The organism is Paenibacillus phytohabitans (genome assembly GCF_013141775.1).
In the GTDB taxonomy this organism is placed as follows: domain Bacteria; phylum Bacillota; class Bacilli; order Paenibacillales; family Paenibacillaceae; genus Paenibacillus_AQ; species Paenibacillus_AQ phytohabitans.
In genome coordinates this window covers 173,015-230,685 of record NZ_WHOB01000021.1, presented here as the reverse complement: position 1 = coordinate 230,685, position 57,671 = coordinate 173,015, and the positions used below count along the sequence as shown (strand labels likewise).

The following is a 57,671-nucleotide window of genomic DNA, read 5'->3' as shown; positions in this document are numbered from 1 at the left end:
CTGCAGGTAGGCCAGCAGCTCGTCCGAATAGAAGCGGCGCATCTCCAGTACCCGCTCCGGCGCTCCAATTCTCTCACCGGAAACCGGAAATTCAATATCTTCGAAGCTATTAAGCTTGCGGGACCATCTCTGTGCAGCCCATGCTTCATTTAATTCCCCGATGTCAGCATACTTCGCTCTCAGCCACTGAATGTACCGCTGACGGGCTTCTTCAGAGAATGTCTGCATCCCCGCGCCTACCTCATTGCACAAGCCGAAGGCATGGAGAGCCGGATGACCCGCATATCTTTGGGTCAGCTTTTCGGCGAAGCCGTATGCATATTCCTGAAATACCGGGTTGCCTACATCCTCCATATAACGGCGCACGGAATGGAGACGGTTCCGGTGCTGGTCCGTGATATTGATCATCGGATATTTCTTATGCAGCCACGTAGGTGCCGGACGGGTCGCAATGTCGAGAACCACTTTAAACCCTGCCTCTGCGAACAAATCCATCACCTCGTCAAACCATGCAAATTCATAATTGCCTTCCGAAGGCTCAAAGCTATCCCAGCACAGGTGTCCGAGCCGCACCAGATTGAAGCCTGATTCCTTCATCAGGCGGATATCCTCCGGCCATCGTTCCCGGGGCCAGTCATGCGGATGGTAATTCGTTCCGACAAATATCATTTATACTTCCCCCTGCTTTATTAGTTTTTGATTTTCAGTGACAGCCGCTAAAAGAGCGAGCACGAGTCCCTGCCCCCAGCCTTCAGCCCATCGTTTAGGTACTTTCAAATATCCTTCCAGATCATTCATCACGGCCGTTCCTCCAGAAACGTTAAGAACTCTGCCGTTGTCTGCTATATTAGCAAGTACACCCTCCAGTGCCTTCTGGATATATTTAGTATGCAGCGGGTTTCCGGCATTCAACATACCTGCGGTTATTCCTGCTGTCGCAGATACCTCCCCATAGGATTCCGGTACGTCGAGAACGGTACCCCATAGGCCATCTTCCCGCTGCAGAACTTTTATCGCTGAAAGCTGATCACGGAGTGAACAATTCACATGCATGAAAGGCGGGTACAGATACCCTTGCGGCAGCACTTTACCTACTCTGGACATCGTATAGGCTGCCCAGGCATTGGCACGGCCCCAGTAGATTCCCGACATGTGATCCTTCTGTACATTGTTATAGCCGTGGTACCATAGGCTGGAATCCTCGTTCTGCAAATAATTAATATGCCAGTAATACTGGTTCAGTGCATCGTCAATCAGCCGCTTCTCCCCTAGCATTACCCCTGCACGCAGCAAGAAATAGGCTGCCATGAACAGTGTGTCTGCCCAGGCCTGCTCAGGAAAGTCATTATTAACGGACACTGTATGCTGCAGCACCCGGTCGCCGAAACGCAGCGCATGATTCTCAAGGTAATCTATTTTGCTTAAGATAAGCTCGAGGTACTTCTGATCCTTCGTTTCTTCATAGAGTGTAATCAGCATATGTCCCATAGCGCATGTATTGACTGTCCAGGAAGGAAGTCCAACCTCAATATATTCGTCGCAATAGGCTGCCATCCGTTCAAGGTAAGACTTATCTCCAGTGGCTTCGTATGCGCGGCTGATTCCATAAAAGGCCACTCCGCACGGCCAGTCCCAAGTCAGGTCCATCCCGAAGGTGTAGTCTGCCACCCGTCCGATCACTTGTTTAAGCTCGGGCGTTGCTGCGTCAATCTTTAACATGTACTTCGTACCTCCATCTTCTTTTGAATAACAAGGCCCCCGCTGAAAGCAGGGGCTTTTGATCGTATATACTTTTACTTGATGTTACCAGCGTCAATCGCTGCTTGTTTCTCGTCCAGAATTTCCTGGTAGCCTGCATCAAGATAGCTCTCCTTAGCCGCCTCATAGGTTGCGTCGAATTCGCTCTCAGGACTGACTACGCATTTCACATACAACTCCTGATACAGAGCATTCAGGTCAGCTTTATACTCATCAACCTTCTTGAGTACAACACTGAACAAAGCATCCGGTGTGCGGTATTCCGCCACTCTATCATAGTTAGCCAATAGGTCTGTTCCAAGAGACTCATAGCCGGCAGGCGACCAGTTAGCAAGATAGGATTTCCGGGTTAATTCCGGATTAGGATACTGCGCAATTTCAGTAACAAGAGCCCAATAGTCTTTATTGTTGTTTTTGGAGAGCACAGATTCTCCAGTGAAATCCGCATTTTTCACAGCAAGCCCATCGGCATCCAAGGTGTAGTTCTGGCCTTCAACGCCGTTCTGCAGGAAGAACAGGTTCTCCGGCTGGCTCATCCATTCCAGGTACATCCAGACGGCAGCACGTTCCATATCTGTCGATTCATAATTGATGCCCATGATGAAGCCAAACGGCCAATACGCCCGGCTTTGGGGTTTCTTGCCTTCCGGCACCATAGCTTCTGGAGGCAGCACAGCGAATTCCGCATCCGGATTGTTCGCAAGTGTAGCCGAGATTGCATCGGTATTATTCGCAAGGTAGAGTTCAAAGGTCCCTGTCTTACCTGCCGCAAACTCTGCCTTGGCCTTAGCATCGTCATCACGCAAATAGAATTCTTTATCGATCAATCCGTTATTGTATTGGTAGTTTAGATTACGCAGGTAGTCCTCAGTAGCCTTCGTGGTCAGATCAGCCACACCAAGATCAGAGTATAGAGCGCGTTCTTTCTCGTCTACCGGCCAATTGCGGAAAGGATAGTTAATGATGTAGCTGTTCATCCGCAATTTCTCTCCGCCAACACCAAGTCCGGCGTCCTTCCACTTTGTCAGCATCTCATTATATTTCTCTAAGGAGGTCAGATCGTCCACCTTCATCCCGACCTTCTCCACCCAATCTTTGCGTATCAGCGTTGTATAGTTATCCGCTTCCGGGCGTTCAGCGAAGAAGAATGCATTCGTTCCATCAATGACACCATACTTCTCATTTACCTCAGACATCTTCTTCCAATAGGTCGGAGCATAATTGGCGATTTCATTCCAGTCCAGCGGCTGCAGCACATCTTCACCATAATAGGCCAGTGCCTGCGGCATATCATAATGGAAGATAATATCCGGGGCTTTACCGGAAGCCAGCAATTGCTCGAAATCGGTTACCTCTTTGCTGCGTGCGATCGGAACGAATTTGACATTTACGTTGTATTTATCCCCGAATTCCTTCTGAATCCATTTGGTGTAATAGTTATCCGTTACGTTCCAGCCTTCAAAGGCACGTTCATAGACCGGAATCTCCAAATTTACCTTTTCGGGGAAGCCCTTCGAATAATCGGCATAACTCCCTCCGGCGGCAGCGCTTGCAGCTGGAGCCGATTCATTAGGTGTATTGCTGGAGCCATTACTTGCATTGCTGCTGTTATTTGAACAGCCTGCTACGACACTGCCCGCCATTAACAGAGCCATTACTATTGATGATGCTCTCTTTGTGCCCATCTTCATTTCCCCCATAATTGAATTTTCAATTCTAATAGGACATTGCAATACAGCGCTTAATTATTCCTTAACAGCTCCAAGCATCGTTCCCTGAACGAAATATTTCTGGATAAAAGGATAGATACACAGAATCGGAATCGTCGCAAAAACAATGCAGGATGCCTTCAGCACCTCGGGATTGCTCAGTGTAATCTGGCTGCCTTCAAGCTGAAAGCTCTCCGTTGACTGGATGATCAGGTAATACAATTTCAACTGCAATGGCCGCAGATCTATGTTTTGTTTGATATAAAACAAGGCATCCTGATAAGCATTCCAGCGTCCAACCGCATAAAAGAGGGCAATTGTTGCTAATATCGGCTTAGACAGCGGAAGGACAATGCTAAAAAGAATCCGGAAATGTCCTGCGCCATCAATTCGTGCCGATTCTTCCAGGCTTACCGGTATGCCGCTGGAGATTGCACTCTTCATAATCAGCAAATTGTAAGCGCTAAAGGAAAGAGGCAGAACCAGTGACCATATCGTATCCAGCAGCCCTAAATTATTCATCAGCAGATAATCTGGAATGATTCCGCCCTGAAAAAATAGAGGTAGCATGAAGATAAAGGTAAACAATGCCCTTCCCCTAAGCTGCGTCCGGGACAGCGGGTATGCCGCAAAGACCGTGATGAGCATTCCCAGGATGGTGAACAGAACCGTCACAATAACCGATACGTATAAGGATCTCAGGATGCTGGCATCCGAAAAGATTTTCTCGTATGCACCCAGAGTGAAACCTCTTGGCCATAGATATACCTTGTTAGCGATGACAAAAGCGTCTGCGCTAAAAGATTTTGAAACTACATGGATGAATGGCAGCAGACATACTAACGAAACGATGATCAGTGAGAACGGGATTAGCACATCCCAGATGTCTATACGTTTTCGGCGATGTACGGCAACCGTATCACTTACTGCTTTCATGATTCTCCTCCTTTCTATAACAATCCGTCTTCGCCGAGTTTCTTGGCAATACGGTCAGCCGCCAGTACCAATACGACAGCGATAACACCCTGGAATAAGCCTAGCGCAGTTGCGCGGCTGAAGTTCCCGTTCTGAATCCCCCAGCGGTAGACAAGTACCGGTATAGTGGTGGTAAATTCGGTCGTAGCTTTATTCTGCAGCGCGTACACCCGTTCGAACGAGCCCTCCATCACCTTGCCCAGATTCATAATCAGCAGGGTCACGATCGTTACACGGATCGAAGGCAATGTTATATTCCACATTTTCCGTCCCCGGCCGGCACCGTCTACAATAGCCGCCTCATACAGCTCAGGGTTAATCCCGCTGATCGCAGCGAGGTAAATGATCGTTCCCCAACCCATGCTCTGCCAGACCCCAATCGCCAAATAACTGATTAGCCAGTTGAAATCCTCCTGCAGGAATGGAACTCTGTTACCGCCTAATTGTTCAATAAGATTATTGACAAGGCCGCCGCCTTCACTAAGCAGCTGGTAAGCAAGGGCTCCAATAATAATCCAGGACAAGAAATGCGGCAGGTACAGCAGAGTCTGATTGATCCGCTTAAACAGCACACTCCGGATTTCGTTAAGCAGCAGCGCAAGCACAATCGGCATCGTGAAGCTAAATACAAGGTCAAGACTATTTAACAGCAGCGTGTTCCGTAAAGCGCGGACAAAATCCGGCTTAGCGAAAATTTCATTAAATACCTTGAAGCCAATCCATTCACTATCCCAGAATCCTCTCGCTATCTTGTACTCCTTGAACGCAAGCAGAAGCCCGGACATCGGTGCATACTTGAACACCAGCACGAAAGCCAGCGGAAGCAGCAGGAGCAGATACAGCTGCCAATCTCGTTTAATGGAGTATTTGAGCCCGTTACGGTCTGCTCTAATATTCTTTAGAACGGCTCCGTTATTTGATGAAGCGTTTTCAACTTTCATATTTTCACCCCCTAATCCTGTTTAGTTCCTCACCGCTTTGCGGGTTCTGCTTCGGCGTGGTATGTCTGCATCATAGCGTCCGGAACTAAACTTGGTAAATCGCGAGTATTGATTAGGGAAGACACTTTTGATTAAACCCGGTCCTTATAACAAAAAGTGCTTTATCCATTATCAATTATTGTAGAAATAAGCAGAAGCAGCTCTATCTATTCATGCCTCGAGATTTTATAGGCACTGGGGGACATGCCCTCGTACTTAAGGAAAAAGCGGTTGAGGCTCCTCACATTGAAATAGCCAATCTCTGCAGCAATCTGCGCAATGGTAGAATTAGATTCCAGCAGCAGCTTTTTCGCTTTCTCGATCCGCAGCAGGTTGATATAATCAATCATGCTTTTTCCTGTTAGCTCGTACACGATCTTACGCATATAGGAATAACTGATACCAATCTCTTTCGCCATCTCTTCGAATACAATCTCCTCACTGAACTTCCTTTCAAGGTACCGGATAATTCGCTCACCGTAGTTGACCTCACTCTTCCCGCGCGCAAGGTATTGAATGATCTCCTCGAAGAATTCACGCAGATAATCCTCAAGCTCGTCAAGGGTATCCATAGAGGCGATTGCCGAATAAATATTCCCTCTTCCGGCAAAGATTCGCGCCGTATTGATGTTATTCTCTCTAAGATGCTTGATCGTAACACCAACCAGCTGGTTATAGATAAACATGATATTATCGTAAGAGATGTACTCCACCCCCAGAATTTCTTTCCGGATCACCGCCAACTCTTCTGCAATACTATCGAGACTGCCAGTCTCAAGATAATTAATAATTCGTCTTTCGCTGTTGGCAGGATAGATATATTTTTTGCTTCGCTCCGGTTCCTCCTCCCAGAAGGTAATTCTGCCGCTTCCTTCAATCATCCGGAACTTAATGACCTCATTCGCTTCCACTATGCGGGCGGATACTTCGGAGCTATTCTCCGTCTGGCTGCTTACGCCAATAGTTACGGTATGCTCAAGCAGCTGCGCTGCTCTATCCCGGATTACATGAAGTGCTTCATGAATACCGCCCAGTCTGCCCTCCAGCTCCTCTTGCCCGTAATTAATCACAACTACGAAGCAGCCTTCTCCCTGATACACACAGCTTGCATGAACCTTGTCCATAAATAGCCCCTCACACTCAGTGATCAGCAGGTACCGGTGGTAGTTCCGGGTCTCCTGACTGTTCTTATTTACATACCGCATGTATTGGTCTATGGAAATTACAGCCACTACATAGTAAGGCTCCGGAAACATTTCGGTGACCTGCTTACTTACCTCTCCTTGAAGCAAGTTACGTACCGCCAAGCTGCGGGTATCCTGCTCACGCTCCTGTAACAGTTCGTAGAGGCTCTCCTCTTCCTCTTGCATTCGCTTAAACGCTGTATCCAGAAAAGCCATTTCATTCCGTTTATCATAAATCCCCCAGTTATATCTGGAGTGGATGGTTCTAACCAGGTCCCGCACCGGCTTGGACAGCCAAGTGGCCAGGAAGATGGTAAGTATGGTTCCGGCCACTATAATAATGGCAGTTATAAACATAATACTTCGCTGCAAAGTGTGTGTTTGAATCATTAAATCATCTACCGGGTACAGGCTTACATTCCACCATCCGTAAAAAACGGAGCGGGACCATGTGTACAGTAAGTGCTCGCCTTCAAGTTCATGGAATGCGTACCCTTCATTTGTTCCACTTTCCAATATCTCTTCAATAAAAGGCTGATTGCTGCCTTGTGTAAGAAGCAGGCTTTTATCGTCATGTGAAATTATGGTGCTATCCGAGTCCATCAGCAGGTAGCCATGCTTACCGGTATCCGGTGAGCTCAGATATCCCTCAATTTGACTTTCCAGCAAATTGACAACGATGGCACCGCGTGTAGTGGTCGACAGACGGGATAGAGGCAGCACATAAGAGACAACATTCACCCCGGAGCTTAACTTACGCGGATACCATACACCTTTGATCCCTTTTCGTCCTAGTAGTGCCTCCTGCATCCAGCCGGTCGGCTCATACCGGTCTAAGGCTATAATCCCCTTGTCAGTAGAGACAACATAATCTGCCCCTTCCAGCAAAAAGTATGAGGAATACACGCCATCCACACCGTGAATCAAGTTAAGCAGTTCTTTCAATACGGACTGTGCGCTGGTCACGTAATAATAATTCTGGTTCAGCTCTTCGTAAGTCTGTAAGCTTCGAATACGATCGAAGATGTTCGTCAGGTTTAAGCGCACTGTATCCTGTACCAGGTTGTCCAGTGCCTGCTCGTTCAGTTTACGGTTCGCATCCAGTTCGGCAAGCGTTGATTCTGCGATAGCATTCTCCGAATGATGCAGAATCTGCGTACCGCTGTACCAGGTCAGAATGGCCGTGGGGATGGACATGACGCAGAACAGAATCAGAACTAACTGAAGCAGCATAGGGATTCGCTTCATTGGTTTCCCACCTTTCATCATAAAGCGCTTACATCAATGTGGCCGTTTCTATCCTAGAATTCCTGTACTGGGAATACGGTCTTATTCATTATAAGGAGAACTACCGCAAACCGGAATGCAAGTTAGTATTCTATGCATGTCATTTAGTAATATTTATAGATTTATAATTCCCTTTAACAGCATACATTCCATTCCTTATCGCATCTAAAAGTAAGCAAAATTATTCACTATTATCAAAAAGGGTCTATCCCAAAAGTCAGCCATCCGCTGCTCTTGAAACAGACCCTATAGTATAATTAGCCAAGCTATTTAACCTCTACCGGCAAGCTACTGCAAAGTGTGCCACAGACGCATCAGAGCCACCGCTGCTTCTGCCCTTGTGGTCAGAGAATCCGGATCAAACCGGTTCCCTTCACGACCCGTCAGGATGCCGTGATCCGCAGCGGAGCGGATATAGCCTTTCGCCCATGCGGGAATAACATCATCATCCTTGAAGTTCGTCAGCTGTGTTCCCGCTGTGTCCCATTTCATTGCTTTTGTAAGCATGGCGGCCATTTCTGCCCGGCTTATGGTTTGCATAGGTCTCAGTGTACCGTCCGGATAACCTCCAAGTATGCCGCTTTTTACCGCTGCGCCGATGACGTCTTTAGCCCATAACGGAATAGTTGTACTGTCGGTAAACTTCGATACATCCGCACTTGCTTCCTCTGGCAGCCCCATCGTTCTCAGCAGCATGGCCGCAAATTCCGCTCTCGTAACTTGCCCGTTCGGCCTGAAGATCGTGGAAGAATCGCCTTTAACAATCCCTTTTGCGGCAGCTTCATAGATTTGCAACTTTGCCCAGTGGCCTTCAACATCGGTAAACGTGCTTAAGATTAATTCAGCATCCGCAGCTTTAACAGGTAATTGCTTGAGATCCGCATTGCCTGACTTGCTTACCTGAGCAGTCGTATCGGCAGCAGGGGGGTTGTTCGTACCTCCCGGCTGACTCTCGATAGTGAACGTGTGGAGAATGGAATCAGCTGTATTGCCCGCTGCATCTGCTACCCTGGCCAACACATTATGCACGCCGGACGTAAGGGCCGAAGCTGCTGTCCATGTCCAGTCACCATCACCTCCGGCTATTGCCGTTCCTGCCGCTGTCCCGTCCAGAATAATGGTAACGGTCAGCCCCGGATCGGACGTTCCTTGTACAGCTGGTGTCGTATCATTTATTACCGCCCCGTTCACCGGTGCAATAATAACCGGAGCTGCGGGAAGCGTGGCTTCAACCTCCTTCTCCGCATAAGTGCCCACCGTATAGATATTCGGTTGCGGAACTTCTTCCATCCCGGTTCCTAGATAAAAGCCGGGATGCGGCGGCTGGTTGTAGCCAATGTTCTGCCATGCTGCCGATAACCTGTATTGCGGATCGTGCATCAGTGTATAGATTCTTTCCTGCGTCAGATCTGTAGTTGTAAAGATTCGCAGCTCTGTGCTGCTTATATTCTTTAGAACAATTTCCTCACGCCAGTCACCAAAAAGATCAGCCTGTAGCGAGGGTTCACCTTTGGTACCGTCAGCCAAGAATCCCTCAAATCTCACCAGCGTATCTTGTTTATTATTTACATAATCCCATTTATCGATGTGTGAGGTACCGCCGCGGTATTGATCCTCATAATCGTGATCAGCAAGCTCCCGGGAGAGGTCCCCATCCCACCAAATCGCATAACTCGTGCTGGGAATTGTAGTGGAGAGCAGTTCACCCGTCACCGTGTATAACCGGCCTTGGTCTACCTCCCACACATTCGGCAAACTGCCATCAACCGCCCATAGTTCCTCCCCCGGATATCTTGGATCAATATCTCCGGTTAGAGCTCTGCCTGTATCACTTACGGTCTGAAGCTGTCCAAAAATAACTCTTCCCGTCTTGGCATCCTTCAGATCAACACTGTATTTAACATGCTGCTCTTCCTGTGGAGCCCACTCTTCCAAACCCGGATTGTTCGGATCCAGATCGCCCACATGCATAGCATCACCGTGACCCAGCATCGAATTCCACAATCCCGTACCATCGTCATCTATAGCCGCTGCCCCGGTGACAATCTCATCTTTACCATCTCCATCGATATCCGCCACGCTTAATTGGTGGTTTCCGGAGCCTCTGTACGCTTCATTACCAGGCGTATCAGAATCAAAAGCCCAACGCTGTACAATTTCCCCATCTTTAAAGTCATATGCGGTAAGTGTCATTCTTGTATAATATCCACGGGTCATCACCAGGCTGGGATGCACGCCATCCAGGTAAGCAACCGCACCCAGGAAGCGATCCACCCGGTTTCCGTAGGTATCACCCCAATCGGCAACATTTCCTCTTCCGGGAATAAATTCTGTCGTATCCAGCGCCTTGCCATCCACTCCGCTGAATACGGTCAAATACTCTGGACCGTCAATGATAAAACCGGCCGAATTCACATAATTTGCAGCGGGATCTCCAATCACATTCCCCAGGCCGTCTACAGTGCCGTCTGCCGTTTTCATGGCGACTTCAGCTTTACCGTCACCATCCAGGTCATAAACCAGGAACTGATTGTAATGGGCGCCGGCACGTATATTACTTCCGCTGTTCATCCGCCACATTCTGGTTCCATCCAACTTGTAGGCGTCATAATAAGTCGGGCCGGTATAACCCGTTTGGCCGTTATCCTTTTGATTGGAAGGACTCCATTTCAGCACAATTTCATACTGTCCATCACCGTCAAGGTCTCCTGCACTGGATTCAATGGGCGTATAGGTATAGGCGACTCCGTCTGGCGTTGTACCGCCTTCCGGTTTCTGAATGGGTATGGACAGATAATTTGCATTCCATACTGTAGCCGGATCAGACTGCAGCTTTTCCTGCCCGTTCATAACGGTTCTCACATAATAGGTTGAACTTTCGTTTCCGCCCGCATCGATGTAGTTGGTGCTGTCCGTTATAGGTGATGTGTTCACCTTTACTCCGTCCCGGTAAAGATTGAAGTCCGTTTCTTCCGGGTCTGTTCCCAGGAGACGCCAACCCACATAAATTCCATTGCCGGTCTTGATAGCAACTAATCCGCGGTTGAGACTTTCCATCTGCCGTGCTTCATGAACAACCGGAGCTGCACTTACGGTTACACCTGAGGATTCAACCTCATCGGCAAATACCGCCTTTGCAACATAGGTATAGGTTGTTCCGTTGTTCAATCCGGAGAACGTGGAAATTTGCTTTCCTTTAAGAACGCTATCCACTAATTGGAGGGATTGATCTGAAGAATCTACTTGATAGATATTTGCTTTGACATACGTTGGATCCAAAGGCTCCGTCCAGCCGATCGATACCTTCGAGTCTTTAGCATCGGTTTCTACATACTCCAGATCCGGGTGAGCTTCTAATCGCCGGATGGAGAAGTTATAGGTTTTATAAACCCCTGTGTAGACTGAAGACGTAACATTTACCGGAATACTGTCCAAGTTATCTTTCAAATTCAATGATACGGTATTGCCGCTGGCTACAGTTTGACCTCCCGCCACAGAGAATAAGATGCCTGGCGTACTGGCTGTTGGCGTAAAATCAAGTGTTGTAGTAGAATTCGGAACGACCAGCGTATAATCGGTATAGTAGGATTCAAACCGGTCGGTTAGAGTCCCCCCGCCGATTGTAAGGCTATCCATTTGAACACCGATCTTTTTCACACTGATATTGTCGATGTTCAGTGTCCCGCCGGCATTAGGATTAAAGCCAAAGGCGCTGATTCCCTGTATCGAAGTATTACTGAAGGGTTCCGTTACTGTAGCCACCGTTTGCCCGGTGGTTAAATCCTCAATGGTCAGCGTATACTTTTTCTCGGGATAGCTGAAAAACAGGTTGTAATGATACCAGTGGGTCGTATCATACGCCGCATAAGGAGCTGCTGCATTACGCTTTTGCAGTTTCCCGGCATTGAATTGCAGTTGTGCTGCAGAGTTGCCTGTTGAATTGACAGCCCCGCTCACGATAAACAAAAATCCGCCGTTGGCACCAGGAATATTGATATCGAAATCAATAACCATGCCTCCTGATATATTCTCAAAGGTTTGACCGATATAAGATGAACCGGTCCCCGGGTGATTTATCGAAGCATAGGTGCTTCCAGTCACTGTATCGGCAACGGCTTTCACCGCCGGCGCTGTCCCCTTCACACTCCAGGTGTTACCGCTGCCGGCTGTGATCGCGGCTCCTGGAGTATAACCTTCGAAATTCTCCTGGAATAATACTGAATCTGCAGCAAATCCACGATCAGGTGTGATCACAAACATCGATACAAGAAGTGTGAGTACCGTTAAGATGGATATACGCCTTCTGGCAGCTTTTAAAGTTATCTTTTCTTTATTTGAAAAAAACATCTTTTCCCCTCCTTATTATGATTCTTGTGAATTAACTTATCACCGCTTCGAGTAAGCGCTTGCAATATGATTTTAAAGCGGTTTCATGAATGGCCATCCCCCCTCGTCTCAGTTGACTATGCCCGAATCATAGCGTTCTAAACGTGCCGGGTAAATCGCAACTTTTGATTTTATGTACCAATCCTGATTTTTCACTGGAAAAGTTTCCTCTCAGACTGAATAAATCATAAATGTCCGAAGGATGCAGGAGAATACGTTCTGATCAGACAAAAAAAACTGCAGCGTGTGCAGTTTTTAGAGTGGTTTCCTTTTATGGGCGATATTTTTATTTACTTGCTGCTTTTTAGAGGAATACGCACATACACACGAGTCCCCTGCTTAGGTATGCTCTCGTATTTCAATCCATATGACGCTCCATAGGCAAGCTTTAGCCTCTCATTGATGTTGCGGACCCCGTATCCTCCGCCTTTACGCTTTCTGTTATCACCCTTGAAGATGGCTTCCAGCTCGTCAGCTTCCATACCTATACCGTCGTCTGTTAGCTGAACAACAAGATCATCCTGCTCGGCCCAGGCTGTTACCCGGATAACCCCTTCTTCCGGCTCTTTTTCCATAATGCCGTGCAGAATCGCATTCTCCACCAGCGGCTGCAGGGTAATCTTCGGGATTTCACAGTTGTACCATTCACGGGTTACCTCCAGCTCCAGTCTGATCCCGCCGCCAAAACGCATATTCTGTATGCTGGTATAAGCCTCAATATGCTGCAGCTCGCTTTCCAAAGTAACAAATTCCCTGCCGTTTGACAGACTAAGCTTATAGAAGGTTGCCAATTCGTCTACCACACGCTGAATATCACGTTCCCCTGCTTCAATCGCCATGATATTAATCAGATCCAGGGTATTGTAGAGAAAATGCGGATTAATCTGTGCCTGAAGGGCCTTTAATTCATTGCTCTTCACTTCATTTCCGAGCTTGTAGGTTTCGCCGATTAACTCAGCTATATTGTGCACCATGACATTGAAATTCTGCGCAAGCTCCCCGATCTCATCTCCCTTTACAGGCAGCGGAGTGACATTGAAGTTGCCATGCTTAATTTTGCGGGCATGCAGGATCAGCTGGCGAATCCGCTTCGTTGCTGTGCCTGCGGTGAAATAAGCTAAAGGAAGCATCAAAGGAATCACCAGCATAAATATGGAGATGATGCGGTTCCGGGCATTTACCGTCGACTCGGTAATATCTGAATAAGGAACGATAATCGCTACTTTCAGATTCGTATTCGGAATATCCTCAACACCCAGAAGGTAACGGTTGCCCTCCATAAGATAGCCGTCATCATAATATCCTTCCGCGGCTGAAACCTGCGTTATATTCTGCAATACATCTGCAACCAGCGTTTCCTGATAGTCAAACTGATCGGAGGTACTCAGCACCTCTCCCCGGTCATTAAATAGCAGGGAGGATGTATTGGGAGTCAACACCGCATGATTTAACACCGTCTGCATGGCGCTTGATTCAATACGGGCTTGAACAATCCCTTTAAACTGGCGGCTGTTATTAACATCCAGCACTTTCCGGAGTATCGCTATTTCTCCCGGATTTGCCTCCGGGTCGGCCATCCGGGTCGGAATCCAGTCAAAAACTTCATCGCTTGAGGCAAAATCACGATACCAGCGCTCCTGCTTCACCTTGCCCAGCTGTAAGAAATCCGGACTTTCCGTCGCTCCTGCCAGCCCCTGTTCCATATAGATCTGGATGCTTTGAATATCCTTATTGTACAGAAACTGGTTGACCAGCTGGTTCAGTACCACCGCATCATTATGCCATTCAATAATATCCTCATAGGGCGCTGAATCTGCGGCAACTCCAGTCTGAATCAGCGGGTTGAAGGCCAGAAAGTTAAGCACCTCTGTCATTGCCTCAGACTTATAAGCTACATAAGATTTCGTTTCATTCAGCATCTTGCGGGAAGCATCTACCGCCCGTTCTTCATCCTCCTTCCGGGTAAGCGTGATGTGAATAATCAGAAGTAAGATGAAGGGAATGGAGATGACAAAAAGGTAGGTAGCAAACAGCTTATAACGGATGCTTAGATTGGATAGCCTGTTCAGCCAGATCTTCATCGCAGAATTCGCTCACGGTACTCGCTGGGTGTACACCCGACGTATCTTTTGAAGAAGGTTGTAAAGTAGCCTGCATCGGTAAATCCCAGCTGCACCGTAATCTCAAATAATTTCATACTCATATCTCCCAGCAGTTCCTTGGCCTTATTGATTCTGACATCTGTAATATATTCTTTGATGGTTTGTCCCTGCTGTTTTTTGAAATACGCGCATAAGTAGGTTTCACTAAACTGAACATGATCGGCAATCGCCCTGATCGTAAACCCGCTGGTATGAAAATTGGCATGAATATAACGGATAATCATCTGCATTTTCCGGATATTCACATCTTTAGGTTCCCCTAGTCCGGCAGTAAACAGCTCATCCATCGCGTTCATCACATACTTCTCAAGTGCATTCAGACTAGGAATATTATCGATTTCCTTCCATACATAACGCCGCTCAGTATCCTCCGTATGTTCCACCAGATTGAGTTGAACGGCCGTCTCTGTTATCGCCAGCATAAATTGAAAATAAGTATCCTTCAGCCGCAGAATATCCAGATCCATACAGGTACGCGCATAGCGGGTCCATTCCTTCAGTGCAGCCTTGGCCTCTTCAATTTCTCCCTTACGCAGATGGTTGCGTAAGCGGCGCACCTCGTCCCAATGGGTATCAATCGACCCGGAGGGTCCGATAGAATCGAAGAAAATAATGTTCTGGTCATGATAATACTGAAAAGCACTGATTCGTACAGCATCGTTGTAAGCTTCCGGAATCTCCATCAGTGACCCGGCGCTGGAGCCGATGCCGAGTCTTAGTTCAATCGCTTCCCCGGCGATTTGACTTAGCTCAGAGAAGAGTTCTTCAATCGTTCCGCGTCCATCGCGGTAAGCGTTGCCGAAGCGCCCGGGAATAATCAGCACCAGTTGATTATGCCAATTGAAGCCTGCTATTACCTGTAGAGAAGAGAAACGCTGGCTGCGGTTAATCATATCCAGAATAATATTCTGATGCAGCGAGAAGTCCTCGGGATGAGCAATCCCCTTCCAATAGAGATTAGCAGCAGCAACCGTATACGGCCCCTTAAGCGGCAGCAGAAAGGTTTCCTGGTTCTCAATGGCAGGGCCAACATGCGGTGAAGCTGGATTGGAGATCAGCTTGCGGACCATTTCCTGCCGCAGGTACGGAAGGCTCTGGTCAATATCCTTTTGAACCTGCAGTTCCACCGTGAACTTCTTTTTCTCTTCCAGGCAGAGCAGGACGGCAGCTTCAACCGCTGAACGCACCTCTACTGGATTTACTGGCTTCTCTATATAGGTCAATGCCCTTAAATGTATAGCCGATTTCAAATACTCTTTATCCGAATACCCGCTTAGAAAAATAATTTTACCTTGCGGCGCACTCAAACGGTATTGGTGGGCAAATTCGATGCCGTCCATCTTGGGCATCCGCACATCACAAAGGATAATTTCAGGCAGCCAGTCTTGGATCTCACTAAGAGCTTTTACTCCATTATGGGCTGTCCTCACTTCATCAATCCCGATTTCCTCCCAATCGATATGACTCCGAAGCAATTCTCTGGTTCGCGTCTCGTCATCAACAATCAGCAGTTTCAAGCGGTGATCCCCCTTTACCGGTTCATGAAGTGAATAAGTGTACAGATTCTTTAAATTATACACGGAAGTCTTGAAAGGTAATCACCCTTTAACGGCACCAATGGTAATCCCGGACACAAAGTATTTCTGCACAAAAGGGAATGCCAGAATAATTGGGCCTGTAGCGATGACAGTCATCGCCAGCTTGAACGTTTCCTTGGGCGAATCGATGTTGGCTACATGTTCAGCCATAGACGAAGAAAGGTTAATGGAGGATAACATTTTATACAGCAGATACTGGAGCGGAACCATATTATTATTGTTCGTGAACATCATAGCTGTCCACCAGTCATTCCAGTAATGCAGGACCATAAATACACCTATGGAAGCAAGGGCAGGCTTGGACAGCGGCAGAATCATCTGGAAATAAATCCGCAGATAGCCGGCGCCGTCGATTTTGGCAGATTCGATAAGCGGCTCAGGCACTGAGCCCTGAATAAAGCTCCGCAGAATCAGAATGTACATTACGTTAAACATAGGGACCAGAATCAGCACCAGATACGTATCCGACAAATGCAGATTGCGGGAGATCCAGATGTAATAAGGTGCCAGTCCACCGCTGAATAAGGTTGTGAAGAACAGGAAGAAGGCCAGTACATTGCGGTACCGGATCTCTTTGCGGCTAATCACAAAGGCAGACATCGAAGAGATGAGCAGGGAGAGCGCCGTGCCGATAACAGTGATAATGATCGAGACCTTATAAGCAGACAACACATCCTGCGGGTACCGGAAAATAAATTTAAAGGCGTCGATTGAAAAGTCGCGCGGCCAGAACCAGTAACCATCCTTGAGGACTGAACTCTCTGTAGAGAGCGAGCCGGAGATTAGCACAATAAAAGGCAGTACACAGACAAGCGCGATAATTAACACAATGGCATAGGAGATAAATGTGAACCATGGCGTTGAATTTATTTTACGGTTACTTGTGGCAGTAGTCATTTGATTACACCTCTTCTGATTGGATAGGTTTAGAACAGCGCTTGATCCTTGTCATACCGTCTTACAAGCCAGTTCGCCGTCAGGATAATAATTAGTGTAAGAACCGACTGGTACACGCCGACAGAGGAAGCCATTCCGAAATCTGCAGTACCCATCAGTGAACGGAATGCCAAGGTATCAATAATATCCGTCGCGTCCATGAGTCTTCCGTTATTCCCGATGAGCTGATAGAACATATCGAATTCTCCGCGCATGATCCGGCCTAACCCGAGTAATATCAGAATGATCATTGTCGGTTTCAGAAGCGGCAGTGTAATTTTCATAATTTTCTGGAACCGGCTAGCGCCGTCTATCGTGGCTGCTTCATAGATTTCCTGATCTATACCTACTATAGCCGCCAGATAGAGCACACTGCCGTAGCCAACCCATTTCCACACATAGAGAAACGGAAGCAGGAAGTACCAGTAGCTGGTGCCCGAATATATATCTAACGCCGCCATATTGAAATGCTCCAGCAGTTTATTGACAATACCGTATTCATAATTCAGGAAGTTATATACAAAGGCCGAAACCGTTACCCACGAGATGAAATATGGCAAGAACATCAGCGTCTGGGATAGCTTCTTAAACCATTTTTTCTGAATTTCCGATAAAAAAATCGCTGCTGTCAATGAAAATAATGTGTAAGCAGCCAGAAAAATCACATTATAAATAACGGTGTTGCGGGTAACGAGCCAGGCCTTACCAGACGAAAAGAAATAATCAAAGTTATCAAATCCTACCCAAGGGCTGGAGAATAAGCCTCCTTTTACGGTATAGGATTGAAAAGCCATCACAATCCCACCCATGGGGATATAAGAGAAGATAATATAATAAATGGCAATGGGCACAAACATTAAATAGAGTACACGATTTTGCTTCATATCCAGCAGCAGATTGCCTTTTTTCCGTCTTTTCTCTGGTTTCTGCACGGTGGTAACCTCAGTATTGATTTGCATTTACTCTCCATCACCTTTCGGGTATGTTCTATAGAAAGGCCGCCCCATGGGAGCGGCCCGGTGAGCTATGATTATTGTTTGTTTTTCAAAAACTCTGCCGCTTGAACTTCAACCTCTGCTTTGACTTTGTCAATTCCGGCGGAATTCATTTTTGAAACCAGAGTGTCAAAGGCTTTGTCTACATCTTTAACACCGCCAATAACAATCGGCTGGAAATATTGCGAAGACAAGGTCTTGAGATTTGCCATTTCGGATTTAACCTTCTCTGTATTAAACGTAAATCCAAGATAGGTTGGTGCTACAAGATAATCCTTAACCTTGCTTTGAAGTTCAACATATGATTCCGGCCAGTCCACACTTGGTTTGCCGAAATCCTTATCTACGAACCAGAACCCGGATGCATCCGGCGGATAGCTGTTGTTCTCGGTTGTAACGCCTTCAGGAAGTCCAAGCTTGCCATCAGCCGTAGCGACATAGTTTGTACCTTCAATACCGTAATACGCCAGGTTAACATAAGATTCCTCTTCCATTAGCAGATCCAATGCCTGAAGCGCTCGTTCCGGATTAGCGGAATTGGCGGCAATAGCGACACCGTTGTTGAGCCAGCTGTTAGATATGGACTTCCCTGTAGGACTAAGGAATGGCAGAATGTAAGTTTCTATGCCTTTACTCTTAGCAGTGGTTACCACAGACTGAATGTCCAGCGAGTTCCCTAAGGCTACTCCTGCTTTGCCCTCAAGGAAATTGTTCATCGATTTCACTTTATTGGCGAATGGATTTTTGTTGACATAACCTGCGTCATACCATTCCTTCATGACTCCGGCAGCGAATTTGAAGGAGCTCAGTACCGGCTCATCTGTAATACTCAACACTTTCCCTGTAGGGTCTTCTGTATCGGTGTAAGTACCGACTGCGCTTGGATCAGCGGAATCAAGAGGCCCTGCTGCATAAGCGAATTTTTCTGAAGCAAGAGCGCTAAATGGTTTAGTAAGATCATATTGCGAATCCAGGTTGAGTGGAATCATATCCGGATAAGTCTTTTTGATTTCAGCGAAATAAGGACCCAGCTCGGACAGCTTGGTCGGATTTACCAGCCCGCTTTTGTCCAGGATATCTTTCCGTAGTACAGCCACACTTACTTTGCGGTCCGGGGTGGTTGTCGGAATCATATATTGCTTCCCGTTAACATAAGCAGCCGTGTATGCTGCCGGATCTTGTTTCGCGAAGTATTTCGGCATATTGGTCTGGATCATGCTCTCGTCAAGCGGCAGGAAAGATCCCTTATTGGCTTCAGAGATATAGAAGTTCCAGTCGGCTGCAAAGATGAAATCGACATCCTGGCCGGAAGCGAGCACTAACGGATATTTGGAAGCCACATCTCCCCAGCCGATGTAGTTGATTTCAAGGGTAGCGTTAATGTCTTGCTTAAGCTTCTCATTAATGGCTGCCAGAACCGCAGGCATTCCCTTCGGGGCTTCACCCAGCAGATATCCGGTAAGCTTAACCTCTTTGGAGTTGTCCGGCTTATCAGCATTTGTTGCTGCGGGTGCTGCCGAATTCGTTGAAGCCGGTTCTGACGTTTCACTTGCCGAATTGCCTGTGCTGTTATTGCCGCCACACCCTGAAATTGTAAGCGTACACAATAAAGCGATTGCAAGAGTGGAAATCGTGTTTCTCTTTAATCTTTTCACTTTGAACCCTCCCTTTATATTCTAAGCTCTTCTTACAATTTAATATTATTGTTTTCGGCATGGGGAGGGTACCCGTCAAAGTTACGATAGACTTAGAATTCCTAACATTTGTGAATAATTATCAGCCAGTCACTGGTTGCTGCCCGGTGGCTGGCTGATGGTTTAGCTATTCCGACTCCAGAATAAACCGGTTCCACTTCTGCTGCCAGGCGATATCGTTCCAGAACGGATGATGCGGTGCACAGTTAGAGCACAGCGTCATGCCCCAGAAGCCAAGTGCCATGCCCTTGCGCAGCGCGTACTCTGCAATGAATTTGCCGACTGGACCTTCCTCGAATCCGGTTAACAGCGGCGTATAGCCCACGTATCCTTCACCAATGACAACAGGAATACCCGAACGCGAGGCCCACTCGGCAGCCTCTTCCAGACGCATATCCGACTTTTGCAGCATAGCCAGTTTATGGGTACCGTAATTGTCATATAAGTAGAGGTCCCATTTATCCGGATCCACCCAATCATGCAGGTAGATCTGCTTCATCCCGACCGGATTGCCCTCCATCCGCCACTCCTGTCCTTCCGGCAGTGTCCACTCTGCGAATGGAGGCGCATCTTCTCTTAATAGAGACTGGACGAAGGGATTCGGAAAAGAAAGCTCATCATTGAGTCCGGCCTTGTCCATGAGTTCATATAATACGCCCCGAATATAGAGATGATAATGGGCAACCTGCATATTACGGGCCACATAAGCCTTCGGATAGGCTTCGACCAGCGTATAGCTGGCTGTCATCAGGATATCGGGATGCTGCTCCCGGAGATAATCAATCGCCTCTTCTATATATGGCTGCATGGCTTCCACTATCTTAGGCGAATCGGTTTCCTTGATGCCCTGTTCAATCCCCACAGCGGTAAGCTGGCCATATTCCACCTCGTTATGAAGCTCAGCATAGACAATCTGACTGGCGAATCCTTCTTCCTTAATAAAGCGGATCAGCTGATTCATAGACCTCGCAATCGTCATAAAGCGTTCCTTAGGAGCGACGGCGGCCAGTTCATCGCGCAGGGCGGGATGAGCCAGGAAGCTGGGACTTTGCTGATATTCCCAGGATGACAGCATAATATAACACCCGTGCGCTTCGGCCTGTCTGAAGAGCTCCAGCAGGTGGGCATGTCCGTCCAATACGGCTCCGCCGCGGCAATTATACCAGCGTGTCCGTTGCCCTACTTCCCCCAGGTTGCCGAAAAGCAGCGGTCCCGGCCGTTTGCCTTCCGCAGTGAACAATAAGTAAGGCATCGCACAGATCCGGATTGTATTATAGCCCCGGTCCACCGCTTCCTTAAATCGTGCTCCAAGATCACTGTAAGGCTCTCCGGGCAAGGTCATCGTATACCAGGAGAAATCCCACATGGTGATGGTCAGTTTGCGCGGTAACTTTTGAATGACTGAATTCATTATTATCACTCCTAATTTGGGGATTCGCGTCTTATTCCGTTCTAATCACAAGCTCATACACAGGAACTGCACGAATGGAAGCAATATCGGCAATCAGTTCTGTAGCTGTCTCGTTCCAGCCTGCCATCGTCGTATTACTGTTAACAATAGTACCTTTGCGGATCGGGGATACATAGAGATACATGCCCTTGTCATAGAGCCGCTCTTCAAACCGCTTGAGGCCAATTTCCCATGTTGTGTTGTTGCAGAAGTTATCATTAATGAGATCACCGTCAATGAAGGCATAGCCGATATCTCCGGCATAATCAATTTGCAGCAAGGCTTCTTTGACACCATCCAGAGAGCCGGATGCGAATTCAAGAACCGCCCGTTCATCCTTGACCTTCGTCCAGGTAAAAGCAACTTCTTTCTTCGGTGCGAGCAGTTTGTAGGTTGTGAATAAGCTGTCCTTTGATGCTTCCACCAGTTCTCCGCCCGATACCGAACCTAAACCAGCTTCAAAATCAGGGAACACACTTAGCGTGACTTCCTCCCGGTCCGTCAGCTCCAGCTTGATCTCGTCCCCGGATACCAGCAGATTTGCGTCCGTGAACAGGACACGCTGCTTCCCGCGGACATCAGCCTTCCAGAATCCGAGGCTCTGCTCGTCCGTCATGGTGTAGATTACGACTGACTTGCCTGCCGCGGATACGAGCCGTACGATACTGGAGGCCTGCTCTTCTGCTTCAACAATCGTCATATCCCCCAGTTGCAGGATATGTCCGCGTTCGCTCTCTACACTCATCACATCGTTACTCGCCAGCGCATAGCTGCCCTTCATGCCTTCAGGCACAAAGAAGAAGTAATACGCAGCATCTTCCACATCCAGCTTCGTAATCAGCTGCGCGGTTGCATATTTCAGCGTAATCCCGGCCAGATCGAAATTATAAGGCAGAATCGCAAAGCTCTCACTGCCAAGCGTCAGCTCACCTTGAGCGGGAATCGTAATCGTCTCACCGGGAAGCTCAATGCTGACGTTCATATCCTGCAAATCATGATTCTCCACATGATCCTGGAAATTGTTCAGGAACAGGAAGCCGGAGCCTTCATGTGAACGGATGGCATAGCGTAATTCACTCACATCATACGGATCTTGCCCGGAGGTGTCTCCCGGCAGAATCGTCTTGGTCAAAGCGAACTGATTCTGGAACCCGGTGAACAAATAATGCTGCAGCTTCGTCCGCTTGTACGATTCGCGCACTTGTCCGAATTCACCAATCATCGCATTGAAATCATAGGAAATCTTCGGTGTCGCCAGATCGTTCGTGAACGGATTCACCTTTCCCTTAGGATTGCTTCCGCCATGGTACATATAGTATCCGAGCATATTGCAGCCCTCCGCCGTCTTCATGACAGACATGGCCGGAACGCTGTTATATGGAAACTCGAACCGGTATTTATAGAACTGAACCATCCCGCCGCCCATCTCACAGCAGGCATACGGATAGTCTTCCGGCTGGTAGAAGGGCTCGAAATTGTAGCTCTTCGGAAGGTCATTATTATGTTTGTCGCGGAAAATATACTCCGGTGTTGCCGGATGCTCCTTAATCCCGTCGAAGCGGTCCGTCTCATAGTAAATCCACGGCCAATACGCATATCCGCCCCATAATGGCAGCATATCCGGTACTGGTGTCGTTGCACCGCCCCAGCCTGTACATGTATAAATAGGCGTATCGATTCCTGCCTCAATCGCCAGATCTCTCAGCAGCAGCATATGTTCGTTACCGTCACTGCCGCCATTCAGCCACATATTGTTAATCCCGGTCGTGAGGCCCCACTGTGCCGAGGAATGGTTATGCTCATTCTCGATCTGTGTGCCGATAATCGGCCCTCCCTCTTTGTACAGCAAGCCCTGCACCTGCAAACCGATCTCCGCATACAGTCTCCGTACATAGGCCAGATATCCTTCATCATTGGAGCGGACCTCAAACGGGCGTCCGAACAGCCAATCCGGCATGCCGCCGCTGCGCATTTCCCCGTGACAGAAGGGGCCGATGCGGATCATAACATACAGTCCATGCTGATCACACAGCTGAATGAACCGGCGTAAGTCCTTACTGCCTTCCCATTCAAATACGCTTTCAATTTCCTCGTGCAGGTTCCAGAAAATATAGGTAGTGACAATGTTGACGCCACCCATCTTCATCTTAATAATCTCATCTTCCCAATACCGTTCATCATAACGGGAGAAATGGAATTCACCGCATACACCGTAATACGGCTCCCCGTTCTTCTCCATATAATAGTTCGTAAAACCAATCCGGTCACCGGATGGGTTCACCCCGCCAAGCTTGATATGTCCTGCAAAAATATTCTTCTTGTCATCGCTTACAACAATGCGGTAGTTCTTCATAATGTGATCCCACTCCTCAGTTGATTGTTTAAATGGTCGATACCGGCTCCCAGCGTAAGCTCTAAATGCCATGAAAAAGATGAATGGGCCGGGATTATTTGTGCTGTCCCGTTACCTGCTGCCATTTCCAGTGAATCGTAATAACCGATACTCGGCTCAAGCGCACAAGTGACCCGGTCATTGAACATCCCCTCATCCACCCAAACCCCTAAATAGGGAACCTTGTCTGCGGGAACAGACAGGATTATGAAGTTCCCGCTTTCTTCTTCATATAACCCAGAGCTGCCCGCCGGAACTTTATGAGGATAATATAATTTCCTTCCATCCCCGGTCACTGCCGGAGAAATTAGCGACACTACATCCCGGTGATACGTCTCCCCATTCTTCAGCGAATGGCCCGGATACACGCACAGCATGTCCTCCATGGACTCCGGGAGAAGAATGCGGGTTGGCTCTGTAATCGCGAATTGCGGATGGGGCACCCATAGAAAGGGTATTGGCCCGTCACTCAAATTGTCAGCGCGGTAATCCAGTCTTATCCGGTCAGCTGAAGGAAATGAGATCGTCCTTGTGAATTGATAAGGTACGCGCGGGCTCCGGACCGAACCGGTAACCGTACCCCCATCGATTCTGCATTCCCAGGGAAGTGACCATACCTCACCATGATCTTGAAGGATTATATCCATACCCAATGCACAGCTGTTGACCGTCGGATAACATTCATCCCAGCCGCTCATATCCCATTCGCCGAATCCTGAACCGTATACCGGCTGCCGCATAGGACGCGAGCCTGAGTCCAGCATCCATTCCTTGCCTGTAGGCTTATACAGGATAGAGACCAGTTTGCCGCCGATTGCCGGTACAGTTTCCAGACGGATTTGTTCACCTTCTATTACAATTGACTTGAAGCCTGCGTAGGTTCCCTGTGTTATGTCCGGTGCTGCATCACTCAACCTTCTCACTCCCTAAACATACTATCCTCACTTTACCTTGGCTGCTGCCTTACGCCAATTGACTAAACGCTTAATTTGATGGACTATATTCTTACTTAAAAATGCTCCTTCACGCAAAGCACAAACAGCGCATGCCAACTAAATCCTGGCGTGCGCTATCTGCATACCAATCCTTCACCCTATGAATAGCGGGACTTCCTTGCGGCTGCTGTTGCCGCGGGAAGTCCTTGATTCATCCGCTTTACGGGGCAGTGATCGGGTAACTTTTCATGAAATCCTGCACAGAATACAACATTTCCCTCATTAAATCGGCCCAAATCCGAAATTGTTGTACACAATACAGGATTCCACCTTTTTCAAGCGGATTTCCTGGATTATTCTTGTATTTGATACAACAATCCACCCAAACGCTTGGCTATCTATGAACTCAAGTTGCAAAACGTACAACATTTATGTCTACAGTGCTTATCATTCTAAAGTTCACTCTGTATAGCGTTTAATTTCCGGAGTTCCGTCTTGTCCTTGCCGGTAAATACGCCGTACTTCACGATAGGCCAGCTTAGGCTTACGATATTCGTTCACCAATCCCTTATTATTGAAGCTGCGGGCACGGTCACGGAATGTGCGTGCATCACTACGGATGTCGGCAAATTGCCAGATATAGGTTCCGACGATATTCGGGTCTTCCCTGAAAATCTTCAGTGCCTTCGTGAGAATATCCGCCTGATACTCTTCGCTGAAGAGCCGCCGCTCCTCCCAGCCCGTATCTCCATAAATTCCTGCGCCGCCGAATTCTGCTAGAATGACCGGGATGTGTCCGGCTCCTACAGATTCTGCATACGCATGGTACTCTTTCATAAACCGGGTGAATTCCTCAACATCGCCATCGTACCAGCCATAATACTTGTTGATTCCAATAACATCAAACAGGGCCAGCGTGCGATCATCCAAAGCCTGATGGGTAGCATAGGTGACAAGCCTGCTGTCATCCAGCGCGCGGACACGATCCGTCAGCAGCTTGGTGAACTCAAGACCTTCGGCCGTATTGGTATCACATTCATTATGGACGGACCAGAATAATACACTGGGATGATGGAAGTTATACGAGACCATTTCTTCCAGCATGTGCATGGCCCGCTCGCGGACCAGCGGATCTGTCATATGTGGGACATGATACTGCCAGAGCGGAATCTCACTCCAGAACACAATGCCCCGCTCGTCCAGCAGGTCAAGCCAATAGGCACTTTGTGGATAATGAGATCCTCTAATACTGTTGCAGCCCAACTCTTCGATAATATCCAAATCTTTATCCATTAATTTGGGCGGAAAGGCAAAGCCCCATTCGGGATGCTCTTCATGCCGGTTAACTCCTTGAATATAGAGCGGCTTCCCGTTCAGCAAGATCTGCTTGCTCTTAACTTCAACCGTCCGGAATCCGATGCGGTCGGTATAATCATCTTCCCCTGCCACTACACGAACTGTGTAAAGTGCCGGGTCCTCCAGCTCCCACAGACGCAGATTTCTCCAGTCCTGCCGGACATGAACCTTTAAATATTCCTGCTCAACCGGCCACACCTCTTCGGCCGTATGCACAATTTCATCATTCAGTGAAATCATAATTGGTATATTTGAGCCTGTACCTCCGAGTCTGCGAAGACGCAGTGAGATGTCAACCTCCGCATCATTACCGGTTAGTGCATACTTAATATTCAGCTTATCGATATACAAGTCTGGCAGTACCTGCAGTTCTACCGGACGCAGGATACCGCCGTAATGATACCAATCCACATGTGCAAGCGGCAGGCTCTGCTCATTATGCGTATTGTCAGTGCGGACAACAAGGGAATGAGCGCCGGCTTCCAGCTCCGGAATAATCACTTCAAACGCAGTAAAGCCTCCATAATGCGCACCAACATGCACACCGTCTATATAAATATCTGCTTGACCACTGACCGCATGAAATAGAAGCTTCGTATGCCCAGAGGCTCTAAGAGTAATAGTAGTGCGGTACCAGGCTACTCCTTCATAATCATACAATCCGATTTCATTATTCCAGCATCCGGGAACATACATTTTGCGCTTCTGTCCTGGGAAATGCTTAAACCACTCATCCTGAACTCCGCGATTGTCAGCATCCACAACAAAATCCCAGTGCCCGTCAAGTAGAATACATTCTCGTACCACATGTTGTGTAAACGTGCGAATCATGAAATAACCTCCCTAATATCCTCTCAATTCCTCCATTCTACTGCTTTCCCTCTCATCAGAGGATGGAGAAAAGCATTTATCATATTGATAAATCGCTCCATTCGGAGAACATAGCCTTTATCGGGTCAGCCATCCTCCATCAACCGCAAGGATATTCCCGTTGATATAATCCGAAGCTCTTCCTGCTAAGAATACCACCGCTCCAATGACATCAAACGGATGGCCCCATCTTCCTGCAGGGATTCTATTTACAATTTCTGCGTTTCTGCCTGCATCATCTCTGATTTGGGTAGTCGCATTGGTTGCTATATAACCAGGTGCTACTCCATTGGTCTGTATATTCAGATTTGCCAGCTCATTGGCAAAAGCCTTGGTCAGGCCTGCGACTCCATGTTTGGCTGCAGTGTAGGAAGGTACAAATTTACCGCCCTGGAAGGATAACATGGAGCAAATATTTATGATTTTGCCATTGCCCTGTGTAGCCATTACCTTTGCCGTTTCCTGACTCAAATAATAGACGGCATTCAAATTCAAATCGATAACGGCCTGCCAGTCCTCATCCTTGTACTCCAGCAGCGGCGCCCGCTTAATAATGCCGGCGTTGTTTACCAGGATATCTATTTTACCGTACACCTCTACACACTTCTCAACCACTTTAAGAATGTCATCCTTAATCGTCAGATCCGCCTGGAAGAAATACGCTTTGCGCCCCTCAGCTTCAATAAGCTGTCTTGTTTCGTCCCAATTTAAATCATGGGTAGCTATAAAAAGATCTGCGCCTGCCTTGGCTAAGCCCAGGGCATAACCTTGTCCAAGTCCTGTATTTCCACCTGTTACCAAGGCAACCTTACCATCTAGTCTAAAAAAATCCATGGAAAAGCTTGATATTGAAAAGTCCATCTTTTTCACCGCCACTACATTTATTTTAGAGAATTCGTAGCTACTGCATCCATGTCAGTGAAGGTTTGATTCTCCCCTACCATCCCCCACAGGAAGCTATAATTTCTGGTTCCTACTCCCGAATGTATCGACCAGCTTGGAGAGATAACAGCCTGCTCATTCTTCATAACAATATGCCGGGTCTCTTCCGGAAGACCCATGAAGTGGAATACCACATTCGCATCGTCCAGATCAAAATAGAGGTATACTTCCATTCTCCGGTCATGGGTGTGACAAGGCATGGTATTCCAGTTGCTGCCTGGTTCCAGGCTGGTAATTCCCATAATCAATTGACAGCTGTCACATACCGCAGGATGAATATACTGATGTATCGTTCTATTGTTACAATCGATATCGCTGCCTGTTTTTACCTTCTTGGCCATTTCCAGCGTTATCTTTACTGTAGGATAGCTTTTATGCGCCAGAGCACTATTCATATAGAACTTGGCAGGTCTATTAGCATCTAAGCTTGCGAAGCTGATCTGCTGTACCCCCAGCCCTACATATAGACCATCCCTTGCATTCAGTTCATACTTCTCTCCATCAAGAGTAACTACACCCGGACCTCCGATATTGATGATCCCCAGTTCCCTTCTTTCCAGGAAATAATCGCAGCCGAGCTCCTTACTCCCTTTCAATTCCAATGGATGTTCTCCTGGCACCGCAGCTGCAACAATAATCCGGTCGATATGACTGTATACCATTTTAAGCTCATTTTTCACGAACAGGTCTTCAATCAGGAAATGCTGTCTTAATTCTTCAGTATCGTATCTCTTAACATCCCCATAGTGGGCAGGATATCTGATATCCATCTTTATTCCTCCTAATGATTAGCGTTTATTATAAATTTCCATTTCTAAGTAATCCTTACCGGCCAAGATCATCAGATTCTCTACGAAGTAATAATCTCCCCAGATCATGAACTCATTAATGCCGTTGCCGAACGGTTTGCCGTACACCCCTTCACGGATAAGTCCCCATACTTCTTCTTCATCGAAAGTACCGTAACTTACGATCAGCTTAGTCATCGCCTTTTTGGCCATCAGAATGCATGCCTGCTTCACTTCTTCGCTAACATCAGGAAAATGTGCGATCCGCAGCATACCGTTAACAGCCAGAGTTAGTGCCGATGTATCCTTTTCTTCCTCTTTCTTCATGAAATCCCATGGTGGAATAATGTCGTCGCCCAGTTCATCTACAAACCACTCGAGCATCTTCACAGCCGTATCCAGGTATTTCTTGTCTCCGGTATAGGCGTAGCACACAGGGAAACCTTGAATCCCCCAGCCTTGCCCTCTGCTCCAGGTAGATTCATTACTGGAACCCTGTTCTGTTTTAATTCTAAGCGGTTCTTTCGTCTCCGGATCAAAGAAGAACGTATGGCCGCTGGAATTGTCAGGTCTTACAAGATGTTTCATTATGGTATCTGCCTGCAGGCTGGCAATCTCTTTATAGTATTCATCGTTTAATACTTCAGCTGCCCAGAACCACAGAGGGATACAGCAAAGACTGTCAATAATCGTTCTGTTGTGCTCCGGCTCCTTACTGTACGGCATTCCCCACGCCTGCAGATACTGCCCTTTTTCTTCAAACCGCGTGGATAGAAATGCTGCTGCCCGGATACCTATATTTCTCCACTTGTCTTCTCCGGTTACCGTGTAACCCCTTACAGCCGCCATATCATAAATAACGCCTACATCATGGCAATGAATAGCGAGGGTATTGAAGCGGTGATTATAGCCTTCGTAATGTTTCTCAGCGGCTTCTTTGAACTTAGGGTCTTGGGTCTGGTTGTAAATCATCCACAGCCAGCCTGTCCAATAACCGGATACCCATGTGGTGTTGTCCGTAAGGATATACTTATCTCCTTTTCCGGTATACGGGAACTGATTATTAAACCGTTCTATATTGGCAGCTGTCTTACTTATCACTTTGTCGATGGTATCCTTGAATAAGGCATCACTGTTTGTGATATCGATATCCTTCCATTTATTTTGCACTTTTTCTAATAGGCTCATTTCATCATTCTCCTTATAATATTCCAAATGTTTTGAAAGCTTCCGTGCATAGCATTCCATCTTGAAGCGCATCCCGGACGAGATTTTCGCCCGATACTTTCTCAATGGCTTTCTCAATTGCTTCTTGCTCAACAGCCTGCGGGATGATTACAACTCCATCGATATCCCCAAAAATGATGTCCCCCGGATGAATTCTCACACCGCTTATTTCTACAGGAACCTGGTAATGGGTAACATCAATTCTCCCCTTGGAGTCTGTAGGCTTATTCCCCTTTGTAAATACAGGGAAATTCATCTCTTTGATTTTCTTGGTGTCTCTGCTGAGTCCATTTACGAGTGCACCTTGCCCGCCTCTGGCTCTACACGCGGTTGAAAGAAGTTCGCCCCAGAATGCAGAAGAATCATCTTCACCGGTTGTCACAACAAACACTTCACCTGGTTGTATAGAATCCACCGCTTTCATTTGCAGTTTATACGGTTCTGCAGGAACATCAAAAACCTTTGCAGCAATGACGGTAAAAGATCTCCCCAATAAAACCATATCTTCGGTAAGCGGATAAAAGCCGGTATCCAGGGTTTGATTACGGTAACCCAAGTCATCAAGAACATCACTGATGACAGCAGAATACAATTTCACTTTTAGTTCCTCGTAAGAGTAATTGTGAATGGATAATGACATGCTTCACTTCCCTCCTTGAACTTTCTATATGTTTTTTTATCTTTCTCACTACTTAATTATGTAATCCCGAGCTCTAATTTTACATAGATAAAAACTTTCAACATGTATAATTCCGTGGTATAACTATCCTTGAGGTGAAGATATGAACCCATACAATGTGATCGCTCATGTCAGGTACAGTTTATTCAGAAAATGTCCGGAAAGCGGCTGGAAAATTGACACCCGAACGCTTAACGATCATGAATTAGTGCTTATTACAGGCGGGATGGGCACAATAACCATAGAGAACAACGTATATCCTTTGAAACAAGGCACCTTACTGTACCTGTATCCCGGAATCGCCCATTCGCTAAATAGCGGTAATGACAATCCCATGTCCTTTTACGGTATTCATTTCAGCTATTTAAACGCGAAATATTTCAACAATCAGTGGAGCAGTGAAGAAGGTCATGGAGCGTTGCCAATCAAAATCATGTCTGAAGTTTTTGCCTACCAGAAGATTGAGGGGTTATTTAAGAAAGCGAATACGTATTGGAATGAGAAGTCTCTGGGGTTCGAAATGGCCTGCCGCAGTGCGCTGCTGGAAATACTGTATAATCTCATGCATAATTCAGAAGCTAATTACGCTTCCCGTCTGAAGATCGAGACATTACTCGCCTATATCAATAGAAATCTCAATAAAAAGATTACTGTAGATACTCTTGCCGGAATGGTGAATTTATCACCGGATTACTTGGCAGCCCAGTTTAAAATTATTACCGGGTTTACAATTATCCAATACATCAATCAGTGCCGCATAGATCATGCTAAGATCATGTTGCTCAATGGAGAGTTACGAATAAAAGACATCGCGGCTGAGGTAGGGTTTTATGATGAATTTTATTTCAGTAAAATATTTAAAAAGCATGAGGGTATCAGTCCTGCGAATTTCATTAAAATTATGAGGTGAGAATATCGCCAAAAAGCAGACATCGGTCCCCTACAAGGGGCTTAAATGTCTGCTTTAGGTAACAGAAACAAGTCTTTCAATTCAGCTACACTTCAACCGAATATATATCACTTCTTGCACCGGAAAAAATAACACTAGGCGCACTATTATACACGATCCATCTGCCGCTGGGGTCACTAATCGCATGCGGATGGGAATACTGGCCTGTCATGGTTGTAAAGTTCGTACCATGCTGTGCGACAATCTCAATTCTGGGATCTTCCTGATCGAAATAGACCCACATTAACAGACCATCCAGAATATTCCCGTCAATAATAGCCGCATTCTTACCTTTCATTGCAGACACATGGCCGTAATACTTGGCATCCTTGAAGCTATACTCCCGGATAGGATTACCGTCCAAGCCTGCCAGGCCGATGTACCATCCGCCTTCCGTCGTATTATTTTTCCAGCCCACGTCGTTTATAACACCATGATATACGATGCCTTTCCCGTCCCAGGTCCAGGCGTTATGCGTCTGGAAATTCTGTTTCTCTTTTGTTTTCACTTCCAGTAAGCTTTGTTCCGAGATCTTATAGATCCAGACTCTGCCACTCTCTCCGACCTTATGGCTGGGACTTGGACCTTTATCACGGCAGTACATTAATAGATCCGGGTCTACCGGATTATACATTAAGTGGCCAGCCTTCAGTCCTTCTTCAGCGATCAGAACCTCCGGCTTGCCCCCTGAGCCATCTATCGCTTTCACAAAGATTTGATAGCTTTGGCCTTCATGCTCGTCCGGATGCAGGACAAGGACCAGATACGCCAGGGTCTTCTCGTCAGGCGATACAGCCATCGACTCTATGAAATATTTCTCATCCATTCCTTCCAGAATGATTGCTTCTTCTAAGGTATCAATATGAACCGCTCTGATTTGTCTGCCTACCAGATAATACGCCCATCGGCTCTTCGGTGCAATCACAGGGCCAATGGGTATCCCCTTGCCGTTACCAAATTGCCTTAACTCTTCAAGACTCCCCATACCATCTATAGGCTCAATCAGGCAAGTGATGTCTCCTGTCGGCAGATGAGCCTTGTACAAGGCACTTTTCCCTTCTCTGATGGAGACGAAGATTACATATTCACCATCTTCTGTAAAAGCTTGCCCGGTATGATAGGAAGGAATGGTATTCACTAATCCCTTTGTAGTAATCTGTCTCACTTTTCTTAGGGTGACCGGGTCATTATATAGTCTTGATTCGTTCCAAACCGTTCCTTTCATGCTCATGCATCTCCCTTGGTTAAGTTAAAAGATACGATTCTTCCATCCAAGCAGTTTGGCTACCGCCTCCACATAATAGTAGTCGCCATAGATTAGGGAACCATCCACATACATCCCCGCCGGCTTATGGCCCGTCGCTCCATTCAAGATCGGATCACGCGTCAAATCGAATACAGATGAATACGACTCTGTTAATGATGTTAAAATGCCAATAGCTCCATCCCGGTACAAATCGCGTTCAACTGCAGGCACAAATTCTGCGAGTTCCAGTAACCCAGATGCGGCAATTGCGGCTGCAGAGGTATCCCGCGGTTCTCCTTCTTTGGAAGGCAATCTGAAGTCCCAATACGGGACGCGGTCTTCCGGCAGATTTGCTAATAAGAAGTGTGCGACCGATTTGGAAGCCTGTAAATAACGGATATCTCCAGTGTTCTTGAAGGCATTGGCAAATCCATATAACGCCCAGCCTGTGCCACGGCTCCATGCGGACTCCGGTCCCGCTCCCTGGCCGCCAATCCCTTCAATAAATTCACCCGTCTCCGGGTCGAAGCTGACCACATGGCGGGAAGAGCCATCTTCTCTAATGAAATGTTTCAATGCGGTATCCGCATGACGGACCGCAATATGCTTATAACGCGGGTCCCCCGTCTCCCGGCTGGCCCAGAACAGCAAAGAAATGTTCATCATGCAATCAATAATGGTCCAGCCGGTTAAATCACCGTTCCATGCGCGGATAAACTGCCCCGCAGCATTATAACGGCCGGACAGGAAATTCGCAGCTTCGATTCCCCGGCGGTAAGCATCCTTGTCCTTCGTAATCGTATGCTTAATCACCGCTGTCGGCAGAAACTGAAAACCGACATCGTGATGGATATCATCCGTAAGATTAATAAACCATGGCTCAAGTATCTCATCCCAACGCCATGCCGCATTTTTATAGTGCTCTCTGCCTGTAAGGTCATGCATGATCCACAGAATCCCCGGCCAGAATCCGGAGGTCCACCAGTCTGTCGGCATATCATCATAAACCCCGTCCCCGCCGGCGAAATGCGGTGACCTTGTCCCTATACTTTCAATCATGGCATCCACTTTTTGCTCAAGCCTGCTTCTAAACTCCAAATCGAACATTAAGTTAATTCCTCCCACTATAAATAAATTCAGAGCAAAGCCCCATTCGGTATAATCTTTCTCCGATATTAATCATAACGTCCACTGGATTGGAAACATACGGGACAAAACTATGATTTCAAGTAAAATCAAACACACAAAAGTGATCATGTATTGTCTCACCCTTTCACACTGCCTACCGTCAAGCCTTCAGTAAAGTATTTCTGCATGAAAGGATAGATTGCAAACAAGGGAATAATTGAAATGAATATTTGAGCTGCCTTCAGATTGATATCGTTGACATTCATTGCGGCAGCAATCGAATCCAGATCCCCGCTGATAAGTGAAGCTTGAACGTCAACTACTAAGGTTTGTAAATACGATTGAAGCGGGTAGTTGGTAGTAAAGTTGGAATAAATCAATCCATCAAACCATGCATTCCAATGCATGATTAAGCTGAATAAGCTTACCGTTGCAATGGAAGGCTTCGATAAGGGCAAGAAGATTCTCCACATAATAGTCCATTGACTCGCTCCGTCCAGCATGGCTGATTCCTCAAGCTCCTCAGGAAGCCCCCTGAAAAAGTTCATAATTAGAATTACATTGAAAATAGGAACGGCTACCGGAAGGATTAATGACCAGATGCTGTCAATTAATCCTAATTGGGATACAACAATATAAGTAGGAATTAACCCCCCGTTAAATACCATCAGGAATACAAAGTAAAAGGAATAGTATTTCCTTGCCCTAAACACACCATCACTCTTCGATAACGGATATGCAGCCAATATGGTTAACAGCATGTTAATCGGCACACCGATCAATACCCGTTTTACCGTGACCAGAGCAGCCGTCCAGAATTCACTGGAATCCATTACATACTCGTACGCATCCAGGTTGAATCCTACAGGCCACAGTGTAACCCTATTCTCAATAATTGCCTGCGAGCTGCTGAAGGACCGGGCCAATAGATTAACAATCGGGATCAGGCAGGCAAGAGTGATCAATAGTATAAGAACGGCATTGCATATTATAAATACTTTTCTGCTTGCGGACACATTTTTCGCTAACATTAAATTCCCTCCCCTCCTTAGAACACGCGATAGCCCGCATATTTATCTGCCAGTTTAAAAGAAACCAAAATGAGAATGCCTGACACGACTGATTTAAACACGCCTACCGCCGCCGAGAGAGAAAACTGTGAATCCACTAAACCCAGGCGATATACGAGTGTATCGATAATGTCTCCAGTTTCATATACAGATGGACTATACAGGACAAATATTTGTTCAAAGCCGGCGTTTAGAATACTGCCAATGGATAATACCGTCATCAGAATAATGATGGGCGTGATACCGGGTAGGGTTACGCTCCAGGTTTGCTTCCATCTGCCGGCACCATCAATGGAGGAAGCTTCATATAGACTGGGATTAATGTTAGTCAATGCGGCCAGGTATACGATCGTATTGTAGCCAAAGTGTTTCCATACATCACTGATAATCACTGTTCCCGGAAATACATGCTTGTCCCCCAGGAAACTTATAGGAGCATCAATTAGGCCCAGATTGAGCAATGCCGTATTCATTAGACCTGCATCGCTTGATGTATTGCCTTGAGATAAGAAATCGAGCAGAATGCCGCCGAGTACTACCCATGACAGAAAATAAGGCAGGTAAGTAATGGTCTGCACCGTTTTTTTGAACCATTTCACACGCAGTTCATTTAACATCAGAGCAAACGCCACCGGAAAGACCAGATTGCCGATGATCTTGAACACAGCGATAACAAGGGTATTCCTTAATGCCGGCATGAAGTCGGGCAACAGGGCGAGAGTTCTAAAATTCTCAAATCCAACCCAATCGGACTTGAAGAAGCCCAGTCCCGGTTGATAATCCTGGAACGCAATGACAATTCCAAATATCGGTAGATAACTAAATATGAAGAGTATTACAACCGGCAATAAAAGCATCAGATGAAATACTCGCTGCCTGTTCTTATCAATAGAATTCATCGCTTCAATTCCTTTCCTATCCTGCATTTAGGTGTTAAAGGGCCCATGTTCGCCTGCTGCCCTTTAACACATCTATAATTTATTTGTTCTTGTCATACCATTCCTGGGCTTCCTTCGTAACCTGGTCTCCACCAAGTGCCTTCCATGAAGTCAGGAATTTATCGTAAGAATCTACGCTGTCGCCGTAAATGATTTTCACAATAGTCTCCAGAGCCATTTTGTTCAGTGTTGAATATTTGGAGGTCATCGTCTCCGTCGGAATGTAGGTATATGCCAAGGGATTTATTGCATTGCTGCTTTTGACCTCGTCCACAGCTGCCAGACCGAATTGTGCCTCATAATAAGCCAAACCAGACAACAGGACCGGATCCTGGGCTTTCACTTTTTCTTCATGGCTGCCGTCCTTCACAGCATCAAGGTAATATTTAATTTTGTCATAGTCCGTTTTTTGTTCAATATTAAGTATAGAAACGTCACCGCTAGTTAGCGCCTCTGTTTTCTTGTAATAATTCTCAAGATTCCCAAGCGGATTAGTTGTTGGCGTCAAGCTGTATTTCCAGCCGCTATACTTCTCAATTTGTCCGAAATACTTGTAATATTCCTCGTCATCCTTCGGATAAATTAATTTTTGCACGCTTAAGTTCGCAAGTTTGATCAGTGCCTCCGGGTTTTGCGTTTTACTGCTGGCTACCCAATAAGTTTCGGGAAGCGCAGGTATATAGGCTTTCGAAGACCCGCTGCCGTTACCGTCAGGGATTGGCGCACTTGTAAACAGAGCTTTAGGATCATTCAGGACAGCGTTCTTAATGGATGTCATAGGTCCCCAATAAGGTGCGAAGATAATCCCGGCTGTGCTGCTTCCCAAGTCTTTGTTGATTGCAGTCAGGTCCATCGTTCCGAAGTTCTTGGCAAGTGAGCCTTCCGCGTACATACCTTGCAGAACTGCCAGCCCCTTTTTCATTTCAGCCGGGAAATCCCCTCCCCAAGCTACTTTCCCATCCTTTTCAATAAACGTGAACATGCCATTCCAATGTCCCGGTGCCGCACCATAGCCTTCGAAGAAAGCCTGCAGGCCCGACATCATGGCAAATCCTTCTTTACCATTCAGGGCCAATCCGTAAGTGTCTGCTTTCCCGTTCTGGTCAGGATCATTCTTGGTAAAAGCTCTAGCAACTTCTACTAATTCGTCCATAGTAGTGGGTATCTTGAGGCCCAAATTATCCAGCCAATCCTGGCGGAGGAACATGACCATAGCCGAGTCATAACCGCTTCCCACTTTTGGTATTGCATATAACTTCCCGTCAACCTGAGAGGCTACCAGATCTGAACCATTATTGGTATTCACATATTCCTTTAATTCCGGGGTAGCATACTTCTCATATGCATCGGTAAGATCGGCAATCACATTGGTCTGAGCGTATTTGACAAGTTCAGATCCCTTAATGGCAAATACATCAGGATAGCTTCCGGAAGCAATCGCAGTAGCCAGCTTTGTATTGGCTTGACTGGCATCTACGCTATACATAGGTTTAATGTTCAGTCCATTCTCTGCATACAAATCCATCCATGTATTCTTGGTTTCTGTTTCTTGAGCTGCGGGTTTGAAATCGGATGCATATCCAAATCCAACATTAAGATCAATGGCCGGAGAATATCCGTAAGGGTTCTCATCAACGGCTGCTCCGGATGAATTGCCGGGCTTCTGGTTGGCAGAGGAACTGTCATCATTCTTACCTCCAGAACATGCTGTAAGGGAGGCAATCAGGGTTGCCGATAAGACAATACTTGCAATAGCTTTTAACTTTAGGTTATTCATTGTTATCCCCCTTTGTATGTTACCTGTCTGCTACATTCATCATTATAGGTGAAACCGTTTTCTTTCATCTATGGGCATGATTTTACTTCTTTAACTTATCTGTACCATTTGTTATACGCTTACAATATTGATCCCTATTTTGTTAAAATACATGTAAGATGTGTATATAAAGCGCTAACAAGAGGGGGCTCTACACATGGGAAGCCTGTTGATTATTGATGATGAATTGGAAATTCTTGATTCTCTTAGAGACATGTTTAAATATGAGGTTTCGGAGGATATAGATGTCTACACTGCGAATTCAGCAAGGAAAGCAATTGAACTGCTTGACCGGATTAAATTCGATGTTGTCATGACTGATATTAGAATGCCTGGTATGAATGGAATAGAGCTGTTCAGAGTCATCAAGAACAATTGGCCCAAATGCCGGGTGATTTTTCTGACAGGGTACAAGGAATTCGATTATCTTTACGAGATCAATGAATATAAAGATGTCCGGTATTTGTTGAAAAGTGAAGAAGATTCAGTCATCATTCAAACGGTTCTGGAGGCCTTTAGTGAGATCCGCAGCATGATGACCGAGAATTTCGTTTCCCCGGCAGACGTTATGCGGCAAGACAAGGCACAAATGTGGCTAAGGAAGGAATTTATAAATCAGGTCATTTACAGCAAGAGCACGCCGGATAATCTGCAGCAGCAAATTAATGATTTCAATATTCCGATAAACGTTACCCTTCCCATGCTGGCTTTTCTATTTCATCTGGACAATATTACTTCGGATGAACTGCTCGGCCGGGAATATGAGCTGTATGAAGATTTATTCCGGATTGTCCAGCATTTTATGCCTAGCCAGGTTCAGGCTTATATTCATTTCATGGCAAACAGTTATGGTCTTCTTATCATGCAGCCCAAGGACCTAGCCGATACGCTTACACCCGCATGGGACCGGTTGTTTCATATCAGCTTTGGAGCGCTGGAGTATATTCAAGAAAACTTTAAGGAAACCCTTAGCAAGAGCGTATCTTTTGTTACCAGCAGTAAACCATGCATGTTTGACCAACTTGCAGAGCACTATGAACAGTTAAAAAGACTGGCAATTTCAAAAATCGGCATGAATGAGCAGATGATCATCATAGCAGAAAAGGCTGTACTCCCGGAAACTAACGATACCCTAAGTCCCGTTATGCTGCAGCCGAAAGTCCAAACCCTTGTGACAAATCTGGAGCTGAGAAAAACGGCACAATATTTTGAAACCCTTGACGGGCTAACGGAGTCCATTTCTCAAGCTTCCCAAAAATACTACGATATTAAATGGGATCTCTATTACAGTATAGCCATCAAATTAATTCACTTTATCAACGAAAATCATCTGACGGAAGCAATCTCGGGCAAAATAAGTCTTGATCTGTTATTAACAAAAAAACAACCCTCCTGGGAGCATGCCTTAAATTACTTGTATGAAGTGTCTCACTGCATATTTGGGATATTGGATGCCGAACCTAGAAACAGGACTAACGAGGCTCTTCATAAAGTAGTCATCTATATCGAAAACAATCTCAATGAAGATCTGACGCTGAACAGGCTTGCAGAGATTGGATGCTTCAATCCATCGTATCTATCACGAATTTTCAAACAGACGTATGGAAGTAACCTTTCAGAATATATAGTGAAACAGCGTATGGATCTGGCTAAAAGAATGCTTTGCACAACTACTAAACGCATCAACGAGATTTCACTGATCGCAGGGTACACTTCTCACCATTCGTTCACCAGAGTGTTCAAACATATTGTTGGTGTGTCACCAGTAGAATACAGAGATAAATATGGAGAGTTCAAATGAATGCTAACCCTATCATTGACGGTCTTAAGAAAAACAGCTGGAGGAATTCACTTCGGACAAGGCAACTGTCCATTCTGTCCCTGTTTTTATGTGTAAGTGTCTTGTTATCAGTCGTTCTATATTTCAATGCTACCAAAGTAGCGAAACAATCCATTTACGACAAAATGAATTCCCAAGCTGACTTTTATGTGGATTCTATCGATCAGCAGCTGCAAAATATCAAAAATATGATGTATGACGTATTCTCCAGCCGCAACTTGGCCTTTCTGGTCTATCCTGAGAGTACGCTTACTGATTATGAACGAAGAGACGCTATATTAACTGAGCAGGAACGGCTAAGTTCACTCAAGAACAGTAGTCTGCTTGTGGCTTCCGCTACACTTTATTTGCCTAACGCCAATTTGAAAATCTCTGATAATCTTGCGGAAGCTATGACCGACGAGGATTTCCTTTTTCTTAAGGAACATTTTGATTCAACGGATCAAATCATGAATTTCGAAGACAACAAGCTATTCATGCTTTCAAAAGGGGCACCTGATCAGCTCAGTTTTCAAAAAACGGATGTTTTCTTTTATGTAGAACTCAATCGGGAGAAATTAAATGAAACCTTAGCCAGCTTCAACACCCTAGATAATAGCGGATCCTTTCTATACCAGTCCAGCGAAGATATACTTATCCATAGCGCTAATGGCAAAGATTATGCTGCAGATATTCTGCCTATCATCCGGAAGGGTCAGGCTGATTACGGTTACCAAGCCGAATCCATCAAGCTGAATAACGAGAAATTTCTGACCGTGATCCGTAAATCGGATATTTTCGGAGCCTTTGTGCAATATAACCGTGAAAAAGAAGTTCTACGCTCACTCGCAATTTATAAGTGGCTGGTTCTTTTTTATATAGTAATTATGAGCTTTCTCGCACTCATTTTCTCAGTCTACACCGAGCGCAACATTCATAAGCCGCTGATAAAATTGCTAAGAGCCTTCTCGAAGGTTCAGGACGAAGATCTGCGTAGCGGTTCCAGGCTTAAGCTGAATAAGGGAAATGAATTCAACTATTTATATGACGGATTTAATCAAATGACGCAAGAGATCAAGAATCTGGTAGAAGAAGTGTACATTCATAAGAACTTAACGCAGAAAGCGGAACTGAAGCAGCTGCAATCGCAGATCAATCCCCATTTTCTCTATAACAGTTTTTTTTCACTTAGCCGTAAAATTAAACGCGGAGACACTTCCGGTGCAGAAGCCTTCGCCGCTCACCTTGGAGTCTTTTTTCGCTTTTTGACTAAAAATGATTCAGATAATGTAATTTTGCACAAAGAGATTGAACATGCAAGAAGCTATACCAGTATCCAGCACACACGCTTTTCTGACCGCATTCAAATAGATTTTGAGGAGCTGCCGGAGCAATTTGCTGACTTGCTGGTTCCCCGCCTGATTCTACAGCCCATTATTGAGAATGCATTTGAGCATGGACTGGAAAATAAAGAAGCTGATGGATACTTACGAGTTAGTTTTGTTCATGCACACCCCTTCTTAGAGATTCATGTTGAAGACAACGGCTCTGAAGTAGACTGGGTCAAGCTGGAGAAAATCATCTCACATCTGGATAGCGAAGATTTCGAAGAGGTTACCGCCTTAATTAATATTCACAAACGTTTAAAAATACATTTCGGCATAAGCTCGGGACTCGTGCTGCAAAGGGGGCATCTGGGAGGACTTGAAGTCATTATAAGAATGTTAATACAAACAAGTCGGTCAGAGGTTTAATCTGACCGACTTGTTTGTTTGCAGCCATATAGCAAATTTTCAGCGGTCGCCGTACGCCGCCAATAGCCGGCTGCATTCGTCCGCAGTGATCGGCAGAACTCCGCCATGGCGTTTCTTGTTCTTCCCTAAATCAAACGAATCTTCCGGAACCACCCGGAAGTCTCCGCCCGCAAGGTCGGAGGTCACTAAAGGGAGGTAGCCTTTTTTCTCAGCAAAGCGGTCTGCGATTAAGCACCACTCTTCCCTGTCATTGAACTTATAGATTTGCGGTCCTTCAAGGCCCATTATGGCTTCCAGCGCCGGAGCACTGACATTTGTAAAGGCATCGCCGGCAAGCGAGTTCCCTTGTTCGACCCTGATATTATCCGTAGTCCCGTCTTTGGAGTAACGGTAGTAGATACCCTTGTGTTCAATGATCGTAGTGTCAATGATGGAGTCCTCACGCTCCATATACTTCTCCGCGGCTGTAAGCTTGCGGAAGTCTCTGGTGCGGGCACTATAGATTTTGTGTTTCCGCTCCTGTTCGTGCGGCTCCTGCGTCGCAGAAGCCCAGAACACCAGGAATTCGTCCGCAGCTTCGTCATATATAGCCTCCGGAGCCCATACATTGCCTGCACCCGGAATCCCTACTGTAACTGCCCATGGAGAAGACCAGTTCACAAGGTCTGCGGATTCCCACACGATAATGTCCCGGCTTCCCTCCTCCTTGGCGGCCGGCCAGCCTTTACCGCTGGCAATCCGGAGATCTGTGGCTATGAGATAGAATTTGTCGTCCGCAGGTGAGCGTACGATAAACGGATCCCGTACGCCCTTTTCACCCAAGTCTGATCTTAGAACCGGCAAGCCCGCGTTCAAATCTGTCCAATGCAAACCGTCTTCGCTGTAGGAGAAATAGACCTGCTCCCCGTCCGGCTCTTCCCCGATAAAATGCACCAGAAGATAACCTGAATAATTGTTGTTACTTGCTGACAAATTCATGTGCCCCTTCCTGATTCACGGTGTAACGAATACTGTACAGACCTTCCAGCTTGACTGAAGGCTTATAGGATTCCAAACGGGTAACTGTACGCCCTTCAGGAAGAATGACATGATTATAAATATGGGTCTCCACAATATCATCTGCGGCCGATAGGATTTCAACAACAACTTCCACCTTTTTGCTATCCCCTAAATTAAGCACGGTAACCGGAATCTCATCCTCAGGTCCATATACAATATCCACATTTCCGCTGCCGGCTAATACATCCTGAAATACCATGCGGTTCGAATAATACACCAGTTTAGGCTGCCCGTAGTAATCAACTAAAGATTTCTGATAGGTTCCCGTGTTAGGACCCCCGCGCAGACAGCACCAGGAGAAGCCGTCATAATCCAGCTGGCGGCTTTTACGGATGACCTCATACGCTTCAAAGGCCTGCCAGGCTTGGCTTGTCTTCCATTCATTGAACTCCAGGGTGCGTCCTATCGAACCTTCTTCATACCGCCATTCATAGCTGTTCACCTGATAGGTCGGCTTCCCCTTATGCAGATCCCAATTGGGCTGGCCTGCCGTTTCATCATGTTCAAAGTTAAAATAGGCTCTATGCTTACTATCAATAAAACTCGGAATGTAAGAGGTTGTATCCATATAATTAGGCAGGTACTGTTCCTCGACATTCGGCCACTGACGAAGTGCAGGCCATTCATTGCCGTAGCCCAGAATGTAATCCATATTGCCTCTGCAGATTAACGGGGCAGTCCAGACCGAATCGCAATCCTCAGCCGGATTCCCTTCATAATCCATAGTACCGCTATCATTATATGGATTGAGACGGCGGCTGTCTGCGGAAGGAGAGATTAATCTGCTGGTATCCAAAGGTATGATGGTATCATAAATGTTGCGGTACATCTTCATTACGGTATCCCAGTTCTTCCATGAAGGATGATTGGTCGGCTGCCAAATGACAATTGAAGAGTGATTACGCACCTGTCTGATGCAGGTGGCCATTCCTTCAAGGTCCAGGTTAGTGGCCGAAGTAAGCCTTAGCCAGGCAGAGGTCTGCCACACTAACATAATCCCTAATTGGTCTGCAAATTCACACACACGGGGATCATTGATTCCGCCGATTCTTTCATCATGCACGCTCATTCTCAGACCATTTCCGTTCATTTTTTGGACCATGAGCATTTCTTCAATATAGTATTCCGCCGGTGGACACTTCTCCCATGCAGCAATGGTTTCCATAGGGGGCCTTGCCCCGAACAATAAAGGCGCTCGCAAGAGTTCAGGCTTTCCGTTAATCCGGAAGACCCCGCCGTCTTGGCTTACAGTCCGAATTCCCGTTGTAACTACATAATCATCACATTTATTATTCTCACTGTCATATAATTCAACGACTATCTTATATAAATTCGGATGATCACTTGTCCATAAATTCGGAGAAGCAATCTCCAGTATCCCCTCTGTGGTTTCTGTCAAATTAGCATAAGTAGAGGTTGTCCAGTTCCCTTGAGCGCATAAAGGTCCATCTTCAGGAAACCATGGCATCATTTTCACAGCTATATTGTGATCAGTAACTTTAGAAGAGCTTAGTCCTTTTTGCGTTTTTACAGACACCTTCACTTTTTGAATGGCAGAAGATTCATTTATGGCATCCGTCCAGGTAAATACATCTTCAATATAAATACTTGGCAGAAGATCCAGATGCATGCGGCCGGCAAACCAGCCCGTGTACAGATCTGTATGGGAATGCGTCATCTTATCTGCCTCTTCAATCTTGTCGCTATATACTTTGACAGCAATAAGATTGTTGCCTTCCCGCAGGAATGACGTAATATCCAGTTTACGCATATATTCATCTTCAATGAATGCTGCAAGCCGGCCATTGATGTAGAGCTCGCCGCCCGGTGTGAGACTTTCAATATACAACTCGGCGATGGCCGGGACTTCATCAATATAGACTTCCTTGCGCATGAGAATATCTTCACCCGCGTACCGCTGTCCGCCATGAACAATGGGCAATGTGCCGTTTGACCAACCGGCAGGGTCATATTCCGCCTGATTCCACCCGTCAGCCCGGATAGGTGCTGTGAAATCTTCATCTATAAAGGTCCCGATGCTAAACGGTTCGAATTCATTCTCTGTCAGCCGTTTATAGCCAACACCCAAGATATGCCCTATTCTGAGTCCTTGTTTACCGGATACCAGCCACCGCTCGATACTGCTTGTGGTTAAGTCAGAGAATTCAACAAAATCAGCCGCTAATTCATGATTTAGATAGAGATTATATTTGCGGTTTTCAAAATCGAGTTCGATTTTGCAGGTGATGCTGCCAGCGGTAGCAGGCAATGTGATTTTTTTACCGCCCGATATGTAGTACGGAGTGTGTTCAGCATCGAAACCGATGGTTGCCGCTTCACCAAGCGAGAAAACAGAATCCGCCACAGAACCATCGGCCGGAAGCGTCCACTCCAGGAAGCATCTCCAATCCTGCAGGGGCAGTGCGACCGGCAAAGAAGCATCCTCTTCAAGGTAGAGACACGCTTCGGTTACCCTAATATTTTTATATTTACTCCATTGCTCTATTTGCTCCAGCTGTCTGTTTTCTTTAGCAGCTCCATGTCCAGTCCAAACCCAATCGTCCAAAACGATTCTTTGTCTATGCTCTGGCAAGGGCTGTGATTTGATTGCCCCTAGAGCAGAACTCACTTCACCCGCAGTAACAATGGGGCTATATAAATCAACATCGCTAAGATTCTTCTCCATTTGATGGGCATACTCATTCAGAAATGACACTCTTTGTTCCGTATCAAGTACAGAGGTGCCTCCCTTAAAATCAGTTTCTCCGTTTGCCTTGGGATCCTGGCTGAAGTAACGCAGTTCAAAGCTCTTCGATATGGTTTTCAATGCTAAAACTCCCTTCGTTTATCTCAACTCCTGCATTTATTCTACTGCGTACCGCCTCTTTAGTGGATGGAGAAAACCATCTATTACATAGAGAAATCGATCCAATTATGAATTAAGAAACATTCATTATTTAGTCTCATTGTTCTTTTTCATAAGGCTTGGTATGATTGCATCATCCTCTCAGACCAAGAGAAAACGCTCAAGGAGACATTGTAGCTATGGACTTTAACTTAAATGATATTTCATTAAGAATCCTCTGGGTATATGACACCCCCACCCACCAGGGCTGGGAGAATCCCCGTATCAATACATCCATTCACAGCTTCTATTGGATTCACAAGGGTAAAGGCAGTTTCATTACTGAAGCAGACTCATTCGAAGTCGAAGCGGGTATGCTTGCCTATCTTCCCCCCGGCCAAAAACTGCGGATGATTGCCGATAATCAATTCCCCTTTCATATCATTATGGTATTGTTTGATTGCGTGGCTATCCCTTACAAGGATAAACAATGGGGGGAGCAGGGTAAGGTTCCTACACTGGGGCTTCCATTCCTGGATAGGTTCGATAAACCCATGGCGAATCAAATCGACAGTCTTTTCGTTCAATTGAATAAAAGATTTATTCCGGAAGTACCCGGGCTTGAAATAGAGTGCAAGAGTTACTTCTATTCTCTGCTCTCCATCCTTATTCACTCCGACGAGATGACGATTGAAGATAATAACGGAAAGTACATCTATGGAAAAGTTAAGAGCCAGCTTGAAATGTTCTTCCATATGGACATTAAAATCGGCGAGCTGGCCAGAAGTCATGCCGTTTCCCCTTCGTATCTAAGAAAACTGTTTGTGAGGTATGCAGGGCATTCTCCAAAGGCCTATTTAAATCAGATCAGGAATGAGCATGCCATCCTTTTGTTGTTGCGCTCTAAGGAGCCTATTAAAGAAATCGCTGCCGAGTGCGGCTACACTGATGAATTGTATTTCAGTACGATATTCAAACAGACCAATGGCGTTTCCCCTAGTGAATTCCGCAAGAAAGAGTAATATTCTTCTCGGGAAAAAGCGCGGCGTGGTTAGGTTCATGGCTGATTTCTCAGACCCTGCCCTGCCACGTACCGCGCTAATTAATACCACTGATCATATGGTCTGTCTCTTTCTACTTACTTGCCGCTAAATAAGCATCGACTTGCTTTTGGATTTCGGCAACGACCTTCTCGGAGCCCGCTTTTTTCAAGCGTTCACGGAGATCCTGAATATCTTCCTCAACACTTTTCTTAATGATGCCGTAGACCATAGGCTTCTCGTATTGCTCGAGCACATTGTTGACGGTCGCAATTTCGTTCTTGACGCTGGTGTCATCGAACACGAATGATTGCAGCTTCGGACTGACGGCTGTTGCGATCATATTATCCCGGAATTGCTGATATTCGGGAATACCGCCATCAACCTTTTTATAGAGAATATCATCGCGCCATCCCCACGGGCTGCCGCTATCAATCCCAAAGTTTGAGTTATCAGCCGAGGGTACAACGCCCTTGCCATCAGCGGAGAGTGTGTAATGCGTGCCATCGATACCATAAGTCGTCAGATTGAAATAACGTTCATCGTTACGGAACAAATCCAGCAGCATCAGTGCGCGTTCCGGATTCTTCGACAGGCGGTTAATCGCCATTCCGCCTTGGGTATACGGCTTCAAGTCGACCGGATTTCCGAAATTGGCATCCTTAACTACAGCCTTCCATTCCGGATGTTCCGCGTTAACAGTAATGAAGTTAGAGTTCGTTGTCAGTAGATTAAAGCTTGAGAAAGGCACTTTGCCGCTCAAGAAATCATTGAGGGCATCAGATGATTTGTTGACCATGGCGCTTTTGGAGACAATGCCTTTATCCACCCATTCTTTAGTGACCTTCACACCTTCAACGAAGGCATCGGAATCAATATAGGAGAATACCTTGGGTGAACCCTGGGTATCGTCGTAGTACATGTGGTAGTTCCCTGTACCGTCAATGTGGAACCAATTCTTCATCATCTCACGCGGCCAGTATAAAGGCATCCCTGACCAAGTGCGTCCGCCGCCCAGGAGCGCCGGCAATTTCGTGTCCTTGGTAAAAGCCTCATAGTATTTCTCGATACTCTTCGAATCCTTCATCACTTCATCTGCTGTCAAACCATATTTGTCCAGCAGATCTCCACGCAGAATCGAAAATTCACCTTGGATTTCCTTGTAGTTATACGGAAGCATATAGACCTTACCGTCAATCTTCGCTTGTTCCCAGGCTTCCGGATACATGTTGCCGGCTGTCTTCGGCATATACTGGTCAATCATATCCTTGGTAAGTTCCAGGAAACCACCCTTGCTGGCTTGCGCACTGTACTGAGCCCAGTTCGCCGTGAAGATCAGGTCGAAGTCATCGCCGGAAGCAAACAGGAGCGGATATTTCTGTTTCCAATCCGACCACGAGAGGAAGGACACATCAACTGTAGCGTTAATGTCCTCCTTGAGAAGCTTATTAACTTCTCCGTATACCAGATCAAAGTCCTTCGGTTTATCCCCGATGAGATACATTTTCAGCTTCACTTCTTTGGAAATATCAACAGCTGGACTGGCCGCAGGAGTGTCAGTTGCGGCAACTTCCGTCGGAACGGTTGTAGCCTTAGTGGCATTGGAAGCTTCCTGATTGTTGTTTCCTGAACCACCACAGCCGGCTAAGGCCGTAGTTAAAAGAAGAGTGGATGCAATGATACTTGGCCATCTGAACATTTTTCTCATTTCTGTTCTTCCCCCTTATAAATTTCAGCTTATTATGATAATCCGGCAATCCTGCCGGGAGTATCCTTACCCTTTAACCGCACCAACCGTAATCCCCTGGACAAAATAACGTTGGACAAACGGATATAGCAGAAGAATCGGTCCCGTTGTAACCAAAGTCATGGCCATTTTGTAGGCATCGGACGGCATATTGGCAGTAGTTGCGATTCCGGCCTGCGCTGCCGCCTGATTCAAGAATTCCATCTTGCTCAAGACCTGATATAAATAGTACTGAAGGTTATAAATCTTCTCATTGTCTATGAACATCATGGTATTGAACCAGTCGTTCCAATAGTGAAGTGCAATGAACAAACCGATTGTGGCAAGAGCAGGTTTAAGGAGCGGCAGGATAAGCCTTGTAAAGATGGTGAAATCACCTGCTCCGTCAACCGTCGCGGATTCCCTGATCGCCTCCGGAATCGCGGCGATGAAGCTGCGCATAATCAGGATATAGAACACACTCAGCATCGGCGGCAGGATCAGTGCGAGTATACTGTTTTTCATGTGCAGATACTTAACCATCATAATGTACCAGGGCACCAGTCCCCCGCTGAACAACGTTGTGAAATAAAAGTAAAACGCAACGTAATTCCGCTGGCGGAAATCCTTGCAGTTAAGAACATATGCCGTCATGGTTGTAACCAAAAGACCTACTGTTGTACCGATTGCTGTAACTACGATTGTAATCCCATAAGCCCGTATGAAGCCTGCAGAGGTTTCACCAAGCAGCTTATACGCTCCGAGGGACCATTCCGATGGCCAAAATGTGTAACCGTGTAGTGTAATGGACTCCTGGGTCATAAATGAGCCGGTGATGACGAGCCAAAACGGTAGCAGGCACACAAGTGCGAATAAACCAACCAAAATATAACCCAGCGTATTGAACCAAAAACGGTCTGCATGCAGTCGCATGTTACTTCCTCCTTAAAATAGGGCTAAATCTTTCTCCGCTTTACGGACTAAATAGTTGACTGTAACAATGAGAATCAGCGACACAACGGATTGGTATAATCCTGCAGCTGCAGGCATCCCGAATTCCTGGATCGTGAGCATGGACCGTACAACGAAGGTATCAATAACATCTGTCGTGTTATATACCAGGCCGTTGTCGCCAACGATCTGATAGAACATCTGGAAGTCGCCTTTGACAATTCCACCCAGGGAGAGCATAAGCAGAATCACCGCGGTTGGAATCAGTGCAGGAAGCGTGATATGCCGGACTCTCTGGAAAATGTTCGCTCCATCCATCTCGGCTGCTTCATATGTTTCCGAGTCAATACCCATAATTGCAGCTAGATAGAATACCGTACCATAGCCTACAGTCTTCCAGGCGCTGAAGAAGATAAGGATGAATACCCACGCCGTCGGTTTCGAATAGACATCCACAGAATCCATTCCAAACGACGCCAGTAAAGAATTCAGCGAACCGTATTCATAATTGAACACATTGTACACGAACGCCGAAACCACAACCCAGGAAATAAAATAGGGGAGAAAAATGGCCGACTGCAGGAATTTACGAATATATTTCCCCGCCATTTCAGCAAGTAGAATAGCCATTACGATTTCCAAGAGGTTGTTCACGAGCAGGAAAACCAAATTATAAAGCACTGTATTTTTGGTGATATGCCAAAGCTGGCCGGATTCGATGAAATAGCGGAAGTTCTCAAAGCCAACCCAGGGACTTCCAAATATACCGCCGACATAATCGTATCTTTTAAAGGCGATAATGATCCCGGCCATCGGCAGATAGTTAAAAACAAAAAAGTAAATCACCGCTGGCAGGAGCATAAGCAGCTTAATCTTGTGTTTTTTCAGCTCCCACCAAAAGCCTTTATTCATCGTGTTCATTATAGGTTCTCCCTTTCCATTCTCTATTTGTAACCGCTCTCTATGATTTATCATAAATCGTTTGAACAGCCTGTTATACTGAACAAAGCTATAATTTCGAGTAAAATCTTACACTGTTCTCCTATATCATTTGCTAAGCGCCTGACAAGCCGTGATAATATGAATAGATCCAAATCCTGTCCAGAGGTGTTGCCCTGATGATCCGACTTCTTATTGTTGACGATGAACAAACTACCCACGAAGGTCTTATGAATTACATTGAATGGCGGGATCTGGGCATAGATATGGTTAAAGCTGCCGGAGACGGCTGGGAGGCGCTTCAGCTCTGCGGCAGCTTTAGACCCGACATTGTTCTTACTGACGTTAAGATGCCCCGTATGGATGGTATAGAGCTTGCCATGAAGCTCAAGCAGCTCCTGCCGCAGTGCAAAGTCCTGTTCCTTAGCAGCTATGCCGACAAGGCCTATCTCAAATCAGCTATTCAATTGAAAGCGCTTGACTATATCGAGAAGCCCGTAAATCTGGACCACATCCGTGAGCATATCCGCCATGCGGTTGAACTCTGTCTGGAGGAGCGCAAAATGAGAGCTATTGAGCATACATTCCGCAATCAGAGTGAGCTACTGGAGCAAGAACAACAAGCTCTGTTCTGGATTGCCGGAAATGTCAGCAATAATCAGGATGAAATGCTAATTAGAGCAAGCACATTGTTCCCGCAAGGAGCCTCATTCGTAACAGCAGTGATCAAGCTCCACCATCTTACGGAACAGGATAACCAGAATCTGATGCCGAACAAGAATACGCTTTTAGAACAGATCGGCCTGCGCTTCTCTGCTATAAGTATTGAGGTACTTAGAGGCTTCAAGGACCCCCAGCACATTATCATTCATGCTTTTTCCAGGAGCCTGGGAGCCCCGGAGGATCTGGTTAATGCTTTAGCCTTGATCCGTTCAGATATTCAGGCCGTATTACAGAAGCCATTGCTAACATTTATCGGAGTCGGACAACTTGTACATCACCCTGAGCGACTGATCACTTCTTACCATACGGCTGTCATTGCGCTTCAGCGGCAGTTCTTCAAAGGGTACAATCATATTATCGTGTACCATGAACAACCACGGGCGGCTTCAGGTGATTCGTTCAGAATTTCTGCTCTCGAGTCCACATTTGCCATAAGTCTTGAACAAGAAAACGAGAAGGAAGCTTTCGCCCTCGTCGCAGATGCGGCAAGCGCATTGGAATTAGATGAAGATTTACTGGTCAATGATGCCAAAAATATCTTTTCGGACTTACTCCTCACACTCTTCAAATTTGCCGATCAAAAAAAGGTCACCCTTGCCGAATTACGTGAAGACAGGGAATATTTATGGAATGTTTTATTTCAATTCAACACATTGCATGAGATGACAGCTTATACCGAAGATAAATTAACGGTATTCTTTAACAAGCTCCGGGATAAGCCCTCTGGCGGATCAATAACGTCTAGTATTCAGAAATGTGTGCATGCGAATTACAAAAAAACGGAGTTATCGATCAAAATGATCGCGGATCAGCTCTTCCTGACACCGAATTATCTGAGCCTCCAGTTTAAGAAGGAGACCGGTATAACCATTAATCAATATATTACCGATTACCGGATTGCGAAGGCCAAGGAGCTGCTTGCCGACCGGCAATACAAGCTTTATGAGATCGCAGCGCATGTCGGGATACAGGATGCGAATTATTTTGCCAAAACCTTCAAGAAAGTTACAGGTATGACGCCTTCGGAATATAAGGAGAAACATACATGAACTTTCTCAGACTCTACCGGAATATGAAGATGAAGAACAAACTTATGCTGCTGAATTCTTTATTGATTCTGCTCACCCTTAGTTCAGTCTTTTATATCTCCTATTCGCAAAGCTCTAAATCTCTTAATCATGAGAATCTGAATTCCACCAAACAGCTACTGGAGCAAACCGAGTCGTTCTTGTCCTACAAAATTTCAAAAATACTGGATGTTTCCGACTCTCTGGTCCTGGATGGCAATCTGAACGAGATGCTTCTACGGCCGGTAACGGATTATTCCATTCATGAACAAATACGGGATTTCGGAAATGTATCGCTTAATCTGTCAAATTTACAGATGGACGATGATATCTTCCGTATCCGGCTCTATATCCCGGATGAGCTGGAGTACGCCTATGAAATGTACAACTTCTTTCCTTATAGTGAATTCGCTGCTTCACAAGAATATGAGGTACTGAAACAACATATTGGAAAAGTATTATGGATTACGGATAAAGATGCGCTTAGCTCTATGAAACAATCCGATGTTCGTTCGGTTCATTCGATCCGATTCATCCGGAACCTGGGATCACTCGACGTCAGATTGGGCGTCTTGAATGTTGATGTCCGTGAAGACGTCCTTGAGGATATCGTAAAAAGAGCAATTACTTCGGTCAGAGGTGTTGCTTATCTTCAGAACTCCAAAGGCGAGCTCATTGCAGAATCAGATCAATCGCAGGTATTACGCTGGAAGCTGAACCTGGATAAGGCCGCCGAAATTGCGGGCAGGGATGATAACTGGGAAATGCTGGAGCTTGGCGGTGAAAAAGTCATGGCCGGTGCTAAGCAGATTTCGGGAACAGACTGGAATCTCGTATCTATTGTTTCATTACGGGAAATCTACGCTTCAAGCTATAAAGTAAGGAATCAAATTTTCATTTTTATCGTGCCGCTTGCCATCGCTCTTAATATTCTCGTCTATTATATTTCCCGCTCTCAAACCCGGAGAATCGGGATGGTCATCCGCAAAATGCGGAAAGTACAAAGCGGTGAATTAATCCCGGTGAATTATGACGGCAGCCGGGATGAAGCCGGACAATTAGTGGAGAATTTCAACTATATGGTTGAACAAATGAAGATTATTCTCGAGGAGCAGTATACGCTGGGTCAGGAAGCCAAGAGCTCGGAAATGAGGGCATTGCATTCGCAGATTAATCCCCATTTTCTGTATAACACGCTTGATCTCATTAATTGGACAGCAATCAAGCACGATGTACCTGAGATATCGTCGCTGGTACAGTCGCTTAGCCAATTCTACAAACTTAGTCTCAATAAGGGTGAAGAAATTATCACTGTGGGCAAAGAACTCGAGCATGTCCAGCTATATGTTGATATCCAGAACCGCAGGTTCGGAAATACGATTCATCTGCTTATTGATGTAGACGAAGCTCTATTTGAATACAGTATGCCTAAAATTACACTTCAGCCGATTGTAGAGAATTCCATTCTTCATGGGATACGTGAAACTGAAGAGCGCAGAGGAGAAATCTTCATTTACTCCTTCCGCGAGCATAATGCCATCGTCCTTGCCGTTCAGGACAACGGCATCGGAATTCCGGAAGAAAGGGTGCATTGGTTCAACACTCCTGGGGAAACCAGCGAGAAACAGGATGGTTATGGCATAAGGAACATTAACCACCGGATCCAGCTCTTGTATGGCCTGTCTTACGGATTACATTTCGAAAGCCGTCTTGGTGAAGGAACAACCGTGGAAATCAGAATTCCTAGTTCCACACCAACACCAAAATACCCGGCAGATCTCCTATGATCGCCGGGTATTTTCACTTGGATTTATTTGTTTAATTCCTGCTTCAGTACACTGAAGCCATTGGGACGATAGACGGTAAGCACTTGCTGCTGCACAGAATTTGCTGATACTGGGATGCTCAAGGACAGAATATCCCCCGGCTGCATAGCAGGGACCGCTTGGCTGACTGCAGCTTCATCTGCCGAAGACACCGTCACATAATAGCCGTGTACAGCATAGCTGGGAATATCATTCCGGCATTTCAGTGTTACCTCGAGCTCACCTTCGCATCGCACGGATGCTTCTGTGAGCAATAGCGGTGAAGAAATCTCGCGCAAGGCGGCGAACGAAGGCTTCACCCGGTTATGAATATCAAGCGAACCATGAACCCGCTGCTTCAGCTTGCCTTCACCGTCTTCTCCCATCTGCGTACGGTAATCATTTAAGCTGAAAAAGATTAATGCGGCAAACTGGGGATACTGGCGGTAAATCTCTGTCTTTTGCCTAAGGATCTCGGTTCGTCTGGCATCTCCGCCTTCATAAACCGGCTCACAGAGTCCGTACTCAGCCACAACAATGGGCTTATCCGGATAATCGGCAATAATCTGCTTAATTACCTCATGCTCATCCAGGTCACCATGCCATGTGCCGATATAGTCATTCCACATTAACAGGTCTCCAGCTCCGGTAGCATCGCTTCCAGGCTGGAAGTGAATCGTGTTGCTTACGTAGTTGATAATCCGGCTTGCGTCCAGCCGCAGAATCTCTTGCTTCAGCTGCTTCATGTACTGCCGCGTGATCTCCGATTGGCCATTCAGTTCATTTCCCATCCCCCAGGCAAAAATACACGGGTGATGCGAATGATCCGTAATCATCTCCGTAGCCTGTGATAACGCTAATGCGAAAGTGTGCTGATCCGGCTCTGCCGGCTGTTGCCAATGCGGGATTTCTTCCTGCACCAGAATCCCGTTGCGGTCACACCAGTCCAGCAGCTCACTGCCCTGCTGCCAGTGGAAACGGGTAATGACACAGTTGGCTTCCTTCAATCTCTCCAGCATCGCCACCAGATCTTCCTGTTTCTCGGCCATACCGCTCACCGGGTTCGAACCCGGCATCCATTCTACGCCCATCAGGCGGACAGGCTCCCGGTTTAACCAGAGCTCATGACCTTTGACGGCAATCTCCCGGAATCCAAAATTCACTGCTGTGTGGTCTTCAACCTGCCCTTCTTCCCGGAGGGTGAGCTGAATCTGATACAGATGCGGTTGATCGAAGTGCCATAGCTCCACCGGAGACAACTTAACATCTGTAAGCTGCCAGGTTACCGCCCCGGGAGGTATGGTCCGTACATCATGCCAGATTCTTACTTCATCTTTGAATATCCCGATCTCTACGGTTGCTGTAACGGATGGCCCACACAGTTGCATCTCGGCAATTACTTTTCCGGCAGCCTGATGACCCGCTTGTCCGAACTGGACTTCCGGGCTGATTTTAACTTGTTTAATCGCTGTTTGCCCGGTCACTATGAGCTGTACAGGCCGGATGATTCCTCCGTCGTCCGCCCAGTCAAAGCTGTTTCCTATAGGAAGCGCCTGATCACTATTCGAATTATTCACTTTTACCGTAATCCGGTTCTCCGCTCCGTACTTGATATTTGCACTCAGGTCTATTTCAAATGCTGTATACCCTGAGTTCCAGTGCGAGCCTGCATGCTGGCCATTAATCCAGATCACTGCATCACGATATACGGCCTCAAAATGGATGCGGATGCGGCAGCCGCGCCAATCCTCCGGAATACTAAGTGTATACTCATACCACCCGGCTCCCCGGTAATCCTCCAGACCTTCCTGTACATTCCAGGTATGCGGAACAGTAACTGTAATAGGAGAAGGCAAGCCTATGGCTTGCCACTCTCCCTGTTCTCCCAAATTTGCAGCGTCCGGTTGAAATCTCCAGCCTTCGTTCATACGTACAACTTGACGCCCTATGTTAATCAAGGTCTTCAGCCCTCCTTATTTTTCGAGTGAACCATAGCTCCTTGATGATTGGGTTCCATTTGGAGAGCCAATTCAAGCTCGGTTCTTGCCTCTTCTTCACGGCCAAGTCCCAGCAGTCCAAGTCCTCTCATATACCGGCAATGGATTACATTACGCAAATTCAGATCATCCTCAAAGACCAGGAAGTCCGGCAGGGATACGGCAAAGTAATCGATTTTGATATCATCGAAAATATGCTTCTCTGCATAATCAATCAGTTTGTTGAAGCGGCGCTTGGCTTCCTTCTCGTTATGGAGCTTCAACCAGGCCAGACCCTGGTAGTAGATCATTTCCGGCGGCTGGTCATTGTAGAACATCGCACTTGTAGGCTCGGCCAGGCCTTGTGAAGCTATAGTGTAACTGGTGATGGCTTCTTGTTCCCGCTGAAGACCTTCATAGGCTACGCCAAGATAATAATAGATATTATTCTCCTGGGCCCCTTCCAGCTTGCCTTCGCCCAGATTCAGCGGATAGACCAGTGCTTGCTCCAAGTGCTCGGCTGCTGACTTATAGTTGCCCTCTTGCAGTGCCTGCTTGCCAAGCTCGGTATGAGCGAACTTATATTGTCCGGTTACCTTACCTTCTCCACCTTCCCAAGGATGGAAATTACGCTGGGACAAGGCAGCTACAGCATCTTGATAACGTCCAAGATTGTTAAGCAGGGTCACATATTCGACATACAGATCGTCCCGCTTCTCAACCAGCTCCCGCTGCTCGTCCAGGATATGAAGGCGTTCCTCCGTGGACCAGGCCAGCTTCTTGCGCAGCTGATCCAGTTCAAACAGGATACGCACATCCTGCGGTGCATAGGCAAATGCCTGCTCCAGCGAGGCTAGCGCCGCCTGCGGATTATTCTGCTTATTATAATAGGCCAGGCCCAGATTGCGGTGTACGGTCGGATAATCCTTCCGCAGCTCACGGGACCGCTCCCAGCTTGCAATCGCCTCATCAGGCCGTTTCTTGTCGTAATAGAAATTGCCGAGATAATAATGCGCCTTGTCGTCCTCAGGATTCCCATGGACTGCGCTTTGCAGCAGTTCAAGTTCAAACAGGGTATTCGGGAAGCAATAGATAGGGTTAGCCAATTGTCCCTTGCGGCGGGCCTCCTGAGCCTGTTCAAGTTGTCCGGTTCTCTCATATAATTCACCAAGTGCATAGTGCAGCATCGGATAGACAGAATCTTCCCGGTTTACTCTTTCGCCTACAGCAATGGCTTCCTCATACAGACCGCAGTTCATATAATCTGCGATGACATTAAGATAGTTATGAGCGTCATTTCTCATCAGGCGGTGCAGTTCAGACAGAACATCCTCTGCCACAGTGTTGTCTTCCAAGGCCAACTGGCTGAGCAGCGCCAGCTCATTCTGGGCTCCGAAATCTGCAACATCCATTTGAAGGGTTTCAAGTGCAAAGGTCATGGCTTTATCCACAAACCCAAGCTTACGCAGCATCGCCGTCTTCAGGTTACGCGCTTTGTAATTACGGGAATTGCGGATGAGCGAGCGCTCAGCCTGCTCCAGTGCCTCGGCATACTGGCCTTTCTGGCTGGAAATTTGAGCGAGAGAGAAGTACCCGGCATCCTGCCAGGCTGCCGACCATACCGCTTTGTGGAACGCTGTAAAGGCTTCCTCCAGACGGTGTTGGCCGCGAAGCGCTACTCCCAGCTGATAGTATGCCTCACTGTCATACGGGTTAGGATTACGCCAGGTCAAACGCTCGGTTGCTTTGCGGAAATACTGCTCGCTATCTGTATAGAGTCCGCGGCGGAGCAGCAAGGTTCCATAAGCTACATTCAGCCGGATATCCCCGCTATCCCTTTTCAAGCCTTCCAGATAGTAGGCTTCTGGTTCAAACGTAGCATGCCGGTATTGCTCCAGGTGCAGGCCCGCCAGATACAGCTCTTCTGTCGAACGCAGCTCTTCAGGTACTGCCAGTGGTTTGGCAGCTTCAGGGACACGCTCAATATCCGGACGTTTCGGCTGATAGGAGATCAGCAGTCTGCCTTCTTTATTTCGCACAGAGAGTTTCAAATCATGCTCCTGCTCCCCGCTGCCGAGCGTGACAACCGTTTGGAAAACATCTACAGGGGATAACTTCACCGTTTCCTGCAGATAACGGCCCGCTGCTCCGCTTAGTTCCACGACTGCCTGTTCAAGGACAGAAGTCGCATACACTTTGATCACTGCCTGTCCGGCATCCGCATCAACCTCCAGATTGACGGCTGCCTCGATGGAAGCATTCTTTACGACACCAATGTTCTTATAAGGCATGAAATACTGGGTGAAGGTCTTCTCCTCGTAGGGCTGCAGCCAGGTGAAGTCGGGCTGGTTGTCTGTGTATACACCCGTCATGAGTTCAATGTACGGGCCGTCTTCATCCGTCAATTGACGGTCCCAGGCCTGGCCGAATTCACCGTTCCCCCAGGTCCATTGCTTCTTGCCGGGAGAGATATGATGATTCGCCACATGCAGCAGTCCGGCTTCTACGCCGTGATCA

The 57,671-nt window shown here is 46.6% G+C and carries 38 protein-coding genes (2 of these 38 running past the window's edge); 6 read left to right on the top strand and 32 right to left on the bottom strand.

Annotated features, from left to right (window positions below):
- The 20 genes from GC101_RS09100 to GC101_RS09005 form a co-directional block, all read right to left on the bottom strand.
- Positions 1-669 carry the 5' end (the start) of a beta-galactosidase gene (locus GC101_RS09100; RefSeq protein ID WP_171716973.1) on the bottom strand. Its footprint begins 1,350 nt before the window's first position, so 669 of the gene's 2,019 nt are visible here — the first part of the coding sequence; it begins with the start codon at positions 667-669; its stop codon lies off the left edge, out of view.
- Entirely contained in the window at positions 670-1,719 is a 1,050-nt protein-coding gene (locus GC101_RS09095) for a glycoside hydrolase family 88/105 protein (protein WP_171716972.1), read from the bottom strand. It lies immediately after the preceding gene.
- 74 nt (positions 1,720-1,793) lie between these two features.
- Positions 1,794-3,443, bottom strand: a complete 1,650-nt coding sequence (locus GC101_RS09090) for a type 2 periplasmic-binding domain-containing protein (protein WP_171716971.1) — start codon at positions 3,441-3,443, stop codon at positions 1,794-1,796.
- 60 nt (positions 3,444-3,503) lie between these two features.
- Entirely contained in the window at positions 3,504-4,403 is a 900-nt protein-coding gene (locus GC101_RS09085) for a carbohydrate ABC transporter permease (protein ID WP_171716970.1), read from the bottom strand.
- Between the two features lie 14 nt (positions 4,404-4,417).
- On the bottom strand, positions 4,418-5,383 hold the full coding sequence (locus GC101_RS09080) for an ABC transporter permease (protein ID WP_171716969.1): 966 nt from the start codon (positions 5,381-5,383) through the stop codon (positions 4,418-4,420).
- A 206-nt stretch (positions 5,384-5,589) separates the two neighbouring features.
- The gene (locus GC101_RS09075; RefSeq protein ID WP_171716968.1) at positions 5,590-7,854 is read right to left on the bottom strand and encodes an AraC family transcriptional regulator; all 2,265 of its coding nucleotides are present in this window, start codon (positions 7,852-7,854) and stop codon (positions 5,590-5,592) included.
- A 327-nt stretch (positions 7,855-8,181) separates the two neighbouring features.
- Positions 8,182-12,240, bottom strand: coding sequence for a rhamnogalacturonan lyase family protein (locus GC101_RS09070; RefSeq protein WP_171716967.1), 4,059 nt, complete (start codon positions 12,238-12,240; stop codon positions 8,182-8,184).
- Between the two features lie 329 nt (positions 12,241-12,569).
- Positions 12,570-14,360, bottom strand: coding sequence for a cache domain-containing sensor histidine kinase (locus tag GC101_RS09065; protein ID WP_171716966.1), 1,791 nt, complete (start codon positions 14,358-14,360; stop codon positions 12,570-12,572).
- Positions 14,357-15,958, bottom strand: coding sequence for a response regulator (locus tag GC101_RS09060; protein WP_171716965.1), 1,602 nt, complete (start codon positions 15,956-15,958; stop codon positions 14,357-14,359). Before GC101_RS09060 ends, GC101_RS09065 begins: the two co-directional genes overlap by 4 nt.
- Before the next feature lie 81 nt (positions 15,959-16,039).
- Complete coding sequence (locus GC101_RS09055) at positions 16,040-16,936, bottom strand: carbohydrate ABC transporter permease (protein ID WP_171716964.1); 897 nt, start codon at positions 16,934-16,936, stop codon at positions 16,040-16,042.
- Positions 16,937-16,965: 29 nt separating this feature from the next.
- Entirely contained in the window at positions 16,966-17,859 is an 894-nt protein-coding gene (locus tag GC101_RS09050; protein ID WP_246354249.1) for an ABC transporter permease, read from the bottom strand.
- A gap of 146 nt (positions 17,860-18,005) precedes the next feature.
- Positions 18,006-19,625, bottom strand: a complete 1,620-nt coding sequence (locus GC101_RS09045; RefSeq protein ID WP_171716962.1) for an extracellular solute-binding protein — start codon at positions 19,623-19,625, stop codon at positions 18,006-18,008.
- 166 nt (positions 19,626-19,791) lie between these two features.
- Complete coding sequence (locus tag GC101_RS09040) at positions 19,792-21,075, bottom strand: cellulase-like family protein (protein WP_171716961.1); 1,284 nt, start codon at positions 21,073-21,075, stop codon at positions 19,792-19,794.
- Between the two features lie 31 nt (positions 21,076-21,106).
- Positions 21,107-23,467 carry a beta-galactosidase gene (locus GC101_RS09035; protein WP_171716960.1) on the bottom strand — a complete coding sequence of 787 codons (2,361 nt, stop codon included), beginning with the start codon at positions 23,465-23,467 and terminating at the stop codon, positions 21,107-21,109.
- Positions 23,464-24,420, bottom strand: a complete 957-nt coding sequence (locus GC101_RS09030; RefSeq protein ID WP_171716959.1) for a hypothetical protein — start codon at positions 24,418-24,420, stop codon at positions 23,464-23,466. Before GC101_RS09030 ends, GC101_RS09035 begins: the two co-directional genes overlap by 4 nt.
- A gap of 480 nt (positions 24,421-24,900) precedes the next feature.
- Positions 24,901-26,628 carry a glycoside hydrolase family 2 protein gene (locus GC101_RS09025; RefSeq protein ID WP_171716958.1) on the bottom strand — a complete coding sequence of 576 codons (1,728 nt, stop codon included), beginning with the start codon at positions 26,626-26,628 and terminating at the stop codon, positions 24,901-24,903.
- Positions 26,629-26,745: 117 nt separating this feature from the next.
- Positions 26,746-27,528: a 2-dehydro-3-deoxy-D-gluconate 5-dehydrogenase KduD gene (gene kduD, locus GC101_RS09020; protein WP_171717058.1), complete on the bottom strand. Its 783-nt coding sequence runs from the start codon at positions 27,526-27,528 to the stop codon at positions 26,746-26,748.
- A gap of 20 nt (positions 27,529-27,548) precedes the next feature.
- A complete protein-coding gene (kduI, locus tag GC101_RS09015; protein ID WP_171716957.1) occupies positions 27,549-28,379 on the bottom strand; it encodes a 5-dehydro-4-deoxy-D-glucuronate isomerase in 831 nt (276 codons plus the stop codon).
- A gap of 18 nt (positions 28,380-28,397) precedes the next feature.
- Complete coding sequence (locus GC101_RS09010) at positions 28,398-29,585, bottom strand: glycoside hydrolase family 88 protein (protein WP_171716956.1); 1,188 nt, start codon at positions 29,583-29,585, stop codon at positions 28,398-28,400.
- A gap of 13 nt (positions 29,586-29,598) precedes the next feature.
- The gene (locus tag GC101_RS09005) at positions 29,599-30,264 is read right to left on the bottom strand and encodes an RraA family protein (RefSeq protein ID WP_171716955.1); all 666 of its coding nucleotides are present in this window, start codon (positions 30,262-30,264) and stop codon (positions 29,599-29,601) included.
- A 142-nt stretch (positions 30,265-30,406) separates the two neighbouring features.
- Here GC101_RS09005 and GC101_RS09000 point away from each other — a divergent pair, with 142 nt between their 5' ends.
- Positions 30,407-31,213 (top strand): AraC family transcriptional regulator, encoded by an 807-nt coding sequence (locus tag GC101_RS09000; protein ID WP_171716954.1) that lies wholly within the window; start codon positions 30,407-30,409, stop codon positions 31,211-31,213.
- Positions 31,214-31,298: 85 nt separating this feature from the next.
- On the opposite strand, the gene GC101_RS08995 is transcribed toward GC101_RS09000, so the two are convergent.
- From GC101_RS08995 to GC101_RS08975, 5 genes are all read right to left on the bottom strand, one after another.
- Complete coding sequence (locus GC101_RS08995) at positions 31,299-32,477, bottom strand: TolB-like translocation protein (RefSeq protein WP_171716953.1); 1,179 nt, start codon at positions 32,475-32,477, stop codon at positions 31,299-31,301.
- Between the two features lie 24 nt (positions 32,478-32,501).
- Complete coding sequence (locus tag GC101_RS08990) at positions 32,502-33,605, bottom strand: glycoside hydrolase family 88 protein (RefSeq protein WP_171716952.1); 1,104 nt, start codon at positions 33,603-33,605, stop codon at positions 32,502-32,504.
- Between the two features lie 158 nt (positions 33,606-33,763).
- The gene (locus GC101_RS08985) at positions 33,764-34,657 is read right to left on the bottom strand and encodes a carbohydrate ABC transporter permease (protein ID WP_171716951.1); all 894 of its coding nucleotides are present in this window, start codon (positions 34,655-34,657) and stop codon (positions 33,764-33,766) included.
- A 17-nt stretch (positions 34,658-34,674) separates the two neighbouring features.
- Positions 34,675-35,595: an ABC transporter permease gene (locus tag GC101_RS08980; protein WP_171716950.1), complete on the bottom strand. Its 921-nt coding sequence runs from the start codon at positions 35,593-35,595 to the stop codon at positions 34,675-34,677.
- Positions 35,596-35,674: 79 nt separating this feature from the next.
- Positions 35,675-37,411, bottom strand: a complete 1,737-nt coding sequence (locus tag GC101_RS08975; protein WP_171716949.1) for a type 2 periplasmic-binding domain-containing protein — start codon at positions 37,409-37,411, stop codon at positions 35,675-35,677.
- A gap of 196 nt (positions 37,412-37,607) precedes the next feature.
- On the opposite strand from GC101_RS08975, the gene GC101_RS08970 reads away from it, so the two are divergent.
- Complete coding sequence (locus tag GC101_RS08970; RefSeq protein WP_171716948.1) at positions 37,608-39,251, top strand: response regulator; 1,644 nt, start codon at positions 37,608-37,610, stop codon at positions 39,249-39,251.
- Entirely contained in the window at positions 39,248-41,023 is a 1,776-nt protein-coding gene (locus GC101_RS08965) for a sensor histidine kinase (protein WP_171716947.1), read from the top strand. Before GC101_RS08970 ends, GC101_RS08965 begins: the two co-directional genes overlap by 4 nt.
- A 39-nt stretch (positions 41,024-41,062) precedes the next feature.
- Here the strand turns inward: GC101_RS08965 and GC101_RS08960 are convergent, their stop codons facing one another.
- Both GC101_RS08960 and GC101_RS08955 read right to left on the bottom strand, forming a co-directional pair.
- Complete coding sequence (locus tag GC101_RS08960; protein WP_171716946.1) at positions 41,063-42,001, bottom strand: glycoside hydrolase family 43 protein; 939 nt, start codon at positions 41,999-42,001, stop codon at positions 41,063-41,065.
- Positions 41,982-44,909, bottom strand: coding sequence for a glycoside hydrolase family 2 protein (locus tag GC101_RS08955; protein ID WP_171716945.1), 2,928 nt, complete (start codon positions 44,907-44,909; stop codon positions 41,982-41,984). Before GC101_RS08955 ends, GC101_RS08960 begins: the two co-directional genes overlap by 20 nt.
- Before the next feature lie 218 nt (positions 44,910-45,127).
- On the opposite strand from GC101_RS08955, the gene GC101_RS08950 reads away from it, so the two are divergent.
- Entirely contained in the window at positions 45,128-45,949 is an 822-nt protein-coding gene (locus GC101_RS08950; protein ID WP_171716944.1) for a helix-turn-helix transcriptional regulator, read from the top strand.
- A gap of 112 nt (positions 45,950-46,061) precedes the next feature.
- Here the strand turns inward: GC101_RS08950 and GC101_RS08945 are convergent, their stop codons facing one another.
- The 3 genes from GC101_RS08945 to GC101_RS08935 all read right to left on the bottom strand — a co-directional run bounded on the left by GC101_RS08945 (position 46,062) and on the right by GC101_RS08935 (position 49,565).
- The gene (locus GC101_RS08945) at positions 46,062-47,675 is read right to left on the bottom strand and encodes an extracellular solute-binding protein (RefSeq protein ID WP_171716943.1); all 1,614 of its coding nucleotides are present in this window, start codon (positions 47,673-47,675) and stop codon (positions 46,062-46,064) included.
- 66 nt (positions 47,676-47,741) lie between these two features.
- Complete coding sequence (locus tag GC101_RS08940) at positions 47,742-48,626, bottom strand: carbohydrate ABC transporter permease (RefSeq protein WP_171716942.1); 885 nt, start codon at positions 48,624-48,626, stop codon at positions 47,742-47,744.
- 12 nt (positions 48,627-48,638) lie between these two features.
- Positions 48,639-49,565, bottom strand: a complete 927-nt coding sequence (locus GC101_RS08935) for an ABC transporter permease (protein WP_171716941.1) — start codon at positions 49,563-49,565, stop codon at positions 48,639-48,641.
- A 197-nt stretch (positions 49,566-49,762) separates the two neighbouring features.
- Between GC101_RS08935 and GC101_RS08930 the strand changes: the two genes are divergently transcribed.
- On the top strand, positions 49,763-51,355 hold the full coding sequence (locus GC101_RS08930; protein ID WP_171716940.1) for a response regulator transcription factor: 1,593 nt from the start codon (positions 49,763-49,765) through the stop codon (positions 51,353-51,355).
- The gene (locus GC101_RS08925; RefSeq protein WP_171716939.1) at positions 51,352-53,160 is read left to right on the top strand and encodes a cache domain-containing sensor histidine kinase; all 1,809 of its coding nucleotides are present in this window, start codon (positions 51,352-51,354) and stop codon (positions 53,158-53,160) included. The genes GC101_RS08930 and GC101_RS08925 overlap by 4 nt, the downstream gene beginning before the upstream one ends.
- 23 nt (positions 53,161-53,183) lie before the next feature.
- Here GC101_RS08925 and GC101_RS08920 read toward each other — a convergent pair whose 3' ends face one another.
- Entirely contained in the window at positions 53,184-55,136 is a 1,953-nt protein-coding gene (locus tag GC101_RS08920; RefSeq protein WP_171716938.1) for a glycoside hydrolase family 2 protein, read from the bottom strand.
- 5 nt (positions 55,137-55,141) lie between these two features.
- Positions 55,142-57,671, bottom strand: the 3' portion of a protein-coding gene (locus GC101_RS08915) for a DUF5107 domain-containing protein (protein WP_171716937.1). 845 nt of this gene lie beyond the right edge of the window; only the last 2,530 of its 3,375 coding nucleotides appear in the window; its start codon lies beyond the right edge, outside the window; its stop codon occupies positions 55,142-55,144.

What these genes read in the sequence shown, in the direction of transcription:
- GC101_RS09050 (WP_246354249.1), bottom strand. Translation starts at nt 17,859, where the DNA reads ATGAAGCAAAATCGTGTACTCTATTTAATGTTTGTGCCCATTGCCATT.
- GC101_RS09090 (WP_171716971.1), bottom strand. Translation starts at nt 3,443, where the DNA reads ATGGGCACAAAGAGAGCATCATCAATAGTAATGGCTCTGTTAATGGCG.
- GC101_RS09025 (WP_171716958.1), bottom strand. Translation starts at nt 26,628, where the DNA reads ATGATTCGCACGTTTACACAACATGTGGTACGAGAATGTATTCTACTT.
- GC101_RS08935 (WP_171716941.1), bottom strand. Translation starts at nt 49,565, where the DNA reads ATGAACACGATGAATAAAGGCTTTTGGTGGGAGCTGAAAAAACACAAG.
- GC101_RS09010 (WP_171716956.1), bottom strand. Translation starts at nt 29,585, where the DNA reads ATGAGCCTATTAGAAAAAGTGCAAAATAAATGGAAGGATATCGATATC.
- GC101_RS09095 (WP_171716972.1), bottom strand. Translation starts at nt 1,719, where the DNA reads ATGTTAAAGATTGACGCAGCAACGCCCGAGCTTAAACAAGTGATCGGA.
- GC101_RS08975 (WP_171716949.1), bottom strand. Translation starts at nt 37,411, where the DNA reads ATGAATAACCTAAAGTTAAAAGCTATTGCAAGTATTGTCTTATCGGCA.
- GC101_RS08985 (WP_171716951.1), bottom strand. Translation starts at nt 34,657, where the DNA reads ATGTTAGCGAAAAATGTGTCCGCAAGCAGAAAAGTATTTATAATATGC.
- GC101_RS08995 (WP_171716953.1), bottom strand. Translation starts at nt 32,477, where the DNA reads ATGAAAGGAACGGTTTGGAACGAATCAAGACTATATAATGACCCGGTC.
- GC101_RS09000 (WP_171716954.1), top strand. Translation starts at nt 30,407, where the DNA reads ATGAACCCATACAATGTGATCGCTCATGTCAGGTACAGTTTATTCAGA.
- GC101_RS08970 (WP_171716948.1), top strand. Translation starts at nt 37,608, where the DNA reads ATGGGAAGCCTGTTGATTATTGATGATGAATTGGAAATTCTTGATTCT.
- GC101_RS09080 (WP_171716969.1), bottom strand. Translation starts at nt 5,383, where the DNA reads ATGAAAGTTGAAAACGCTTCATCAAATAACGGAGCCGTTCTAAAGAAT.
- GC101_RS09085 (WP_171716970.1), bottom strand. Translation starts at nt 4,403, where the DNA reads ATGAAAGCAGTAAGTGATACGGTTGCCGTACATCGCCGAAAACGTATA.
- GC101_RS08990 (WP_171716952.1), bottom strand. Translation starts at nt 33,605, where the DNA reads ATGTTCGATTTGGAGTTTAGAAGCAGGCTTGAGCAAAAAGTGGATGCC.
- GC101_RS08965 (WP_171716947.1), top strand. Translation starts at nt 39,248, where the DNA reads ATGAATGCTAACCCTATCATTGACGGTCTTAAGAAAAACAGCTGGAGG.
- GC101_RS09005 (WP_171716955.1), bottom strand. Translation starts at nt 30,264, where the DNA reads ATGTCATTATCCATTCACAATTACTCTTACGAGGAACTAAAAGTGAAA.
- GC101_RS08960 (WP_171716946.1), bottom strand. Translation starts at nt 42,001, where the DNA reads ATGAATTTGTCAGCAAGTAACAACAATTATTCAGGTTATCTTCTGGTG.
- GC101_RS09035 (WP_171716960.1), bottom strand. Translation starts at nt 23,467, where the DNA reads ATGAAGAACTACCGCATTGTTGTAAGCGATGACAAGAAGAATATTTTT.
- GC101_RS08930 (WP_171716940.1), top strand. Translation starts at nt 49,763, where the DNA reads ATGATCCGACTTCTTATTGTTGACGATGAACAAACTACCCACGAAGGT.
- GC101_RS09040 (WP_171716961.1), bottom strand. Translation starts at nt 21,075, where the DNA reads ATGAATTCAGTCATTCAAAAGTTACCGCGCAAACTGACCATCACCATG.
- GC101_RS09055 (WP_171716964.1), bottom strand. Translation starts at nt 16,936, where the DNA reads ATGACTACTGCCACAAGTAACCGTAAAATAAATTCAACGCCATGGTTC.
- GC101_RS09075 (WP_171716968.1), bottom strand. Translation starts at nt 7,854, where the DNA reads ATGAAGCGAATCCCTATGCTGCTTCAGTTAGTTCTGATTCTGTTCTGC.
- GC101_RS08925 (WP_171716939.1), top strand. Translation starts at nt 51,352, where the DNA reads ATGAACTTTCTCAGACTCTACCGGAATATGAAGATGAAGAACAAACTT.
- GC101_RS08945 (WP_171716943.1), bottom strand. Translation starts at nt 47,675, where the DNA reads ATGAGAAAAATGTTCAGATGGCCAAGTATCATTGCATCCACTCTTCTT.
- kduD (WP_171717058.1), bottom strand. Translation starts at nt 27,528, where the DNA reads ATGGACTTTTCAATATCAAGCTTTTCCATGGATTTTTTTAGACTAGAT.
- GC101_RS08940 (WP_171716942.1), bottom strand. Translation starts at nt 48,626, where the DNA reads ATGCGACTGCATGCAGACCGTTTTTGGTTCAATACGCTGGGTTATATT.
- GC101_RS09070 (WP_171716967.1), bottom strand. Translation starts at nt 12,240, where the DNA reads ATGTTTTTTTCAAATAAAGAAAAGATAACTTTAAAAGCTGCCAGAAGG.
- GC101_RS08980 (WP_171716950.1), bottom strand. Translation starts at nt 35,595, where the DNA reads ATGAATTCTATTGATAAGAACAGGCAGCGAGTATTTCATCTGATGCTT.
- kduI (WP_171716957.1), bottom strand. Translation starts at nt 28,379, where the DNA reads ATGGATATCAGATATCCTGCCCACTATGGGGATGTTAAGAGATACGAT.
- GC101_RS08950 (WP_171716944.1), top strand. Translation starts at nt 45,128, where the DNA reads ATGGACTTTAACTTAAATGATATTTCATTAAGAATCCTCTGGGTATAT.
- GC101_RS09065 (WP_171716966.1), bottom strand. Translation starts at nt 14,360, where the DNA reads ATGAAGATCTGGCTGAACAGGCTATCCAATCTAAGCATCCGTTATAAG.